At 74.8% G+C, this 57,671-nt stretch carries 42 protein-coding genes and 1 pseudogene (2 of these 43 running past the window's edge); 18 read left to right on the plus strand and 25 right to left on the minus strand.

Annotated elements, in window-relative coordinates; genetic code table 11:
- Both ACQUFX_RS06120 and ACQUFX_RS06125 read right to left on the minus strand, forming a co-directional pair.
- Positions 1 to 1,125, minus strand: partial view of an FAD-dependent monooxygenase gene (locus ACQUFX_RS06120; protein ID WP_428965047.1) — the 5' portion only. 369 nt of this gene lie to the left of the window's left edge; only the first 1,125 of its 1,494 coding nucleotides appear in the window; the start codon lies at positions 1,123 to 1,125; its stop codon lies beyond the left edge, outside the window.
- Positions 1,126 to 1,250: 125 nt separating this feature from the next.
- Positions 1,251 to 1,652 (minus strand): pyridoxamine 5'-phosphate oxidase family protein, encoded by a 402-nt coding sequence (locus tag ACQUFX_RS06125; RefSeq protein ID WP_428965048.1) that lies wholly within the window; start codon positions 1,650 to 1,652, stop codon positions 1,251 to 1,253.
- A 333-nt stretch (positions 1,653 to 1,985) separates the two neighbouring features.
- Between ACQUFX_RS06125 and ACQUFX_RS06130 the strand changes: the two genes are divergently transcribed.
- The 11 genes and pseudogenes from ACQUFX_RS06130 to ACQUFX_RS06180 all read left to right on the plus strand — a co-directional run bounded on the left by ACQUFX_RS06130 (position 1,986) and on the right by ACQUFX_RS06180 (position 12,656).
- On the plus strand, positions 1,986 to 2,648 hold the full coding sequence (locus tag ACQUFX_RS06130; RefSeq protein WP_428966874.1) for a response regulator transcription factor: 663 nt from the start codon (positions 1,986 to 1,988) through the stop codon (positions 2,646 to 2,648).
- A gap of 373 nt (positions 2,649 to 3,021) precedes the next feature.
- On the plus strand, positions 3,022 to 3,351 hold the full coding sequence (locus tag ACQUFX_RS06135; RefSeq protein WP_428965049.1) for a TcmI family type II polyketide cyclase: 330 nt from the start codon (positions 3,022 to 3,024) through the stop codon (positions 3,349 to 3,351).
- Positions 3,348 to 4,616, plus strand: a complete 1,269-nt coding sequence (locus tag ACQUFX_RS06140; RefSeq protein ID WP_428965050.1) for a beta-ketoacyl-[acyl-carrier-protein] synthase family protein — start codon at positions 3,348 to 3,350, stop codon at positions 4,614 to 4,616. Before ACQUFX_RS06135 ends, ACQUFX_RS06140 begins: the two co-directional genes overlap by 4 nt.
- Positions 4,616 to 5,854 carry a ketosynthase chain-length factor gene (locus ACQUFX_RS06145; protein WP_428965051.1) on the plus strand — a complete coding sequence of 413 codons (1,239 nt, stop codon included), beginning with the start codon at positions 4,616 to 4,618 and terminating at the stop codon, positions 5,852 to 5,854. Before ACQUFX_RS06140 ends, ACQUFX_RS06145 begins: the two co-directional genes overlap by 1 nt.
- A gap of 42 nt (positions 5,855 to 5,896) precedes the next feature.
- Positions 5,897 to 6,172 (plus strand): acyl carrier protein, encoded by a 276-nt coding sequence (locus tag ACQUFX_RS06150; RefSeq protein ID WP_428965052.1) that lies wholly within the window; start codon positions 5,897 to 5,899, stop codon positions 6,170 to 6,172.
- 13 nt (positions 6,173 to 6,185) lie between these two features.
- Complete coding sequence (gene fabG / locus ACQUFX_RS06155) at positions 6,186 to 6,968, plus strand: 3-oxoacyl-ACP reductase FabG (RefSeq protein ID WP_428965053.1); 783 nt, start codon at positions 6,186 to 6,188, stop codon at positions 6,966 to 6,968.
- A gap of 26 nt (positions 6,969 to 6,994) precedes the next feature.
- Positions 6,995 to 7,945, plus strand: coding sequence for an aromatase/cyclase (locus ACQUFX_RS06160; RefSeq protein ID WP_428965054.1), 951 nt, complete (start codon positions 6,995 to 6,997; stop codon positions 7,943 to 7,945).
- Positions 7,942 to 9,435: an FAD-dependent monooxygenase gene (locus ACQUFX_RS06165; protein WP_428965055.1), complete on the plus strand. Its 1,494-nt coding sequence runs from the start codon at positions 7,942 to 7,944 to the stop codon at positions 9,433 to 9,435. The genes ACQUFX_RS06160 and ACQUFX_RS06165 overlap by 4 nt, the downstream gene beginning before the upstream one ends.
- A 12-nt stretch (positions 9,436 to 9,447) precedes the next feature.
- Complete coding sequence (locus tag ACQUFX_RS06170; RefSeq protein ID WP_428965056.1) at positions 9,448 to 10,905, plus strand: FAD-dependent monooxygenase; 1,458 nt, start codon at positions 9,448 to 9,450, stop codon at positions 10,903 to 10,905.
- A 1-nt stretch (position 10,906) separates the two neighbouring features.
- Positions 10,907 to 12,465: pseudogene (locus ACQUFX_RS06175) on the plus strand (acyl-CoA carboxylase subunit beta).
- Positions 12,462 to 12,656: an acyl-CoA carboxylase subunit epsilon gene (locus tag ACQUFX_RS06180; protein ID WP_428965057.1), complete on the plus strand. Its 195-nt coding sequence runs from the start codon at positions 12,462 to 12,464 to the stop codon at positions 12,654 to 12,656. Before ACQUFX_RS06175 ends, ACQUFX_RS06180 begins: the two are co-directional and overlap by 4 nt.
- 95 nt (positions 12,657 to 12,751) lie before the next feature.
- On the opposite strand, the gene ACQUFX_RS06185 is transcribed toward ACQUFX_RS06180, so the two are convergent.
- From ACQUFX_RS06185 to ACQUFX_RS06195, 3 genes are read right to left on the minus strand one after another with little or no spacing between them, the layout of a single operon-like run.
- Complete coding sequence (locus ACQUFX_RS06185; protein ID WP_428965058.1) at positions 12,752 to 13,912, minus strand: CaiB/BaiF CoA transferase family protein; 1,161 nt, start codon at positions 13,910 to 13,912, stop codon at positions 12,752 to 12,754.
- Positions 13,902 to 15,062 (minus strand): acyl-CoA dehydrogenase family protein, encoded by a 1,161-nt coding sequence (locus ACQUFX_RS06190; RefSeq protein ID WP_428965059.1) that lies wholly within the window; start codon positions 15,060 to 15,062, stop codon positions 13,902 to 13,904. The genes ACQUFX_RS06185 and ACQUFX_RS06190 overlap by 11 nt, the downstream gene beginning before the upstream one ends.
- A 31-nt stretch (positions 15,063 to 15,093) precedes the next feature.
- The gene (locus tag ACQUFX_RS06195) at positions 15,094 to 15,897 is read right to left on the minus strand and encodes an alpha/beta fold hydrolase (protein ID WP_428965060.1); all 804 of its coding nucleotides are present in this window, start codon (positions 15,895 to 15,897) and stop codon (positions 15,094 to 15,096) included.
- Between the two features lie 78 nt (positions 15,898 to 15,975).
- Between ACQUFX_RS06195 and ACQUFX_RS06200 the strand changes: the two genes are divergently transcribed.
- Complete coding sequence (locus tag ACQUFX_RS06200) at positions 15,976 to 17,670, plus strand: FAD-dependent oxidoreductase (RefSeq protein WP_428966875.1); 1,695 nt, start codon at positions 15,976 to 15,978, stop codon at positions 17,668 to 17,670.
- 16 nt (positions 17,671 to 17,686) lie between these two features.
- Here ACQUFX_RS06200 and ACQUFX_RS06205 read toward each other — a convergent pair whose 3' ends face one another.
- Genes ACQUFX_RS06205 through ACQUFX_RS06215 form a run of 3 tightly spaced genes read right to left on the minus strand, consistent with a single transcriptional unit; the run spans position 17,687 to position 21,250 of the window.
- Complete coding sequence (locus tag ACQUFX_RS06205) at positions 17,687 to 19,990, minus strand: FtsX-like permease family protein (RefSeq protein WP_428965061.1); 2,304 nt, start codon at positions 19,988 to 19,990, stop codon at positions 17,687 to 17,689.
- Positions 19,987 to 20,676, minus strand: a complete 690-nt coding sequence (locus tag ACQUFX_RS06210) for an ABC transporter ATP-binding protein (protein WP_428965062.1) — start codon at positions 20,674 to 20,676, stop codon at positions 19,987 to 19,989. The genes ACQUFX_RS06205 and ACQUFX_RS06210 overlap by 4 nt, the downstream gene beginning before the upstream one ends.
- Before the next feature lie 22 nt (positions 20,677 to 20,698).
- Positions 20,699 to 21,250: a PadR family transcriptional regulator gene (locus ACQUFX_RS06215; protein WP_428965063.1), complete on the minus strand. Its 552-nt coding sequence runs from the start codon at positions 21,248 to 21,250 to the stop codon at positions 20,699 to 20,701.
- Between the two features lie 126 nt (positions 21,251 to 21,376).
- Between ACQUFX_RS06215 and ACQUFX_RS06220 the strand changes: the two genes are divergently transcribed.
- Together ACQUFX_RS06220 and ACQUFX_RS06225 are read left to right on the plus strand one after the other, a co-directional pair.
- Positions 21,377 to 22,006 carry a TetR/AcrR family transcriptional regulator gene (locus ACQUFX_RS06220; protein ID WP_428965064.1) on the plus strand — a complete coding sequence of 210 codons (630 nt, stop codon included), beginning with the start codon at positions 21,377 to 21,379 and terminating at the stop codon, positions 22,004 to 22,006.
- A gap of 94 nt (positions 22,007 to 22,100) precedes the next feature.
- Positions 22,101 to 23,558, plus strand: coding sequence for a flavin-containing monooxygenase (locus tag ACQUFX_RS06225; protein WP_428965065.1), 1,458 nt, complete (start codon positions 22,101 to 22,103; stop codon positions 23,556 to 23,558).
- Positions 23,559 to 23,760: 202 nt separating this feature from the next.
- Here the strand turns inward: ACQUFX_RS06225 and ACQUFX_RS06230 are convergent, their stop codons facing one another.
- Complete coding sequence (locus ACQUFX_RS06230) at positions 23,761 to 24,312, minus strand: dihydrofolate reductase family protein (protein WP_428965066.1); 552 nt, start codon at positions 24,310 to 24,312, stop codon at positions 23,761 to 23,763.
- A gap of 313 nt (positions 24,313 to 24,625) precedes the next feature.
- Between ACQUFX_RS06230 and ACQUFX_RS06235 the strand changes: the two genes are divergently transcribed.
- Complete coding sequence (locus ACQUFX_RS06235) at positions 24,626 to 25,666, plus strand: hypothetical protein (protein ID WP_428965067.1); 1,041 nt, start codon at positions 24,626 to 24,628, stop codon at positions 25,664 to 25,666.
- Between the two features lie 144 nt (positions 25,667 to 25,810).
- Here ACQUFX_RS06235 and ACQUFX_RS06240 read toward each other — a convergent pair whose 3' ends face one another.
- From ACQUFX_RS06240 to ACQUFX_RS06250, 3 genes are read right to left on the minus strand one after another with little or no spacing between them, the layout of a single operon-like run.
- Entirely contained in the window at positions 25,811 to 26,275 is a 465-nt protein-coding gene (locus ACQUFX_RS06240) for a hypothetical protein (protein WP_428965068.1), read from the minus strand.
- A complete protein-coding gene (locus ACQUFX_RS06245) occupies positions 26,250 to 27,008 on the minus strand; it encodes an RNA polymerase sigma factor (protein ID WP_428965069.1) in 759 nt (252 codons plus the stop codon). The genes ACQUFX_RS06240 and ACQUFX_RS06245 overlap by 26 nt, the downstream gene beginning before the upstream one ends.
- Positions 27,005 to 28,321, minus strand: coding sequence for a S8 family peptidase (locus tag ACQUFX_RS06250; protein WP_428965070.1), 1,317 nt, complete (start codon positions 28,319 to 28,321; stop codon positions 27,005 to 27,007). Before ACQUFX_RS06250 ends, ACQUFX_RS06245 begins: the two co-directional genes overlap by 4 nt.
- 175 nt (positions 28,322 to 28,496) lie before the next feature.
- On the opposite strand from ACQUFX_RS06250, the gene ACQUFX_RS06255 reads away from it, so the two are divergent.
- On the plus strand, positions 28,497 to 31,115 hold the full coding sequence (locus tag ACQUFX_RS06255) for a CHAT domain-containing protein (RefSeq protein WP_428965071.1): 2,619 nt from the start codon (positions 28,497 to 28,499) through the stop codon (positions 31,113 to 31,115).
- Between the two features lie 464 nt (positions 31,116 to 31,579).
- Positions 31,580 to 32,803 carry an SfnB family sulfur acquisition oxidoreductase gene (locus ACQUFX_RS06260; protein ID WP_428965072.1) on the plus strand — a complete coding sequence of 408 codons (1,224 nt, stop codon included), beginning with the start codon at positions 31,580 to 31,582 and terminating at the stop codon, positions 32,801 to 32,803.
- Between the two features lie 100 nt (positions 32,804 to 32,903).
- Here ACQUFX_RS06260 and ACQUFX_RS06265 read toward each other — a convergent pair whose 3' ends face one another.
- Positions 32,904 to 33,467 carry an NUDIX hydrolase gene (locus ACQUFX_RS06265; protein WP_428965073.1) on the minus strand — a complete coding sequence of 188 codons (564 nt, stop codon included), beginning with the start codon at positions 33,465 to 33,467 and terminating at the stop codon, positions 32,904 to 32,906.
- Between the two features lie 538 nt (positions 33,468 to 34,005).
- Between ACQUFX_RS06265 and ACQUFX_RS06270 the strand changes: the two genes are divergently transcribed.
- On the plus strand, positions 34,006 to 34,767 hold the full coding sequence (locus tag ACQUFX_RS06270; protein WP_428965074.1) for a hypothetical protein: 762 nt from the start codon (positions 34,006 to 34,008) through the stop codon (positions 34,765 to 34,767).
- Between the two features lie 128 nt (positions 34,768 to 34,895).
- Here ACQUFX_RS06270 and ACQUFX_RS06275 read toward each other — a convergent pair whose 3' ends face one another.
- The 12 genes from ACQUFX_RS06275 to ACQUFX_RS06330 all read right to left on the minus strand — a co-directional run.
- Positions 34,896 to 36,209 carry a sulfate adenylyltransferase subunit 1 gene (locus tag ACQUFX_RS06275; RefSeq protein ID WP_428961980.1) on the minus strand — a complete coding sequence of 438 codons (1,314 nt, stop codon included), beginning with the start codon at positions 36,207 to 36,209 and terminating at the stop codon, positions 34,896 to 34,898.
- Positions 36,209 to 37,123, minus strand: coding sequence for a sulfate adenylyltransferase subunit CysD (gene cysD, locus ACQUFX_RS06280; protein ID WP_428965075.1), 915 nt, complete (start codon positions 37,121 to 37,123; stop codon positions 36,209 to 36,211). Before cysD ends, ACQUFX_RS06275 begins: the two co-directional genes overlap by 1 nt.
- Positions 37,120 to 37,977, minus strand: coding sequence for a 3'(2'),5'-bisphosphate nucleotidase CysQ (locus tag ACQUFX_RS06285; RefSeq protein ID WP_428965076.1), 858 nt, complete (start codon positions 37,975 to 37,977; stop codon positions 37,120 to 37,122). Before ACQUFX_RS06285 ends, cysD begins: the two co-directional genes overlap by 4 nt.
- A 41-nt stretch (positions 37,978 to 38,018) precedes the next feature.
- Positions 38,019 to 38,846, minus strand: coding sequence for an ABC transporter permease (locus tag ACQUFX_RS06290; RefSeq protein ID WP_428965077.1), 828 nt, complete (start codon positions 38,844 to 38,846; stop codon positions 38,019 to 38,021).
- Positions 38,843 to 40,099: an ABC transporter ATP-binding protein gene (locus ACQUFX_RS06295; RefSeq protein WP_428965078.1), complete on the minus strand. Its 1,257-nt coding sequence runs from the start codon at positions 40,097 to 40,099 to the stop codon at positions 38,843 to 38,845. Before ACQUFX_RS06295 ends, ACQUFX_RS06290 begins: the two co-directional genes overlap by 4 nt.
- Positions 40,100 to 40,166: 67 nt before the next feature.
- Positions 40,167 to 41,177: an extracellular catalytic domain type 1 short-chain-length polyhydroxyalkanoate depolymerase gene (locus ACQUFX_RS06300; protein ID WP_428965079.1), complete on the minus strand. Its 1,011-nt coding sequence runs from the start codon at positions 41,175 to 41,177 to the stop codon at positions 40,167 to 40,169.
- Positions 41,178 to 41,367: 190 nt separating this feature from the next.
- Entirely contained in the window at positions 41,368 to 43,161 is a 1,794-nt protein-coding gene (locus tag ACQUFX_RS06305; RefSeq protein ID WP_428966876.1) for a hypothetical protein, read from the minus strand.
- Positions 43,162 to 43,249: 88 nt separating this feature from the next.
- The gene (locus ACQUFX_RS06310; RefSeq protein WP_428965080.1) at positions 43,250 to 44,209 is read right to left on the minus strand and encodes a sulfotransferase domain-containing protein; all 960 of its coding nucleotides are present in this window, start codon (positions 44,207 to 44,209) and stop codon (positions 43,250 to 43,252) included.
- Between the two features lie 59 nt (positions 44,210 to 44,268).
- A complete protein-coding gene (locus tag ACQUFX_RS06315; RefSeq protein WP_428965081.1) occupies positions 44,269 to 45,096 on the minus strand; it encodes an alpha/beta fold hydrolase in 828 nt (275 codons plus the stop codon).
- Positions 45,093 to 45,392 (minus strand): acyl carrier protein, encoded by a 300-nt coding sequence (locus tag ACQUFX_RS06320; protein WP_428965082.1) that lies wholly within the window; start codon positions 45,390 to 45,392, stop codon positions 45,093 to 45,095. Before ACQUFX_RS06320 ends, ACQUFX_RS06315 begins: the two co-directional genes overlap by 4 nt.
- A gap of 58 nt (positions 45,393 to 45,450) precedes the next feature.
- Positions 45,451 to 50,460 carry a beta-ketoacyl synthase N-terminal-like domain-containing protein gene (locus ACQUFX_RS06325; RefSeq protein WP_428965083.1) on the minus strand — a complete coding sequence of 1,670 codons (5,010 nt, stop codon included), beginning with the start codon at positions 50,458 to 50,460 and terminating at the stop codon, positions 45,451 to 45,453.
- Positions 50,461 to 50,515: 55 nt separating this feature from the next.
- Positions 50,516 to 57,671: the 3' portion of an SDR family NAD(P)-dependent oxidoreductase gene (locus ACQUFX_RS06330; RefSeq protein WP_428965084.1), read on the minus strand. 557 nt of this gene lie beyond the right edge of the window; only the last 7,156 of its 7,713 coding nucleotides appear in the window; its start codon lies beyond the right edge, outside the window; its stop codon occupies positions 50,516 to 50,518.

Below are 57,671 nucleotides of genomic sequence, written 5' to 3' on the forward strand. Positions count from 1 at the left end.
GCCGGTGACCATCCCGACCAGGTGCTCCTGGACGTCCGGGTACCGCACCAGCTCGCCGAGGAGCTCGCGCAGCGGCTGCATCGCCTCGCCGCCCAGGTAGAGCCAGCGCTGCGCGAGGGTGTTCATCACCACCCGCCCGTCGACCGGGTGCCGCTCGGTGTGGTACGTGTCGAGCAGGCCCTCCGGCGCGTGGCCGTGGATCTCGGCGGCCAGCTTCCAGCCCAGGTTGACCGCGTCCTGGATGCCCGCGCTCATGCCCTGGCCGCCGATCGGCATGTGGATGTGCGCGGCGTCGCCGGCGAGCAGGATCCGGCCGCGCCGGTACTCGGCGGCCTGCCGGCTGGAGTCGGTGAACCAGCTCACCCAGAGCGGCTTGCCGCCCCGGATGTCCTCGCCGGTCAGCCGCTCGAAGGCGTCGGCGACCTCGGCGAAGGTCGGCGGCTCGGTGGAGTTGCGCAGGCCGGTCGCGTGCTCGAAGACGACCACCCGCTGGGCCACCGGGCCCAGCGGCAGCACCATCACCATGCCGCCCGGCACCAGCTCGCCGGAGAAGCGCAGGCGCAGGTCGCAGCCGGCCACGTCGGCCAGCCACATCTCCATGGTGGGGTCGGTGCCCGGGAAGTCGATCCCGGCGGCCTTGCGGACCGTGCTGCGCGCCCCGTCGGCGCCGACCAGGTACTTCGCCCGCAGGGTCTGCTCGCCGTCGGCGGTGCGGACGACGACCGCGACACCCGCGCCGTCGTCGTCGATCGAGACGACCTCCTGGCCCCGGCGCAGCTCGGCGCCGAGCTCGACCGCCCGTTGGGCCAGCATGCCCTCGGTGCGCGACTGCGGGATACCGCGGGCGCCGTACGAGCCGCCCTTGATCACCCGGTAGTCGAGGGGCACGCCGCCGAAGTGTCCGAACGGGATCGTACCGACCTCACCGAAGCGCGCCAGCAGGCCGCGCTGGTCGAACTCCTCGATCGTGCGGGCCGAGAAACCCAGGGCGCGCGACTGCTGCATGGGCTCGGCGAGTCGATCCAGCACAATGGTCGAAACGTTGTTGAGCCGCAATTCGCCGGCGAGCATCAGGCCGGTCGGTCCGGCTCCTACGATGATGACTTCCGCATCGATTGTGTTCATCACGACCTTCCCGGTGGCATGTGTCCAGAAGTATTGCGACGGCGTCTCGTTCCCGTAAAGGGTTGCCGCTACAGGGCTTCGACAACTACGTCAAATCTTCGACAAGAAGCCGGGTCGGCGGCGATTCAGACGTTGAGCCCGCGGATCCGCGTGACCGCGATCTCGACGACCACGCGATCGGGGAATTCCGGTGCCGGCGCCCGGTACCGCAGGCCGTACCGGCGGGCCCCCTCGGCGACCCGCGCCGGGTCGGTCCGGACCGTGGCGGCCCCCTCCAGGGTCACCCAGCGGAAGCCGGCGGTCTGGCAGAGCACCGCGTGGCTGCCCGGCCTCGCGAGCAGGTTGCGGACCTTGCGGGTGCCCGCCCGGGTGAGGACCCGGGCCAGGCCGGACGTGGGATCCCAGGTGAACCGCACCGGTGCCACGTGCGGCCGTCCGTCGGGCCGCAGGGTGGTGAACGCGGCCACGTGGTCCTCGGCCAGGAACGCCTCGACCGCCGTGTCCACCGTGGTCGGTGTGGCTCGCATGCAGGTTCTCCCGTCGTCCGTACCGGCACTGCGCCGGCCCTGTCCGATCGCACCATCCGTGCCGCTTGACGCGAATGCCGGAAACTCCGAACGTTCGTACAACAGAAGAACGCCGATATTGAAACAACCATTTAACCATATAGGAGACTGGCTTTGTCTCGGTACACTCGACCCGGTCCGGAGGGGGCCGGGCATCGGGGGGAACCGTGGGGGCGGTTTCTTCTATTCGGCCTGCCCGAGGGCGTCGTATTCCATCCGATCGGACACATTGGGGTACGCGTGAACGATAGGCCGCAGAACGTAAGCACTGTGATCGCGTCGCCGCCCGATGCATTGCGGATCCTCGTCGTGGAGAAGGACCTCCGGGACATGGAGGCGCTCGCCCGCGGGCTGCGTCGGCACGGGCACGACGTGCGGCACGCCGCGACGGGGGAGGAGGCGCTGTCCTCCTACCAGGACACCGATCTGGTCCTGCTCGACCTGGAGCTGACCGATCTGGACGGGCTCGGCGTGTGTCGGGGGATCAGGGCGGCCTGCGGGGTGCCCATCATCGCCGTGACCGCCCTCGGCAGTGAACTGGACCGGGTGCTCGGCCTGCAGGCCGGCGCGGACGACTACGTGGTCAAGCCGTACGGGTTCCGCGAGCTGATGGCCCGGATCGAGGCGGTGATGCGGCGGGCCCGGCCGCTGCGCGTCAACGACGACGTGCTGCTGCGCGGGCCGCTGCGCATCGACGCGCGGTCGCGGGAGGTCAGCGTGCACGGGCGGCGCGTCGACGTCACCCGCAAGGAGTTCGACCTGCTCTGCCTGCTGGCGTCGGCCCCGGACACGGTCATCCCACGCCGGCAGATCATGTGCGAGGTGTGGGGCGACACCTGGTCGCGCCGCACGGTCGACACGCACGTGAGCAGCCTGCGCAACAAGCTCGGCAACAGTGACTGGATCATCACGGTGCGCGGGGTCGGGTTCCGGCTCGGCGACCTGGCCCAGGTGTGAGTCTGTCCGGGGGGACCACGACGCGCTCGACCACGCGATTTTGCACAGCTCTGACAGAAGTCTTGGCATAGACCTGACAGAATTTGTATTTCACCGTCTTGAACGGCCCTGACGATTCTTGCGAACCTGGTTCGCAGATATCCCGGACGTGTCGCCGAAATGCGCTGACGCCATTTCGGCCGACCGTATCACCCGCAGAGTCAGGAGTCCGGTCGTGGACACGGTCGTCCCCGCCAACCACGGTCGGGCCACGGTACCCGGTCCGCCCCGGGCCGGACCGCGCACCGGGCCGGGGCGGGTCCGGCGTGCGGCCGGGTCCGGGCACCGCCGTCCGCGCGTTCTGGAGTCGAGCCGATCCGGAAGGAAGAACTCCATGCACAGCACACTGATCGTGGCACGGATGGACCCGGCGTCCAGCCGCGACGTCGCCGAGCTGTTCGCCGGCTTCGACGCCGGTGAGATGCCGCACCGGATGGGCACCCGCCGACGTCAGCTCTTCAGCTACCGCGGCCTCTACTTCCACCTGCAGGACTTCGACGACGAGGACGGCGGTGAGCGGATCCAGCGGGTCCGCAACGACCCCCGCTTCGTCCAGATCAGCGAGGACCTCAAGCCCTTCATCGAGGCGTACGACCCGCAGACCTGGCGGTCGCCGGCCGACGCGATGGCGACCCGCTTCTACACCTGGGAGGGCTCGGCGTGACCGAGAGGCGAGTTGTCATCACCGGCATCGAGGTGCTGGCCCCCGGCGGTGCCGGAACGAAGGACTTCTGGAGCCTGCTCACCGACGGCCGCACCGCGACCCGGACCATCACCTTCTTCGACCCGGCGCCGTTCCGGTCCCAGGTCGCCGCCGAGATCGACTTCGACCCCGAGCAGCACGGCCTGACCCCGCAGGAGATCCGGCGGATGGACCGGGCCGCCCAGTTCGCCGTGGTCGCCGCCCGGGGGGCGGTCGCCGACAGCGGACTGGCCTTCGACAACGTCGACGAGCACCGCACCGGGGTCGCCATCGGCAGCGCGGTCGGCGCGACCATGTCGCTGGACCAGGAGTACCGGGTGGTCAGCGACGGTGGCCGGCTGCACGAGGTCGACCACACCTACGCGGTGCCGCACCTCTACGACTACCTGGTGCCCAGCTCGTTCGCGGCCGAGGTGGCGTGGGCGGTCGGCGCGCAGGGACCGGCCACGGTGATCTCCACCGGCTGCACGTCCGGCATCGACTCGGTCGGCTACGCCGTCGAGCTGATCCGGGAGGGCAGCGCCGACGTGATGGTCGCCGGGGCCACCGACGCGCCGATCTCACCCATCACCATGGCCTGCTTCGACGCCATCAAGGCCACCTCGCCCCGGCGGGAGCAGCCGGAGACCGCGTCCCGGCCGTTCGACGCCACCCGCAACGGCTTCGTGCTGGGCGAGGGGACGGCGGTGTTCGTGCTGGAGGAGCTGGAGAGCGCCCGGCGGCGCGGCGCGCACATCTACGCCGAGATCGCCGGCTACGCCACCCGCAGCAACGCCTTCCACATGACCGGGCTGCGACCGGACGGCAAGGAGATGGCCGAGGCGATCCGGACCGCGCTGGGCGAGGCCCGCCTGAACCCCGAGGACATCGACTACATCAACGCCCACGGCTCCGGCACCAAGCAGAACGACCGGCACGAGACCGCCGCGTTCAAGGACAGCCTGGGCGAGCACGCGTACCGGACCCCGGTCAGCTCGATCAAGTCGATGGTCGGGCACTCCTTGGGCGCGATCGGCGCCATCGAGATCGCCGCCTGCGCGCTGGCGATCGAGCACAACGTCGTGCCGCCGACCGCGAACCTGCACAACCCGGACCCGGAGTGCGACCTGGACTACGTGCCGCTGACCGCCCGCGAGCACCGCACCGACGCGGTCCTCACCGTGGGCAGTGGGTTCGGCGGCTTCCAGAGCGCGATGGTGCTCACCGGACCCGGACGGAGGCCGTGATGACGGACCCGGTGGTGGTGACCGGCCTCGGCATCGTCTCGCCGACCGGCCTCGGTACGGCGCCGTACTGGTCGGCGACCCGGCGCGGGGTGAGCGGGATCGGCCCGATCACCCGCTTCGAGGCGGACGGCTACCCGGCCCGACTGGCCGGCGAGATCAGTGGCTTCGTCGCCGGGGAGCACCTGCCCGGCCGGCTGCTGCCGCAGACCGACCGGATGACCCAGCTCGCGCTGGTCGCCGGTGACTGGGCGCTGGCCGACGCCGGGATCACCCCGGCCGACCTGCCGGCGTTCGACATGGGCGTCTGCACGGCCAGCGCGCAGGGCGGCTTCGAGTTCGGCCAGAACGAGCTGCGCAACCTGTGGAGCCAGGGCAGCCGCTACGTCAGCGCGTACCAGTCGTTCGCCTGGTTCTACGCGGTCAACAGCGGGCAGATCTCCATCCGCAACGGGATGAAGGGCCCCAGCGGCGTGGTCGTCAGCGACCAGGCCGGCGGCCTGGACGCGGTGGCCAACGCCCGCCGGCAGGTCCGCAAGGGCACCGCGGTGATGGTCACCGGGGCGGTGGACGCCTCCCTGTGCCCGTGGGGCTGGGTGGCGCAGCTCGCCAGCCGGCGACTGAGCACCAGCGACGACCCGGACCGGGCGTACCTGCCGTTCGACGAGCGGGCCAACGGCCACGTCCCCGGTGAGGGCGGCGCCATCCTGGTGATGGAGCGCGCCAGCCGCGCGGTGGCCCGGGGCGCCCACGTGTACGGGCAGGTCGCCGGGTACGGCGCCACCTTCGACCCGGCGCCCGGCAGCGGCGGCCGACCCGGCCTGGCGCGGGCGATCCGGCTGGCCCTGGCCGAGGCGGACGTGCCGCCGGAGAACGTCGACGTGGTCTTCGCCGACGCCGCCGGCATCCCCGAGCTGGACCAGGCGGAGGCCGACGCGATCACCGAGGTCTTCGGCCCGTACGGGGTGCCGGTGACCGCGCCGAAGACCATGACCGGCCGGCTCTACTCCGGGGCCGCCCCGCTGGACCTGGCGGCGGCGCTGCTCGCCATGGACGAGGGCCTGATCCCGCAGACGGTGAACGTCACCCCCGCCGAGCGGTACCGGCTGGACCTGGTGACCGACCACCCCCGGGCCGCCCAGCTGTGCAGCGCGCTGGTCCTGGCGCGCGGCTACGGCGGTTTCAACTCGGCCGTGCTGCTGCGCTCCGGCTACCCGCAGCGGGTCGCCGGCGCGCGCTGACCACGGCTCACCGACGCCGCGTACGACAACGAGAGGAAGACCATGACCGACCGTCAGTTCACCGTCGACGACCTGCACCGGATCCTGGTGGAGGGGGCCGGCGAGACCGAGGGCGGCGCCCTCGGCCCGGACACCATCGACACCACGTTCGACGAGCTCGGCTACGAGTCCATCGCCCTGCTGGAGACCGGCAGCCGGATCGAGCGGGAGTTCGGCGTCAGTCTCAGCGACGAGGACGTGATGGACTCCCGGACCCCACGGGGCCTGATCGAGGCGGTCAACACCCGCCTCGGCACCACCAGCGGCGCAGCGGTCTGAGGGGGAACGCCACATGTCCACGCAGCAGAAGGTCGCCCTGGTCACCGGCGCCACCAGCGGAATCGGCCTGGCCACCGCGCGCCTGCTGGCCCAGCAGGGGCACCAGGTCTTCATCGGGGCCCGGACCGAGGAGAACGTCACCGCCACCGTCAAGGAGCTCACCGAGGAGGGGCTGACCGTGGCCGGCGCCGCGGTCGACGTGCGCTCCACCGAGTCGGTGCGCGCCTTCGTCCGCGCCGCGGTCGACCGGTTCGGCCCGATCGGGGTGCTGGTCAACAACGCCGGCCGCAGCGGTGGCGGGGTCACCGCCGACATCGCCGAGGAACTCTGGCTCGACGTGGTGGACACCAACCTCAACAGCGTCTTCCGGGTCACCGTCGAGGTGCTCAACGCCGGCGGGATGCGGGAGCGCGGCTGGGGCCGGGTCATCAACATCGCCTCCACCGCGGGCAAGCAGGGCGTGGTGCTCGGCGCGCCGTACTCGGCCTCCAAGCACGGCGTCGTCGGCTTCACCAAGGCGCTCGGCAACGAGTTGGCACCGACCGGCATCACCGTCAACGCGGTCTGCCCCGGCTACGTCGAGACGCCGATGGCCCAGCGGGTGCGGCAGGGGTACGCGGCCGTGCACGGCGTCACCGAGGACGACATCCTCACCCGCTTCCAGGCCAAGATCCCGCTGGGCCGGTACAGCACCCCGGAGGAGGTCGCCGGCCTGGTCGGCTACCTCGCCTCGGACACCGCCGCCTCGATCACGTCGCAGGCGCTGAACGTCTGCGGCGGCCTCGGCAACTTCTGACCCCCACCACACCGAGGAGGGCTGGCATGTCTGACGCCGGCACGCGCACCGTTGAGCACGACATCGAGATCGACGCACCCGCCGACGAGGTCTACCGGCTCATCGCCGAGGTCGTCAACTGGCCGCAGATCTTCCCGCCGACCATCTACGTCGACCAGCTCGAGGCCGGCGAGGGCACGGAGCGGATCCGGATCTGGGCCACCGCCAACGGCACCGCCAAGAACTGGACCTCCCGCCGGGTGCTCGACCCGGTCGCCCGGCGCATCGAGTTCCGGCAGGAGGTGTCGGCGCCGCCGGTGGCGTCGATGTCCGGCACCTGGCTGCTGGAGCCGGCCGGTGCGGGGCGGACCCGGGTCCGGCTGCTGCACGAGTACCGGGCCGTCGACGACGACCCGGAGGGGCTGGCCTGGATCGACCAGGCGGTGGACCGCAACTCCCGGTCCGAGCTGGCCGCGTTGAAGACCAACGTCGAGCTGGCCACCGCCGCCGCCGAGGCGACCCTGTCCTTCGAGGACACCGTGCAGATCAACGGGCCCCGCAAGGAGGCGTACGACTTCATCAACGAGGCCCACCTGTGGGACCAGCGGCTGCCGCACGTGGCCCGGGTCACGCTGACCGAGGACACCCCGGGCCTGCAGGACCTGGAGATGGAGACCCGGGCCAAGGACGGCTCCACCCACCTGACCCGGTCCTACCGGGTCACCCTGCCGCCCAGCCTGATCGCCTACAAGCAGGTCACCCTGCCCAAGCTGATGAGCCTGCACACCGGCCGGTGGACCTTCGAGGAGAACGCCGACGGGGTGGCGGTGACCTCCCAGCACACCATCGTGGTGAACACCGCGAACATCGCCGCGGTGCTCGGCCCGGACGCCACCGTCGTGCAGGCCCGCGACTACGTGCGGGACGCGCTGAGCACGAACAGCCGGGCGACCCTGGGCTACGCCAAGGAGCACGTCGAGAAGAACGCCGGGTCATGACCGGCACGCCGCCGCAGACCCGGGTGCTGGTGGTCGGTGCCGGCCCCGTCGGGCTCATGCTCGCCGGTGAGCTGCGGCTCGGCGGCGTGGACGTGACCGTGCTGGACCAGTTGCCGGTGCCGACCACCGAGTCGCGGGCCTCCACCGTGCACAGCCGGACGATGGAGCAACTGGACAGCCGTGGCCTGCTGGGCGAGCTCGGCACCGTGCCGAGCTCGCCCTGGGGGCACTTCGGCGGGATCCCGCTGGACCTGCGACTGCCGTCGCCGTACCCCGGGGCCTGGAAGATCGACCAGGCCCGGATCGAGCGGCTGCTGGCCGACTGGGCGGTGCGCCTCGGCGCGGAGGTCCGGCGGGACCGGCGGCTGCTCGACGTGGTCGACCACGGCGACCACGTCGAGGCCGTGGTCGCCACCGGCGTGGGGGAGGCCCGGATCCTGGCCACCCACCTCGTCGCCTGCGACGGCGAGCAGAGCACCGTGCGCGACCTGCTCCGGGCCGACTTCCCGGGCCGGTCCGCCGGCCGGGAACTGCTCCGCGCCGACGTGGCCGGGATCGACGTGCCGGACCGACGGTTCGAGCGGCTGCCCGCCGGGCTGGCCATCGCCGCCCGTCGGCCCGACGGCGTCACCCGGGTGATGGTGCACGAGTTCGGCGCGCCCGCGCCGCAGGGGCCGGCGGAGCCGACCTTCGCCGACGTCGCGCAGACGTGGAAACGGGTCACCGGCGAGGACATCAGCGGCGGCACCCCGCTCTGGGTCAACGCGTTCGGCGACGCCAACCGGCAGCTCACCCGCTACCGGCACGGCCGGGTGCTGTTCGCCGGTGACGCGGCACACCAACAGATGCCGGTCGGCGGGCAGGCGATGAACCTCGGCCTGCAGGACGCGGTGAACCTGGGCTGGAAGCTCGCCGCGGTGGTCCGTGGGCGCGCCCCGCAGGGGCTGCTCGACACGTACCACACCGAGCGGCACGCGGTCGGCGCCCGGGTGCTGGGCAACATCGCCGCGCAGTCGGCGCTGCTGCTCGGCGGCCCGGAGACCGGGGCGGTGCGGACGGTGCTGGCCGAACTGATCCGGGTACCGGCGGTCCGGGCCCGGCTGGCCGGCATGGTCAGCGGCCTGGACATCCGCTACGACGTCGGCGCCGGCGACCACCCGCTGCTCGGCGCCCGCCTGCCGGCCACCGCGCTCACCGGGGACGGCGTCCACACCGACACCGCCGCCCTGCTGCACCCGGGGCGCGGGCTCCTGCTCGATCTCACCGGCGCCGGTCCCGACCGGGTACGCCGGGCCGCCGCGCCGTGGCGCGGCCGGGTCACCGCCGTGGCGGCGGTGCCCGAGCAACCGGGGCCGCTCGCCGGTGCCGGGGCCGTCCTGGTCCGCCCGGACGGCTACCTGGCGTGGACCGGTGCCGACCCCCGGGACGCCACCGCAGCGCTCGACCGATGGTTCGGGCCGCCGGCCACCCCGGCGCCCGCCGAAGACTAGGAGGCAGACCTCATGGACACCGATGTCATCGTGGTGGGCGCCGGCCCGACCGGCCTGATGCTCGCCGGGGAGCTGCGCCTGGGCGGCGCCCGCGTCGTCCTGGTGGAGCGGCTCGCCGAGCCCACCGGGCAGTCCCGTGGCCTGGGCTTCACCGCCCGCGCCATGGAGACGCTGGACCAGCGCGGCCTGCTGCCGCGCTTCGGGGAGCTGGAGACCAGCCCGCGTGGCCACTTCGGCGGGGTGCAGTTCGACTACTCCGTGCTGCCCGACGCGCACTTCGGCGCACGCGGCGTCCCGCAGTCGCAGACCGAGGACGTGCTGGAGAAGTGGGCCACCGAGACGGGTGTGGACATCCGGCGCGGCTGGGAGCTGCGTGAGCTCACCGACGACGGCTCCGGCGTGACGATCGTCGCCGACACCCCCGACGGCACCCGGCGGCTGCGGGCGGCGTACCTGGTGGGCTGCGACGGTGGGCAGAGCACCGTGCGCAAGCTCGTCGGCTTCGAGTTCGAGGGCACCCCGGCCACCCGGGGCATGTACCTCGCCGACGTGGTCGGCTGCGCGCTGCGGCCCCGCTTCCTCGGCGAGAAGCTGGCCAACGGCATGGTGATGGCGGCCCCGCTCGCCGAGGGCGTCGACCGGATCATCGTCTGCGAGCACGGCACCCCGCCCACCGAGCGGGAGCGGCAGGTCAGCTTCGAGGAGGTCGCCGCCGCCTGGGAGCGGATCACCGGCGAGAGCATCAGCCACGGCGGCTCGCTGTGGGTCAGCTCGTTCACCGACGCCACCCGGCAGGCGACCGAGTACCGGCGCGGCCGGGTGCTGCTGGCCGGCGACGCCGCGCACATCCACCTGCCCGCCGCCGGCCAGGGGCTCTCCGTCGGGGTGCAGGACGCCGCCAACCTCGGCTGGAAGCTCGCCGCCGTGGTCCGGGGGCACGCCCCGGAGGGGCTGCTCGACACGTACCACGACGAGCGGCACCCGGTCGGTGCCCGGCTGCTGCTGAACACCCGGGTGCAGAACGCGGTCTTCCTCGGCGGTGAGGAGGCGGAGCCGCTGCGTACCCTCTTCACCGAGCTGATCTCGTACGACACGGTCGGCCGGCACCTGGCCGGCATGGTCAGCGGCCTGGAGGTCCGGTACGACGTGGGCGCGGGCGACCACCCGCTGCTCGGCCGGCGGCTGCCACCGCGCGCGCTGCACGGCGCGGCCACCACCACGGAGCTGCTGCACCCGGCGACCGGGGTGCTGCTCGACCTCACCGACGACGCCGGGCTGCGCGCCGTCGCGGCCGGGTACGCCGACCGGGTGGCGGTGACCGTGGCGACCAGCGACGCCGCCGAGTTCGCCGGTGTCCCCGCGCTGCTGGTCCGTCCCGACGGGTACGTCGCCTGGGTGGGCGCGGAGCCGGACGGCCTGGCGGCGGCGCTGCGCCGGTGGTTCGGCGAGCCGGCACCGGCCGGGCAGTGACGTGACCGTCCTGCCGGGCCGCGACCGGACGCGGGAGCTGGTGAGGCTCAAGGAGGAGGCCCGCCTCGGCACCGACCCCCGGGCCACGCAACGTCAGCACGCCCGGGGCAAGCTGACCGCCCGGGAGCGCATCGACGTGCTGCTGGACGAGGAGTCGTTCGTCGAGGTGGAGCCGCTGCGGCGGCACCGGGCCACCGGGTTCGGGCTGGAGAACAAGCGGCCGCTCACCGACGGGGTGGTCACCGGCTGGGGCACCGTGCACGGCCGGACGGTCTTCGTCTACGCCCACGACTTCCGGATCTTCGGTGGGGCGCTCGGGGAGGCCCACGCCGAGAAGATCCACAAGATCCTGGACATGGCGATCGCCGCCGGCGCCCCGGTGGTCTCGCTCAACGACGGCGCGGGCGCCCGGATCCAGGAGGGGGTGTCCGCGCTGGCCGGCTACGGCGGGATCTTCCAGCGCAACACCCGTGCCTCCGGGGTGATCCCGCAGATCAGCGTGATGCTCGGGCCGTGCGCGGGTGGGGCGGCGTACTCCCCGGCGTTGACCGACTTCGTCTTCATGGTCCGGGCACCTCGCAGATGTTCATCACCGGCCCGGACGTGGTCCAGGCGGTGACGGGGGAGCAGGTCAGCCACGACGGCCTGGGGGGTGCCGACGTGCACGCCGAGCGGTCCGGCGTCGCGCACTTCGTCTACGACGACGAGCGCACCTGCCTGGCCGACGTGCGGTACCTGCTGTCCCTGCTGCCCGGCAACAACCGCGAGATGCCGCCGACGGAGCCGACCCACGATCCGGCGGACCGGTGCTGCCCCACCCTGGAGAAGGTCGTCCCCACCGACGGCAGCCGCCCGTACGACGTGCGGGACGTCATCGCCGAACTCGTCGACGACGGCCAGCACCTGGAGATCCACGAGCGGTGGGCGACGAACGTGGTGGTCGCCCTGGCCCGGATGGACGGTCACGTGGTGGGGCTGGTGGCGAACCAGCCGATGTCGCTGGCCGGGGTGCTGGACATCGACGCCAGCGAGAAGGCGGCCCGGTTCGTCCAGCTCTGCGACGCCTTCAACATCCCGCTGGTCACGTTGCTGGACGTGCCGGGCTTCCTGCCCGGCGTCGACCAGGAGCACGGCGGGATCATCCGGCACGGGGCGAAGCTGCTCTACGCGTACTGCAACGCGACCGTGCCCCGGATCTCGGTGGTGCTGCGCAAGGCGTACGGCGGCGCGTACATCGTGATGGACTCCCGCAGCATCGGGGCGGACCTGGCGCTGGCCTGGCCCACCAACGAGATCGCGGTGATGGGGGCGCAGGCCGCCGCCAACGTGATCTTCCGGCGGGAGATCGCCGCCGCGGCCGACCCGGACGCCACCCGGGCCGAGCTCGTCAAGCGGTACGAGGAGGAGCTGATGCATCCGTACTACGCGGCGGAGCGCGGCCTGGTCGACGACGTCATCACCCCGTCGGAGACCCGGCGGGTGCTCACCCGCGCACTGCGGATGCTGCGCGCCAAGCACGCCGACCTGCCGGCGCGCAAGCACGGGAACCCGCCCCAGTGACCCCGGCCCCACCGGCGGTCCGGGTGGTGCGCGGGCAGGTCACCGACGACGAGCTGGCTGCGCTGCTGGTCGTCCTGGCCCGGGGGCGCGCCGCCGGGCGGGACGACCCCGGCGCGGCCGGGGAACGCCCCCGGGCCTCCTGGGCCCATCTCGACGGCACCGGGTACCGCAGCCCGGCGAGCTGGCGCTGATGCACGGGCCGGGCGCGCGCCGCCCGGCCCGTCGCGGTCGGCCCGGTTAACAAGGGGCCCCTCCTCTACCGGAAGCGTTAACAGGGGGCCCTTCCTTACACCCGGGGTGGCCAGGTGGCCAGGACGGTCGGCAGGTCCAGCCGGTCCCGGTGCGGGTCGGGGGCCGGTCGGGGGGTCGCCGTCGGGGTGCGGCCGAACCGGGGGGCCGGGGCGGGCTGCGCCGCGCCGCCGACGTCGACGAAGGTGCCCCGGGCGGCGTTGTGCGGGTGCCGGTGCGCCTCGGTGGGGGCGAGCACCGGGGCGACGCAGGCGTCCCGGTCGGCGAAGACCGCCGTCCACTCGTCCCGGGTGCGCTCGGCGAACCGTTCGGTGAACCGGCGGCGCAGCCGTGGCCAGCCGCCCACGTCGTCCTGCGCGGGCAGGTCCGGCTCGTCGGCCAGGCCGAGGCCGTCGAGCAGCGCGGCGTAGAAGGCCGGCTCCAGCGCGCCCACGGCCATGAACCGGCCGTCGGCGGTGCGGTACGTGTCGTAGAACGGGGCGCCCCCGTCGAGCAGGTTGTGCCCGCGCGGAGCCGGCCACATGCCGGCCCCGAGCAGCCCGTGCAGGAACGCGGTGAGCAGCGCCGACCCGTCGACCATCGCGGCGTCGACCACCTGACCGACGCCGGAGCGCTCCCGCTCCAGCAGCGCGGCCAGCACCCCCACGGCGAGCAGCATCCCGCCGCCGGCGAAGTCGCCGAGCAGGTTCAGCGGCGCGTGCGGGCGCTGACCGGCCCGGCCCAGCGGCTCCAGCGCGCCGGCCACCGCGAGGTAGTCGATGTCGTGTCCCGCCCGCCCGGCCAACGGGCCGTCCTGGCCCCAGCCGGTCATCCGGGCGTACACCAGCCGGGGGTTGCGCTCGCGGCAGACGTCCGGGCCGAGGCCGAGCCGCTCGGCCACCCCCGGCCGGTACGCCTCGACCAGCACGTCGGCCCGTTCCACCAGGCGCAGCAGGTCGGCCACCCCGGCCGGGGACTTCAGGTCCAGCGCGCAGACCCGCCGGCCGCGCTGGACCGGGCCGGTCGCCGGGGCGGCCAGCCGGCCCGCGCCGGGGCCGCCCGGCCGGTCGACGCGAACCACGTCGGCGCCGAGGTCGGCCAGCACCATGCAGCCGAACGGGGCCGGCGCCAGGCTGGCCAGCTCCACCACCCGGACCCCGGCCAGCGGCCCGGCCCGCGCCGGCCCGGTGGCGTCGTCGACCCCGTCGTCAGAGGGCACGGGCGATCAGCTCCTTCATGATCTCGTTGGTGCCGCCGTAGATCTTCTGCGCGCGGGCGTCGGCGTACATCCGGGCGATCGGGTACTCGGTGGTGTAGCCGTAGCCGCCGAACAGTTGCAGGCACCGGTCGACGACCTCGCACTGCCCCTCGGTGAGCCAGGACTTCGCCATCGCGGCGGTCGCCACGTCCAGCCCGCCCCGGGCGTGCCGGGCGACGCAGTCGTCCAGGAAGACCCGGGCGACCCGGGTCCGGGTGGCGCACTCGGCGAGCACCATCCGGGTGTTCTGGTGCGCGATCAGCGGTTTGCCGAAGGCGGTGCGCTCCTTGACGTACGCGGTGGTCAGCGCCATGGCCCGCTCCATCGCGGCGACCGCGCCGATGCCGATGACCAGTCGTTCCTGGGGGAGTTGGCCCATCATCTGCCCGAAGCCGAGCCCCTCGGCGTCGCCGAGCAGGTGCCCGGCCGGCACCCGCAGGTCGTCGAAGAACAGCTCGGCGGTGTCGTTGCCGTGCAGCCCGATCTTCGACAGCAGCCGGCCCCGGCGGAACCCGTCCGGGTCCCCGCCGACCTCGCAGACCAGCAGCGAGATCCCGGCCGCGCCCTGGGTCGGGTCGGTCTTGGCGGCGAGCAGCACCAGGTCGGCCAGGCCGCCGTTGCTGATGAACGTCTTCGCCCCGGTGACCCGGTACCCGTCGCCGTCGCGTACCGCCCGGGTCCGCATCGCCTGCAGGTCGGAGCCGCCGTCGGGCTCGGTCATCGCGATCGCCCCGACCAGCTCGCCGGTGCAGAGGCCGGGCAGCCAGCGCCGCTTCTGCTCGTCGTTGCCGTACGCCACCAGGTAGCCGGTGACGATGCCACTGTGCACGGCCAGCCCGAGGCTGCTCTCCCCGCACCGGGCCTGCTCGTGCAGCAGGACCGCCTCGTGGGTGAAGTCGCCGCCCCCGCCGCCGTACGCCTCGGGCACGGAGAGGCCGAGCAGCCCCAGCTCGCCGGCGCGGCGGTAGTGCGCGCGGTCGGGGTGGCCCTGGGCCAGCAGCCGTTCGGTGTGCGGCAGCACCTCGGCGGTGAAGAAGGCGCGGGCCAGCTCGGCGAGGTCGTCGTGCTCGGGTCGGCGCCACGGCGGGGGGTGCGGGTCGGCTGTCGACATGGATCCACCCTCACGTCTTGTTGGCGGTGTGTCAACAGCTCTCGATCATGAGCCGCGCGCAGGCCTCCGGGGCGTCGGCGAAGGGCAGGTGCCCGCAGCCGGGCAGCGCCACGTGCCGGGCCGCCGGCAGCGCCGCGCGGGCCCGCCGGGCCTGCGTCCGGTACGGCAGGACGAGGTCGCGGGTGCCCCAGACGACCGTCACCGGAACCCCGACGGGCCCCGGTGCCCGCCACCCGGCGAAGGCGGTCCGGGCCGCCGCGAGACCGGTCGCGCCGGCCAGCGCCGCCGCCGAGGCCACACACTCGGCCGGGTCCAGCCGGCCGGGACGGCCGTGGAACGCGCCGCAGCACAGCACCCGCCCGGCCCGGGTGCCGAGCACCCGGGGGAGGGCGGGGCGCAGCGCGACGCTGGCGAACCGGGCGGCACCGACCACCGCCTGGCACCAGCGCCGCCCCGCCGGCCCCCAGAACCCGATCGGCGCGAACGCGGTGACCCGGGTCGCCCGCCCCCGCCGGCCCAGCTCCAGCGCGACGCCGCCGCCGAGCGAGTTGCCGGCCACCTCGACCCGGTCCAGGCCGAGGGCGTCGAGGAAGGCGGCCACCCGGTCGGCGAGGTGCGGCACCGAGCCGGGGGCCCACCCGGGACCGGGCGCGGGCCAGGGCGGGGAGACGCCGAAGCCGGGCAGGTCCACCGCGATGACGTCCCGGTGCCGGGCCAGGTCGGCCAGCACCGGCCGCCACACCTGCCAGCGGCTGCCGATGCCGTGGACCAGCACCAGTGGCGGGCCGCTCCCGCACCGGTGGTGGGCGAGCCGGGCCGGGTCCGTGGGGCGCACGGGGCCAGCCTGACACCGCCGGCCGGCGGGCGGAAGTGCGCCGTTGACAGGCCGACAACAGCGGTGCCACCGTACGCCATGGGGTACGACTACGACGTCGTGATCATCGGGTCCGGCTTCGGCGGCAGCGTCAGCGCGCTCCGGCTGACCGAGAAGGGCTACCGGGCCGGCGTGCTGGAGGCCGGCCGCCGCTTCGCCGACGACGACCTGCCCACCACCTCCTGGCGGCTGCGCCGCTACCTGTACGCCCCGGCCCTGGGCTGCTACGGCATCCTGCGGCTGAGCCTGCTCCGTGACGTGCTGGTGCTCTCCGGCGCCGGGGTGGGCGGCGGCTCGCTCGGGTACGCCAACACGCTGTACGAGCCGCCGGAGGCGTTCTTCACCGACCCGCAGTGGGCCTCGGTCACCGACTGGGCCGCCGAACTCGCCCCCTGGTACGACCAGGCGAAACGGATGCTCGGGGTGACCGTCAACCCGGTCACCACCGCCGCCGACCGGGTGCTGCGCGCGGTCGCCGACGACCTCGGGGTGGGGCACACGTACCGGCGTACCCCGGTGGGGGTGCTCTTCGGCGACGCGCCCGGCACGGCCGTCGCCGACCCGTTCTTCGGCGGCGTCGGGCCCGCCCGGCGGACCTGCACCCACTGCGGGGCCTGCCTGACCGGCTGCCGTCAGGGGGCGAAGAACACCCTGGTCAAGAACTACCTGTACCTGGCGGAGGCGGCCGGCGCGCGGGTGCACCCGCTGACCACCGTCACCGCCGTGCGCCCGCTGCCCGACGGCGGGTACGCGGTGGAGACCCGGCGCACCGGCGGCACGCTGCGGCGGGGTCGCCGCCGGTTCACCGCCGGGCAGGTGATCGTCGCCGCCGGCGCGCTCGGCACCCAGCGGCTGCTGCACCGGCTGCGCGACCGGGGCCTGCTGCCGGCGGTCTCGCCGCGCCTGGGCGAGCTGAGCCGGACCAACTCCGAGTCGATCCTCGGCGCCCGGACCCGCCGCCGCGACGTCGATCTCAGCCACGGGGTGGCGATCACCTCGTCGATCCACCCCGACCCGGTGACCCACGTCGAACCGGTCCGCTACGGGCGCGGCAGCAACCTGCTCGCCCTGCTCGCCACCGTGCTGGTCGACGACCCCGGCGGACGGCCCCGCTGGGTGGCCGGCCTGCGGGAGGTGGCCCGCACCTGGCGGGACCTGCGGCTGCTCGCCTGGCCGGGACGCTGGTCGGAGCAGACGGTGCTGCTGCTGGCGATGCAGCCGCTGGACAACTCGATCACCCTCTACACCCGGCGGGGCTGGTCCGGTCGCCGCCGGCTGACCAGCCGCCAGGGGGTCGGCGAGCCGAACCCGCTCTGGGTGCCGGCCGCGCACCGGGTGGCCCGCGAGGTCGCCGACCGGATCGACGGGGTGCCGCTGGGCGCGGTCACCGGACTGGTCGGCCGGCCGGTGACCGGGCACTTCATCGGTGGCTGCCCGATCGGCGCGGACCCGGCCGGCGGGGTCATCGACCCCTACCACCGGCTGTACGGGCACCCGGGGCTGCACGTGGTCGACGGGTCGGCGGTCGCCGCGAACCTCGGCGTCAACCCGTCGTTGACGATCACCGCCCTGGCCGAACGGGCCCTGTCCATGTGGCCCAACCACGGTGACCCGGACCCCCGCCCGGCGCCGGGCCAGCGGTACCGGCCGGTCGCCCCGGTGCCGCCCCGGCACCCCGCCGTACCGGCCGGCGCGCCCGCCGCCCTGCGCCCACCGGCCCCGCCCGGCGGCTGAGCCCCAGCCCCGCCCGTCACTCGCTGCGCAGGCCGGCCGGGCGGGTCAGCCGCCACAGCAGCGGCAGGCTCGCCCCGGTGGTCGCGAGGACGACCAGGGCGGCGGCGCCGGAGGTGAGGCCGACACCGGACCAGTCGAGGCGGACGGGGGAGTCCGTCGCCACCTGGAGGAGCGTCGACAGGCCGGTACCGGTGGCGACGGCCAGGCTCAGACCGAGCAGCACGGGAATGGCGACCTGGTACAGGACCGACCCGGTCAGGGTGCGGCGGCGGGTCCCGAAGGCGACGAGCACGGCGAGCAGTCGCCGCCGCTCGCGCAGCTGCTCGGCCACGTTCACCAGCATGCTGGCCCCGACGAGCAGCAGCAGCGCCGTCGCGCCGACCAGGAGCACCTGCCGGACGGTCAGCAGCACGTCGTCGAGGGGCCGCCACTGCGTCGGCCGGACCCGGGCACCGGGGTCCAGCACGGCGGCGGCGTTGCGGACCCGTTCGATGGCGTCGGGGTCGGCGGGGTCCAGGGCGAGGTAGTGCTCCACGCTGTCCGCGACGATCGACCCATCGTCCAGGGCCGCCGGGGTGAGCAGGATGTTCGTCCCGGACAGCAGCGGGTCGTCGGTGAGCTTCGGCACGGTCCGGGTGGTGGCGGGCAGCGTCCAGTGTGGTGCCCCGGCGGTGTCGCCCAGGGTGTAGCTGTCGCCGGGGCCCGGTGCCGCGCTCTCGTCGACGACGAAGGTGTCCCCGTCGGCGCAGGCGTCGATCCGGGCGAACTGTCGCAGCACCGCGCACTCGCCGACCCGTACCCTCGCGTAGAGGCCCGTCGAGTCGGCCCGCGCCGGGTCGGCCCACACCATCCGCACGGTGTCGACCCCGGTGACCTGGGGGAGCTGGGCCAGCGTGGTCGTCCAGCGCTCGTCGGAGACCTCGCCACGGGGCAGCACGACCGCCTGGTACCGGTCGGTGTCGCGCCCGGTCTCCTCGGTGTACTGGGCCTGCATGGCCCCGACCAGCCCCTGCAACGCGATCGCGCCGGCGACCGAGACGGCGATGCCGGAGACGGTGCGGACGGCGGTGCCGCTGTCGAGCTGGAGCCGGCGGACCGCCAACTGCCAGGCGACGCCGCCGCCACCGATCCGCCGGACGGTCGCGTCCACCAGCCAGGGCAGCACCAGCGCCACCCCGATCAGCAGCGCCGCCAGCCCCGCCGTGACCTGGTACTCGAATCCCGCCGACTGTCCCTCGAAGCCGTCGCGCAGCGGGTACAGCAGGACCAGCCCGACCACGGGCAGGACCAGCCGCCACCACAGCCGACGGCGGCGCTGGTCAGCGCGGCGGACCACGCCGAGTGGTTCGACCACCACCCGCCGCAGCGCGGAGACCGTGACCAGCACCGCCAGCACCGGGACCAGCACGGCCACCAGCACCGCCAGGGCCGGGGCCGGTCGCAGGTCGGCCGGGAAGAAGCTCAGGTTGGCCGGCAGGAACCGGTTGGCCGGCAGCCCCAGGGCGACGAAGAGCAGACCGCCGACGACGAGCCCCAGCAGGGCGCCGGTCACCGTCTCCCCGGCGGCGATCCGGCGGATCATCGCGGCGTCCGCGCCGACCAGCCGCAACGCGGCGAGCTGACGGTCGCGCGCCTCCCCGCCGAAGCGCGCCGCCGAGGAGACGAAGATCGCCACCGGTACCAGCAGCACCACCAGGCCGACCACCGCGAGCAGCAGCAGCGCCGGGGCGAGCCCGTCGTCGGGCCCGCCGCTTCGCCCGAACGACCGGATCCGCTCCGCGTCGGTCTCGGTGAGGCGGTCGGTGCCGAGGTAGAAGGCGTACTCCTGGGGGCCGGACAGGCCGGAGTCCCCGATCGTGCCGACCACCCGGGCGTCCCACCGGTCGCGCAGCAGCGCGCCGTCGGGGCTGTCCAGCAGCCGGGCCAGGGCCGGCGACGCGACCAGCTCGCCCGGGGCCGGGTGGCGGTCCACGCCCGGCGGCAGCGGTGCCCGCGCGCCCTCGGGCTGCACCAGCCGGCCGGTGATCGGGCGGTCCCGGAACTCCGAGTCGGCGCTGCCGACCAGCAGGGTGTCGTCGCCGCGTGGCACCTCGTCGCGGGGCAGGTCCCGGGCCGCGAGGCGGTCGCCCCGGGCCGCCACCACGGTGGGCACGGTCGCGACGACGAGCAGCATCGCCACCCCCAGCCCCACCCCGACCGAGATCATGACGAGCCGGGCCCAGCCGGACCGGCCGCCGGAGACGCTCAGCCGCACCCCCAGGGCCAGCTCGGCCGCCCAGCGGGCCGGTGCCGCGCGGCGTCGCGCCGCCGGGGCGGTCACCGGGCGTACTCCTGCTCGCGGACCTGGCCGTCGCGGACCACGGCCTCCCGGTCGGAGTACGCGGCGACCCGCGCCTCGTGGGTGACCAGCACCACCGCCGCGCCGGTGTCCCGGGCGGCGGCGGTGAGCAGGTGCATCACCTGCTCACCGTTGAGCGAGTCCAACGCCCCCGTCGGCTCGTCGGCGAAGACCACCCGGGGCCGGGTGACCAGGGCCCGGGCCACCGCCACCCGCTGCCCCTGCCCGCCGGAGACCTGCCCGGGGCGCTTGCCGGCCACGTCGGCGACCTGGAGGCGGTCCAGCCACTCGGCGGCGGCGCGCTGCGCCTCCCGGCGACCGACACCGGCCAGCCGCAGCGGCAGCGCCACGTTCTCCAGGCAGGTCAGCTCGGGGACGAGGTGGCCGAACTGGAAGACGAACCCGAACTCCGTACGGCGCAGCGCGCTGCGGTCGGTGTCGGACATCGCCGACAGGTCGCGTCCGGCGAAGACCACCCGGCCGGAGTCCGGGGTGAGGATCCCGGCCAGGCAGTGCAGCAGGGTGGACTTGCCGGAGCCGGACGGGCCCATCAGCGCCAGCACCTCCCCGGCGTGGACCCGCAGCGACGCGGAGTTCAGCGCCCGGGTGGGGCCGAAGCTCAGGTGCAGGTCGTCGGCGGCCAGCAGGGCCTCGTTCGTGGGGTTCACCGTGACTCTCCTCGGGTGGGCGTCAGGAGCGGGTCGGCGGGAGCGGATCGGAGCCGGGCCGGACCCGGGCGGCGAGCTGGTCGAGGCGCGCGGCGGTCAGCTCCAGCCAGCGCAGGTCGGCCTCCAGGTGGAACAGGGCGTGGTCGCAGATGAGCTGGTCGGCCAGGTCCCCGTCGGTCTTGCGTCGGGTCAGCTCCCGCATCAGCCGCAGGTGCTCGCCGCGCTGGGTGTCCAGCAGGTCCGTCGCGTCGCGGCCGGTGAGCAGCGCCAGGACGACCTTGGTGTAGAGGGTGCTATGCAGGTACGGCTCGGGTTTCTCCGGCGTGGTCAGCCAGGCGGCCACGTCGGTGACCCCGGCCGAGGTGATCGCGTACCGCTTGCGGTCCGGGCCGGCGCCCGGCTCGGACTCCACCGCCACGAGCCCGTTCTTGAGCAGCCGGGCGAGGGTCGCGTAGACCTGGCCGTAGTGCAGCGACCGGCCGTGGCCGAACCGTTCGTCGTAGGAGCGCTTCAGGTCGTAACCGTGCCGCGGGCCGGACTCGAGCAGGCCCAGGAGGGCGTGACCAACTGACATGAGCGCCACTATACACACCGATTATACACGCAGTGTCTAGTGTGCTCCGTCGCCGCCCCCGGCCTGCCGAAGGGGCCCCGACCTGCCGGGCCGGGCCCCGGCTGCCGGCCCGATAGGGTCGGCGGGATGAGCGTGGACACCGAACCCCGGCGGCGCCGGCTGGAGCCGGACGCCCGGCGCGGCCAGATCCTGGCCTGCGCGGTCCGGCTCTTCGGCGAGCGCCCGTACGCCGACGTGTCGACCACCGACGTGGCCCGCGTCGCCGGGGTCGCCCGGGGGCTGATCAACCACTACTTCGGCACGAAGAAGCGGCTCTACCTGGAGGTCATCCGGGTGATGGTGACCGTGCCCGAGGTGGCCGTGGCGCAGTTGCCCGCCGGTGACCTGCGGACCCGGGTCGACGCCAGCGTCGCCTGGTTCCTCGACACGGTCTCCCGGCACCGCACCTCCTGGCTGGCCGCGACCGCCGGCGGGATGGGCCACGACGCCGACGTGGCGCGGGTGCTCCGGGAGGCCGAGGAGGTCGCGGCGGACAGCGTCCTCGTCGCGGTCGGGCTCGCCGACGTCACCGCGCACCGCGACGAGTTGCGCGGCATGATCCGGGCGTACGGCGCGCTGGCCACCGCGACCGCCCGGGAGTGGCTCGAACGCGACGCGCTCGACCGCGCCCAGGTGCACCTGCTGCTGACCACCACCCTGCTGGCCATCGTGGAGCAGGTCTTTCCCGCCGTCACCGGCCGGCCCGCCGCCGGCTGAGCCCGCGCGGGCCGTCGGCGACGCGGCTGTTCGCGCTGCGACTGCTCGCGCGGCAGCTGTTGGCGGGGTGCCAACAGGTTGCTACCGTCACCGCATGACGGGCGGGCGCCCCCGGGTGGCCATCATCGGGTCGGGGTTCGGCGGCATCGCGGTCGCCGCCGCCCTGCTGCGGGCCGGCTTCGACGACCTCGTCCTGCTGGAACGCGCCACCGGGATCGGCGGGGTGTGGCGGGACAACACCTACCCCGGCTGCGCCTGCGACATCCCCGCCCCCCTGTACTCGTACTCCTTCGCGCCCAACCCGGACTGGTCGCGGCGCTTCCCGTCGCACGCGGAGATCCTCGCCTACCTGCGCCGCTGCGCCGACGACCTGGGCGTCAGCGGCCGGGTCCGGCTCGGCGTCGAGGTCACCGACGCGCGGTGGGACGAGGCCGGCTCCTGCTGGCGGCTGCGGACCGCCACCGGCGCGGAGGTGGTCGCCGACGTGCTGGTCCCGGCGGTGGGGCAGCTCTCCCGTCCGCTGCTGCCGGCGTTGCCCGGCGCGGACCGGTTCCGGGGCACGGCCCTGCACACCGCCCGCTGGGATGCCACGCTCCGCCTCGACGGCGCCCGGGTCGCGGTGGTCGGCACCGGCGCCAGCGCCGTCCAACTGGTCCCGGCGATCGCCGGCCGGGTCGCGCACGTCACCGTCTTCCAGCGCACCGCACCCTGGACCCTGCCCAAACCCGACCGCCGGTACGGGCCGCTGCGCCGGGCCGTGTGCCGGCGCTGGCCGGCGCTGACGCGCCTGCCCCGGGCCGGGGTGTGGGCGATGACCCTGGTCGCCGGGCTCGCGGTGACCGGCAACCGGGTCGTCGCCGCCCTGCTGCGCGGCGTCTCCCACGCCCAGCGCCGCTGGCAGGTGCGTGATCCCCGGCTGCGCGCGCTGGTCACCCCGGACGAACCGCTGGGCTGCAAACGGGTGCTGTTCACCAGCGACTGGCTGCCCACCCTGGCCCGCCCCGACGTCACCCTGGTCACCGCGCCGATCACCGAGGTGACCGAGACCGGGGTACGCAGCGCCGACGGCGTGGAGCACCCCTGCGACGTGCTGGTCTACGGCACCGGCTTCGCCGCCACCGAGTTCCTCGCCCCGATCCGGGTCACCGGCCGGGACGGCCGCCGGCTGGCCGAGGTGTGGCGGGACGGGGCGCACGCGTACCTCGGCATGACCGTGCCGGGCTTCCCCAACCTGTTCCTGGTGTACGGCCCCAACACCAACACGGGCAACACCTCGGTCGTCCACTTCCACGAGTCCCAGGCCCGCCACATCACCCAGGCGGTCCGGCTGCTCGCCGCCGGTGGGCCACCGCTGGACGTGCGGCCCGACGTGGCCGCCGCGCACGACGCGCAGGTGCAGGGCCGGCTCGCCGGCAGCGTCTGGACCGCCTGCCGGAGCTGGTACCGCACGGCCTCCGGCCGGGTCGTCACCAACTGGCCCGGCAGCGCGGCGCAGTACCGGCGCCGCACCGCCCGGCTACGCCCCGCCGACTACGGGCGCGGCCCGGCCTGACCTGCCCGGCTCGGGCTGCCCGGCTCGGGCCGAGCGGGCTGGTCTGGGCCGGGCGGGCTGGTCTGGGTGGCTCGACCGACCGTCCGACCGCGACCCGTCGGACCGTGACCCATCCGACCAGGGTGCGCGCCAACCCGGTCGGGGTGTCGCAGACGTGGGTGTCGCACCCGGGCGGGGCGCTCGCCGACGCGTCGGTGCCGGGCTACCGGCTGACCGGCTGGTACGAGACGATGACGACGCCGCTCTTCAGCACCTTCGTGTCGACCAGGGCGAGCGTGGTCTGCGCGTCGGCCAGCGGGGCGCTCATCGACGGGCCGCCCTGGAGCACCGGGTGGATCCAGAACCGCACCTCGTCCACCAGCCCGGCCCTCAGCAGGGTGTGGGTGACCACGCCGTAGCCGTACATCAGGATGTCCCGACCCTCGGCGGCCTTGAGCCGGGTGACCGCCTCGACCAGGTCGCCCTGCAGCACCTCGGTGTTGTTCCACTCCGGATCGGTCAACGTGGTCGAGGCGACGTACTTCTTCACGCTGTTGAAGTAGGCCGCGCCGTTGGTCGGGTCGCTCTCGTCCATGGCCTGCCAGGCGGCGGCGAAGCCGTCGTACGTGTGCCGGCCCATCAGCAGCGCGTCGGCCGCGTCGGTCTGCGTCCCGGCGAACGCGGTGGCCTCCTCGTCGAAGTACGGCGTGGTCCACGCCGGGCTTTCGATGACGCCGTCGAGGGTGATGTAGGTCGAGTTGATGATCCTGCGCACGGTGCGGGCTCCTGTCCCGGGGTGTTCCGCTGACATCCGGCACCCTGCCAGAACCCCCTGACAATCCGCTCCAGGGCCGCTCTGCGCCGCTGGCCGCCGCCGACGGGCCGCCGTCGGCCAGCCACCACCCGTGGACGACCGAGGGTGATTGACCGGATACCTGATGTTCGGCTGTTTCCTGCCATCTGCCGCCATCTGACAACGACCTCGGATCGCAGACGTATCAGAAACCGTCGATGTCGCTCTGTACCGGTGTCCATCCGCGCCGTCCACCACCCACGGAGGCCGCGGCGGTCCCACCCTCGGAGGTAACGTGTCCACACGTCTGCACCGACCCGCACGTCGTTCCCTGTTCGTCCTGCTCACCGGCGCGGCGTTGACCACGCTGCTCTCGGTCACGGCGGCCGGCGCGGTGCCGCCGGCCGAGCGCTCGCCGCGGGCCGCCCTGGCCCCCGCCGACGTCTTCCTCCGGGACACCCCGGCGGACGTCGGTCTCCAGCCGCACGCGCTCAACCCGCTCTGGGAGAGCCCCGACATCAAGGTCTGCCCCACCGCCATCGAGTGCGCGGTCAGCCAGAACCCGATCGTCGGGCAGCGCAACTACCTCTTCATCGACGTGTCCAACCCCGGCCCGTACGGCTCGGGTGAGATGGAGGAGGGGACCATCCACGTGTACCGGACCACCCCGGGCGGCGGGGCCGCCTGGCCGGACCACTGGACGGAGATCGCCTGGATGGCCGTACCGGTCTACGCGGGCACCACGACGATCACCCTGCCCTGGGACGACGTGCCGGGTCCCGGCCACTTCTGCCTGGTGGCCCGCTGGGTCTCGGCCAACGACCCGATGACCTTCGAGGGCCCGGACATCGGCCCGAACACCCGGAACAACAACAACATCGCCTGGCGCAACGTCGACTCGGTGGCGCTGGCCCCCAACCTGGGTGCGGCGGTCCGGCCGTTCGCCATCGGCAACACCCTGACCCGGGCCACCCGCAACAGCCTGGTCTTCAGCGAGGTGGGGGCCCCGCTGCGGACGGCCGGCGGCCGGCTGGTGGCCGACCTCGGGCCGACGCTGTTCGCCCGCTGGGTCGAGGGCGGCCGGGCCGGCACCGGGGTCCGTGAGGTGGGCCGCAACCAGGTCGAGATCCTCGAACCGGGCAAGGCCAGCCTGGACAACCTCCGGCTGAACGCGAAGGAGCGGCTCACCCTGTCGCTCAGCTTCACCGCGACCGTCGCCACCCAGGAGAAGATCGCGCTGCGGGTGACCCAGATCGGCCCGGACAGCACCGGTGCCGAGCGCGCCGACCTGGGCGGCGTGCGCTACGACGTCACGGTCGGCAAGCGGGTGAACTAGCCCCGACGGGAGCCCGGAGGTCGCGGCCCGGCCGCGACCTCCGGGTCGCCGTGTCCGCCCGGCCCGGGGGCGCGGCGACGGTGGGCGCGGCGGCACCCGGGCCACGCCCGGGTCGGCCCGGCCCGGCGGGAGACCGGCCGCCGCTCAGCGCAGCAGCACCCAGGTCGTCACCATCGCGTACTCGGCGGTGCGGGCGCGGAACTGCACCGGGCCGGGGGGCAACGGCCCCATCGAGAAGTAGCCCATCGCGTCCATCGGCACGTCCTCGTACCGCCCGTCGGGGGTGCGGGCACTGACCCGACCGTCGCAGCCGGTGGAGAGTTGCCCGACGATGCCGGTGCGGGTCACCTCGATCTCCATGGCGACCGGGCCACCGTGGAAGGTCAACGTCCGGTCCGTGCCACCCGAGCGCAGCGGCCCGGCCGGGGCCAGGTCGCAGGCCGAGTCGAAGGTCAGCTCGGCGACGGTCCAGCCGGCGTCGACGGTGCGCCAACTGAACGCGGCCAGCGCGGTGTCGAGGAACTCCTCCGGCACCGGACCCGAGTCCAGCAACGCCGCGCCCAGCTCAGCCAGCAACGCGTCGTCACCGGCGGGCGGCCACTGCTCCATCGCGATCACCTCCGGTCCCCTCCGCCCCGCTCGCCGGGGGCCGGACGTACTGGGCGAGCGCCGGGCAGCGCCGCAGCCTGGCCAGACAGCGGGCCTGGGTGGGCCCGACGCTGCCGATCGGGATGCCGAGCCGGTCGCCGACCTCCCGGTAGCTGGCCGGCGGATCGGCGGCGAGCAGCGCGAGCAGCTCCCGGCAGCGCGCCGGGAGCTGGGCGAACGCCTCCCGCAGCGCCTGCTGCCGCTCGGCCCGCAGCAGATCCTCGTCCGGGCTGGCCGCGTCGACCAGCAGCAGACGGCCGACGTGCCCGTCGACCGAGTCGTCGTACGGGTCGAACGGTTGGGTGCGCCGGCCGATCCGGACCAGCCGGTGGCACTCCCGCCGGGTCGTGGTCACCAGCCAGGCCGGCAGCGCCGCCGACTCGCGCAGCCGGCCCAGGTGCTCGACCAGCCGCAACCAGACGGTTTGGTGGACGTCGGCGGCGTCGGCCCGGTCCAGCCCGTGCGCGTGGATCACCGACCGCACCAGCGGGGTGTAGCGCCGGACCAGCTCGGCCCAGGCCCGCTCGTCGCCGTCACCGGCGGCGGAGACCAGCTCCGCAGGGGACGCCCGTTCGACGCCGGCGACCGGCCCGCTGGCCGGGGGCGGGTCGGCGGACACCTCCTCGGCGGGGGACGGGTCGGCGGGGTCGGGCGGGGGTACCGCGCCCCCCGGCGCGTCCGCGGTGGGGGTCATCCGACCAGTACGCCGTAGTCGGGGTGCCAGCGCGGGGTGGCGACCAGGGCGGCGCGGGCCTCCTCGGCGTCCATCCCGGTGCTGGTCATCAGGGCGGCGAGCCGGCCGGTGACGTGCGCGGTGGCGAACGACGTCCCGGCCCAGGCCGCGAAGCGGTGGAACACCAGCGACGGTTGACCGGGCAGCCGCAACTCCCCGTCGACGTAGGTGCTGGTCCGGTCGCCGAGGGCGCACGCGTCCACCCAGGAGCCGAAGCCGCTGTAGCCGGCGGGGACCAGCGCGCCGCCCGACCCGGTGGCCAGCGCCGACACGGCGAGCACCCGGGGCAGCGCGGCCGGCCAGGACGGGCGGGCGGTGCCGCCGTTGCCCGCCGCCGCCACCACGGCCACCTCGTGGGGCAGCGCGGCGATGGTGTCCACCAGCGGCAGTGGCGGCTGGTCGTCCTGGGTGAAGCAGCCCAGGGAGAGGTTGACGATCGCCACCTGCGGGTCGAGCCGGCCGATGGCGGCCACCAGCGTCTCCTCGTCGCCGACCCCGGTCGCGTCCAGGGCGGCCTCGGGATCGAACCGGACGCCGGGAGCGGCCTGCCGGAGCACCCCGGCGACGAAGGTGCCGTGACCACCCTGGAGGGCCAGCAACCCGGCGCCGGCGTACACCGCGTCCTCGTCGTCGGACTCGGGCAGGTAGCTGCCGCCCAGCCAGGCGGGGTGCGCGGCCCCGGCGTGCCGCCAGATGCCGGTGTCGCAGACGCCGACCGTCACCCCGGCGCCCTCGCCGAGCCGGGCCGGATCCGGCGCGGCCAGGGGTGCGGCGACCCGGGGTGGCCCGCCCGGGTTGCCCATGATGTTGCCGAACCCGACCAGGACGTGGTGCGGCTGCACCACCGGGACCGTCTGGTTCGGCCACTGGCGGGGATCCCGCAGCCGGGTCACCAGCGTCGGGATGTCGGTCTCCGGGGCGAGCAGCAGCCGGCCGACGGTGGCGAACCCGGGCCCCTCGGTCACCTGGTGACCGAGGGCGCGCAGCCGCGCCAGCACCCGTTGCACGTCCCGCCGGGCGGCCAGGAGCTGCCCCGGACGGTAGAGGAACTCGCGGCCCGGGACGGTGTGCCGGCGGATCGCGGGATGGCGCCCGACGGCCTCCAGGAACGCCCGCTGGTAACTCTCCTCGAGGGACTCGGCGGCGGTGGCCCGACCCGACCACCCGCCGACGCCGAGCGGCACCGCGGCGGCGGCCAACGCGGACCATCCCACCAGCCGACGCCGGGACACTCGACCGGGCGGACGCGGCGCGGCGGGGTGGTCAGGCGACACCGGCCCTCCAGGCAGTGGACGATGCGTGGCCGACGGCAGCGGAAAAGTCGGGGGAAGCGCTCTCTGCGCACGGAGAGTATCGTTTGCTGCGACCCTGGGTCAATCGCCCGGTGGTGGCGGGTCGGGCGCCCGACCGGGATTGACCGGGCGGCGGGATCCGGGGATTCTCCATGGTATGGCCGACAGCGCCCCGCCCGGTGCCGGCCCGGCGCACCGCGCTCTCGACGCCGTCCAGCGCTACCCCCGCGAGGCCATCGCGCTGGCCCGCGCGGTGCTCGACAGCACGGTGGACACCGGCGAGCGGTCCACCGCCGAGCGGGCCGTCGGGCTGGCCCTGCGGGAACTCAACGACCTGCCCGGCGCCCTGCGGCACCTGCGCCGCGCGGTCCGGGCCACCGACGACCCCCGGCTGCGTGCGCTGGCCCGGATGAGCCTCGGATACGTCCTGGCCAACGCCGGGCGGACCACCGCCGCGCTGCGCGCGGTGACCCTGGCCCTGCCCCGGCTGACCGGGGCCGACGCCGGCCGGGCCCGGATGCAGCGGGGTGTGGTGCTGCACTACCGGGGCCGCTTCGACGAGGCGGTCCGGGACTACGGCGTCGCGGTGGAGATCGCCCAGCGCGAGGGTGACCTGCTGCTGGAGGCGCGGGCCCGCAACAACCGGGGGCTGCTCGACGCCCACCGGGGCGCCGAGCGGGGAGCGGACGATCTGCACCGCGCCGCCGAGGTCTTCGGCCGGCTCGGGCTGGACCTGGCCGCCGCCGACGCCCGGTGGAACAGCGGCATCGCGGCCGGGCAGCGGGGCGACGTGGCCGGGGCGCTGCGCCGCTTCGCGGCCGTCGACGCCGAGTACCGCCGCCTGGCGGTCCCCCGCCCGGCCCTGCTGCTGGACCGGTTCGAGCTGCTGCTGTCGGTGCCACTGCTCGACGAGGCGGTCGAGGTGGCCGCCACCGCCGTCGCCGAGCTGCGCCGCCGGGGGATGGCGTCGGACCTCGCCGAGGCGCTGCTGGCCCAGGCCCGCGCCGCGTTGCTCGCCGGGGACCTGGACACCGCCGCCGGGGCCGCCGCGGCGGCCCGGAGCCGGTTCCGCCGGCAGGGGCGGCGGACCTGGGCCACCTTCGCCCGGCACGTCGAGCTGCGCGCCGGGTACGCCCGGGGCACCCGGTCCCCGGCGCTGCTCGCCGCGATGATCCGTACCGCCGGTCAGCTCGACGCGACCGGGTGGCCCGGTCCGGCGCTGACCACCCGGATCGAGGCCGCCCGGCTCGCCGCCGCGCTGGGCCGCGCGGACCGGGCGGCGGAGCTGCTGGCGGTGGCGGCGCAGGCCCGGCGGAGGGGGACCGCGCCCCGCCGCGCCCAGGGGTGGTACGCGCTCGGCCTGCGCCGCCGGCTCGACGGCGACGACCGGGGGGCCGCCCGCGCGCTGCGCCGGGGACTCGCCGTCCTGGACGGTCACCGCGCCTCGCTCGGCGCGACCGAGCTGCGCACCCACAGCGGGGCGTACGGGCAGGAGCTGGCCGCCGAGGGGCTGGACCTGGCGGTCCGCCGGGCCGCCCCCGGTCAGGTGCTGGCCTGGGCGGAGCGGTGGCGGGCCAACGCCCTGCGGATGCGGGCGGTCTCCCCACCGCAGGACCCGGAGCTGGCCGACGCTCTGGCCGAGCTGCGGATGGTCAGCGCCGCGCTGGAGGATGCGCTGCTCACCGGGCACCCGGTGCAGCCGCTGCGGCGCCGCCAGGCCCGGCTGGAGCAGCGGATCCGGGAGCTGGCCCGGGGGGTGCACGGCGGCGGTGGGCTGCTGGCGCCCCCGGGGGTGGGGGCCGTCGCCGCCGCGCTCGGCGACACCGTCCTGCTGGAACTGGTCGCGCACGGTCCCCGGTTGCGTGCGGTGCTGGTCCGCGCCGGCCGGGCGAGCCTGCACGACCTCGGGCCGCTGGCCGAGGCGGTCCGGCTGGCCCGGCTGCACCGCTTCGGGCTGCGCCGGCTGGTCACCACCGGCGACCGGCCGGACGCCCGCGCCGGGGTCGGCCACACCGCCGCCGCGCTGGACCGGCAGCTCTTCGACCCGGTACGCCCGCTGCTCGGCGACCGTCCACTGGTGATCGTGCCGATCGGCGAGCTGCACGCCGTACCCTGGTCGGGGCTGCCGACCTGCGCGGGCCGCCCGGTGACCGTGGCGCCCTCGGCGACGGCCTGGCTGCGGGCCGCCGGCCGGTCGGCGCCGGCCGGCCCGCCGGTGCTGGTCGCCGGGCCACGCCTGCCGGCGGCCGAGACCGAGGTCCGTCAGCTCGCCGCCGTCCTGCCCGGGGCCCGGGCGCTGACCGGAACCGCCGCCACCGCGCGGGCGACGACCGAGGCGTTGAACGGCACCCGGCTGGCGCACGTCGCCGCGCACGGCCGGTTCCGCGCGGACAACCCGCTCTTCTCCACGCTGGAGTTGGCCGACGGCCCGCTGACCGCCTACGAGTTGGAGCGGCTGACCTGCCCGCCCGGGTGCGTGGTGCTCTCGGCGTGCGACTCCGGCCTGTCCGGGGTCCGCCCCGGCGACGAGGTGATGGGCTTCACCGCGGTGCTGCTGGCCCTCGGCACGCGCAGCCTGGTCGCGACCGTCCTGCCGGTGCCGGCCGACCTCACCACCACGTTGATGCTGGACCTGCACCGGCGGATGCGGGCCGGAGCCGGTCCGGCGCTGGCCCTCGCCGAGGCGCAGCGGGCGTTCGAGGGCGACGACGGCGGGGCGACCGGCGGGGCGGCCCACGCCACGGCCGCCGCCTTCGTCTGCTTCGGCGCCGGCTGAGGTCCCCCGGCCCCGGCTGAGGTCCCGGCCCCGGCTGCGGTCCCGGCCCCGGCTGCGGTCCCGGCCCCGGCTGCGGTCCCGGCGCTCGGCCGGGGTCTCCGCGTGGCGGTCCGGCGTCGGTGTCGACGCCCGTGCACCGGCCGTTCACCCCGCCGGGCGCGGGCGGCCCGCCCGCCACCGCCCCCGCGTGACCTGCGGATTGACGACGCGCGCGGGCGCGGGCACACTACGCCTACAAACTCGATAGGAATAACAGTTATTGGTCGAGGGGGACCGCTGGTGACAGGCCGTCCGGCTCGCACGCCGCCCCGGCCGGCAGTCACCCGCTGTCGTCCGGCGGCCCTCACCCCCACCCACCACCGAGTCCCGTCCGCCCCGCGCGGCGGGACTCGTTTCCGTCCCCGACAGCGGCGGCGCGGCCATCACGCCCCGCCGTCACCGGCCCGACACGATCGGACTTCGCGATGACCCATGTGATCCGTAACGGCACCGAGGCGCAGGAGGTCGCCGGCAAGCTGGCCGCCTCCTTCGCCGAACAGGCCGCCGTCCGGGACAGCGAGCGACGGCTGCCCGAGGCCGAACTCGCTGACCTGTCCGACAGCGGCCTGCTCGGCGTGACGGTGCCGGCCCGCTTCGGTGGCGCCGCCGTCGAGGTGAGCGTGCTGGCCGAGGTGTTCCGCACCCTGGCGACCGCCGACGGGAGCCTCGCCCAGATCCCGCACAGCCACTTCGTCTTCCTGGAGGCGCTGCGGCTGCAGGGCACCGAGGAACAGCAGGCCCGGTTCTTCGGCGCGGCCCTGGCCGGGGCCCGGTTCGCCAACGCTCAGGCGGAACGGGGCGGTCGGACCGCCGCCGACGACGCGACCACGCTGCGGCGTCGGCCGGGCGGCGGGTACCGGCTCGACGGGGAGAAGTTCTACAGCACCGGGGCCCTGTTCGCCGACTGGCTGGTGGTCCGCGCCGTACTGGCCGACGAGACGCCGTCCGCCCCGGTGGCCGGTGGCCCGGCACCCACCCCGACCCCGAAGGCGGTGGCCTTCGTCCGGCGGGACACCCCGGGCGTCACGGTCCAGGACGACTGGGCGGGGATGGGCCAGCGGACCACCGCCAGCGGCACGGTCCTGCTCGACGGGGTGCTGGTCGACGAGGACCAGGTCGTCCCGTACACGCCGATCTTCGCCCGGCCGACCACCTACGGCGCCCGCGCGCAGGTGCTGCACGCCGCCCTGGACGTGGGCATCGCGCGCGGCGCGCTGGACGCGGCGGTCGTCCAGGTGGGGCGGGCCCGCCCGTGGTTCGAGGCGGGGGTCGGGCGGGCGGCCGAGGAGCCCCTGCTCGTCCAGCAGGCCGGTGAGCTGGAGATCCTGGTCCGGGGTGCCGAGGCGCTGCTGCGCGAGGCCGCCGCCGCGATCGACGCGGCGGAGGCGGACCTCACCGACGACAGCACCGCGCGGGCCTCGGTCGCCACCGCGATCGCCAAGGTGGCCGGGGCCCGCGCCGCGGTGGAGGTCTCGTCGGCGTTGTTCGAACTCGGTGGCACCCGCTCGGCGGCGGAGCCGCTCAACCTGTCCCGCTACTGGCGGGACGCGCGGACCCACACCCTGCACGACCCCACCCGCTGGAAGGTCCAGCACGTGGGCCGTTGGCTGCTCTCCGGCACCCCGCCGCCCCGGCACGGCCAGCTCTGACCCGCCGCGCGCCCGGCGTCGCCCCCGGATCGCCCGCCCGCCGCGATCCGGGGGCGACGCCGGGCGTCCCGAACCACCGGTGGGAAGTGGCGGCGGGGGCTCAGGGTGTCCGGTCGAGCAGTTCGCCCACCCGGCCGAGGAGGTCGCGCAGGTTCGCCTCGGTGACCGTGTCGTGGGCCTCGGCCAGGCTGAGCCAGCGCAGCTCGGCCGCCGGGTTCTCCGGGCGGGCCCGGTCGGGCGTCCCGGTGGCGAGCACGAAACGCAGGTCGGCGTGCTCGTGGGCGGGCTCGTGCGCGCCGGCCGCCACCGGCACCACGACGACCTGGCGCAGCGTCGCGTCGGGCCAGCACACCAGGTCGTCCAGGCCGGTCTCCTCGCGGCCCTCGCGCAGCGCGACGGCGACCGGCGCGCGTTCCCCGGGATCGCCGTGCCCGCCGATCTGGAGCCAGGCCCGTTGGCGGGCGTGCCAGCGCAGCAGTACCCGGCCCGTCGGTGGGTGGACGACCAGCGCCGACGCGGTGACGTGCAACGGCAGCGTCCGGGCCCACGGGTCACCGGCGGCGACCACCGCCCGGACCCGGTCCACGTCGACGGCCTCGGCCGCCGTCCGGGGCCGGTAGGCCGCCAACAGCGCCGCGATCGGCGTCGGTTCCCCGTCGTGCATCCGCCCCTCCCGAGGTACGTATCGCCCGGCGGCGACCACCGTAGCGGGCCGGGGAGCGGGCGTCTGCCCGCCCCGCCGCCCCGGTGGGTCGTCCGGATGGCGGTCCGGCAGGGCAGTGATAAGCATCACATTTCTCATCTGATGCGTCGTCCGCGCCGTATCACGCGTTGACCGGGCGGATTTCCTTTCCGCTGGCCCGCTTCCGGCTTCCGGAGCGCCCGGCCGGCCGGGGGTGTCCGGTACGGACGGAGCCGTAACTTGTACACAGCGTGACGGAATCCGTTCTCGGGGCGACTCGCCGCGGCTCACTGTCGCCAGTGGCCGGCAGCACGATTTTGCGCCGCTCACTACCCTGATCGTGATCACGTGCCTGGGCACCCGTCGACAGCGATAAGGGCATCAGATGAGCGACAACTACCCTCCGTACGGTGGGCAGCCGGATCCGAACGTCACTCCGTGGAGTGGACCGCCGGCTCAGCAGGGTGGATACCCCGCGTACGGCCATCCGGGCCATCCGGGCCAGCCGGGTCCGCCGCCGATGCAGCAGTTCGGCGCCCCCGTCCCCCCGCCGCAGAAGTCCAACAAGGGCCTGGTCATCGGGCTGGGCGTCGGGGCGGCCGTGGTGCTCATCCTGGCCGTGTGCGGTGCCGGCATCGGGCTCTTCCTCGCCAGCGGAGGGGACGACGACGATCCCACGCCGATCGCCTCCGCGCCCGCCACCCCCGGTGGCGACGGTGACTCCCAGCCGGGCACGGACAACTCGCCCGAGCCGGCGCCGTCCGAGTCGCAGGACGAGCCGAGCAACAACAACGCCATCACGGCGCGCTTCTCCAGCGACTTCTCGTCGGTCTGCGAGGGCAGCCCGATCATGAACGCGGCGGCCTACAACGGCGGCTCCGGCGCCAAGGCGTACACCTTCTCGAACGCTCCGGACCGGCCGAACAACTGGTCGACCCGGTCGGTCAGCTCCAACAAGAAGTACTACGCCCGGTCGACCGAGTTCGAGACGGTCTCCGTGGTCGCCTGCCTGAAGTTCGCCGAGGGTAGCCAGGGCGAGCCCCGCGAGTGCCAGTACAAGGACAGCTCGGACAAGCAGGTGACGGTCAAGTACATCTCCGGCCGTTACACCCTGACCTTCCACGCCGCGAAGACCGGCGAGAAGATCGGTGACGGTGGCACGGTGAACGCCCCGACGAACCGCTGCCCGAGCTTCATCTCGTACAACCGGTCGACGATGGAGTCGTACGCGGCGCCGGACACCGGCACCGTCGAGGCGGCCCTGGACAAGTTCCTGTCCTGAGCCGACCGACCCCGAGGCCGGGGCGGGGTGGGCGACCACCCCGCCCCGGCCTCGTTTCTGCCCTCCCGAGCTGTGAGAAGGGGCCCCTTCTCGACCGTATGGGTTAAGAGGGGGCCCTTCCTTACACCTCAGGTGGCTTCGATGATCATGCCGGCGGCGACGGTGCGGTGGGTGGTCTCGTCGATGATGATGAAGCCGCCGGTGGTGCGGTTGCGGCGGTACTCGTCGGCGAGGAGGGGGATGGTGGTGCGGAGGCGGACGCGGCCGATCTCGTTGAGGGTGAGGTGGGTGGCGGTGTCGTCGCGGTGGAGGGTGTTGATGTCGAGGCGGTACTGGAGGCTGCGGATGATGGTGCGGGCGGTGCGGGTGGTGTGTTTGATGGTGTACTTGCCGCCGATGTGCAGGGGGCGGGTTTCGTCCATCCAGCAGATCATCGCTTCGATGTCCTGGCTGGGGGTGGGGGCGTTGTGGGGGCGGCAGATCATGTCGCCGCGGGAGATGTCGATCTCGTCGGTGAGTCGGACGGTGACCGACATCGGGGGGAACGCCTCGTCGAGGGGGCCGTCGGCGGTCTCGACGGCGGCGATGCGGGAGGTGAACCCGGAGGGCAGGACCATCACCTCGTCGCCGGGTTTCAGGACGCCGGAGGCGACCTGCCCGGCGTAGCCGCGGTAGTCCGTCACCGTCGTGGACTGGGGGCGGATGACGTACTGGACGGGGAAGCGGACGTCGACGAGGTTGCGGTCGGAGGCGATGTGGACCCGTTCGAGGTGGTGGAGCAGGGCGGGGCCTTCGTACCAGGGCATGTTCTCCGACCGGGTGACGATGTTGTCGCCCTTGAGGGCGGAGACGGGGATGACCGTCAGGTCGGGCACGTCGAGTTTCGCGGCGAAGGCGGTGAACTCGTCGGCGATCCGGTCGAACACGGCCTGGTCGTAGTCGACGAGGTCCATCTTGTTGACGCACAGCACCAGGTGCGGCACCCGCAACAGGGAGCAGAGGAACGCGTGCCGGCGGGACTGCTCGACCAGGCCCTTACGGGCGTCGACCAGGATCAACGCCAGGTCGGCGGTCGAGGCGCCGGTGACCATGTTGCGGGTGTACTGGATGTGCCCGGGGGTGTCGGCGATGATGAACTTCCGCCGCGGGGTGGCGAAGTACCGGTACGCCACGTCGATGGTGATGCCCTGTTCCCGCTCGGCCCGCAACCCGTCGGTCAACAGGGCGAGGTTGGTGTACTCGTCCCCCCGCGCCGCGCTGACGGCCTCGACGGCGGCGAGCTGGTCGGTGAACAGGCTCTTGGTGTCGTACAACAGGCGGCCGATCAGGGTCGACTTGCCGTCGTCGACGCTCCCGGCGGTGGCGAACCGCAGCAGGTCCATCGGCCGCGCCTGCACCGGTTCGGGCACGCCGGCCCCCGGGGTGATGGTGTCGGTGCTCATCAGAAGTAGCCCTCCCGCTTACGGTCCTCCATCGCGGCCTCGCTGACCCGGTCGTCACCCCGGGTCGCGCCCCGCTCGGTCACCCGCGTCGCGGCGACCTCCACGATCACCTTCTCCACCGTGTCCGCGTCCGACGCCACCGCCGCCGTGCACGAGGCGTCCCCGACCGTCCGGTACCGCACCACCGCCGTGAACGGCGTCTCACCCGCCCGAGGCCGGATGAACTCGTTCACCGCGTACAACATGCCGTCCCGGGAGACCACCACCCGCTCGTGCGCGTAGTAGATCGACGGCAACGGAATCCGCTCCCGCGCGATGTAGTGCCACACATCCAACTCGGTCCAGTTCGACAACGGGAACACCCGGATCGACTCCCCCGGGTGATGCCGACCGTTGTACAACGACCACAACTCCGGACGCTGGTTCTTCGGATCCCACTGCCCGAACTCGTCCCGAAACGAGAACACCCGCTCCTTCGCCCGCGCCTTCTCCTCATCCCTGCGGGCCCCACCGAACAAGGCGTCGAACCGGTGCTTCTCCACCGCGTCCAACAACACCGGCGTCTGGATCCGGTTCCGCGTCCCGTCCCCCGACTCCCGCACCAACCCACTGGCGAGAGCCTCCGGCACCGACGCCACGATCAACTGCAACCCCAACTCCGCCACCCGGCCGTCCCGGTACGCCAGGACCTCCGGGAAGTTGTGACCCGTGTCCACGTGCATCACCGGAAACGGCACCGACCCCGGCGCGAACGCCTTCTGCGCCAACCGCAGCATCACGATCGAGTCCTTACCACCGGAGAACAGCAACACCGGCCGCTCCATCTCCGCCACCACCTCACGCATCACAAAGATGCTCTCCGCCTCCAACTCGTCCAACTGCGAGATGTGGTAGGCGGCCGGCGTACTGCTCATCGGGACTCCTCAGGGGACGCCGGGGCGGCGTGCTCGGCTGACGCCGCCGTGCCGGACAACTGCCGGCGCAGCGCGGCGAGCAGCGGCGCGGCCAGGTCCCGACGGCAGACCAGCAGGTCGGGCAGGCGAGGGTCAGCCTCGTTGTACGTCAGCGCGGAACCGTCGATCCGGGAAGCGTGCAGGCCGGTGGCCGTCGCCACAGCCACCGGAGCGGCCGAGTCCCACTCGTACTGCCCACCCGCGTGGATGTACGCGTCGACCTCACCCGTCACCACCGCCGCGATCTTCGCCCCCGCCGACCCCATCGGCACCAGATGAGCACCCACATCCTCCGCCAGATCGGTCAGGAAGACGGGCGGACGACTCCGGCTCGCCGCCACCCGGACCGGCGCGCCGGTCCGGGCCGGTGCCGGCGGGTACGCCGGTGGCACGTCGGTGGCCAGCACCCGGTGCTGCGCCGGCAACGCCACCGCACCCGCCACCAGGCCGTGCGGCGTCGGGGCGTACCGGGCCCAGAGCGCCACGTGCACCGCCCAGTCCGACCGCCCCTCCTCCGAGAACTCCCGCGTCCCGTCCAACGGGTCGACGATCCACACCCGGTCGGCGGTCAGCCGGTCGGCGCCGCCGCGCCGCCGGGAGTCGGCGTCCTCCTCGGAGAGCACCGCGTCGCCGGGGCGGCAGCGGGCCAGTTCGGCCCGGAGAAGGTCGTGGGCGGCCCGGTCACCGGCGGCCTTGAGCGCGGCCGGGTCGTGGAAGCCCTGCGCGGCGCGGACCCGCAGCAGCAGGTCGCCGGCGCGGTCCGCGAGCACCCGGGCGAGCCGGGCGTCGGAGTCGGACGGGTCAGGGGTGGACATGGCGGCTCCTTCACGATGGCCTCGACGCGGTGCGCGGGTGGTCACTGGACCGCCCGCCGGATGAAACAGCGGACACTGACCCAGGTCAGCGCCGCCGCGACCGTGGTCAGCACGGCCAGGCACACCCACCCCGGCAGGTGCGGTACGCCCGGCAGCAGGGCCCCGCGCACCCCCTCGGAGACGTACGTCATGGGGTTGAGCGCGGTGGCCGCCTGGTACCAGGGCATCGACGACAACCGGGGCCAGGGGTAGTGGACGCAGCCGGTCCAGATGATCGGGGTGAGGATCACCGAGAAGGTGACGTTGATCCGCTGCACCGGCAGGGTGGTCGCCAGGCTCATCCCGATCGCCGCCCCCACCCAGGCCCCCAGCAGCGCCACCAGCAGTACCATCGGCAGCCCGGCCGGCCGCCACGGTGCGGACCCGACGACCAGGGCGCCGAGCGGGTAGACCAGGACGGCCGCGAGCAGCCCCCGGACGGTGGCCACGATCAGCTTCCCGACCGCGACGAGACCGGTCGGCAGCGGGGCCAGCAGCCGGTCCTCGATCTCCATGGTGAAACCGAACTCCTTCACCAGCGGCAGGGCCACGCTCTGCAGACCGGTGGTGAGGGCGGCCAGCGCGACGACGCCGGGCAGGAACAGTTGGGCGAAGCCGCTGCCGACGATGCCCTGGCCGCCGAGGATCGTGTCGAAGACGAAGAGCATGAACAGCGGCGTCAACCCGACCTGGAGCAGGATGACCCAGAGTTCCCGGCCGGTGACCATCAGGTCGCGGCGCAGCAGGGCGGCGAGGACGCGACCGGCCCCGGGGCGGGGGCGTGGGCGCACCTGTGACCGCAGCGGTGTCGGCGTGTCGAGCGCGGTCACCGTGGCTCCCTTCCGGTGAGTTCGATGAAGACGTCCTCCAGGCTCGGCTCCCCGACGTCGATCGCGTTGAGCGCCGCCGAGCGGGCGGTGAGCAGGGTCGTGGCGCTGCCGAGCAACGCCGCCGGCTCGGTGGCCAGGTGCAGGCGCACGCGGAGCCGGTCGGGCCCGCCCGCGCCGGCCCCGAGGCCCGCGCCGGCCTGCCCGAGCAGGCCGGCGGCGGCCAGCGCGGCGAGGCCGTTGCCGCCCGCCGCGCCCGCTCCGGCCCGCCCGCCCCGCGCGCCGCCGGCCCCCGCCCGACCGGCGAGCGCGGCGAGCCCGCCACCGCCCCCGGCCCGGTCGGCGAGCGCGGCCAGCCCGCCGCCGGCCCCGGCCTGCGCCAGCCGGGCCCGCAGCGCCGCCGGCAGGGCCGCGCCCGGCCCGCCGGGCCGCCCGGTGGGCAGCGCCAGCCGTTCCGCCTTGCGGACGCCGTCCAGCTCACCCAGCGCCGCGCAGAGCGCCTCGGGGTCGTCGGCGGGGGCCGGGGTGACGGTGAGGTCGAGGATCGCGTCGCCGGCCAGCCCCCGGACCAGGTTCTCCGGCGTGTCGAGGGTGAGCAGCCGGCCCTGGTCGACGATGCCGACCCGGTCGACCACCCGGGCCGCCTCGTTCATCGCGTGGGTGGTCAGCACGACCGCCACGCCCCGGTCCCGCAGCCGGCGGATCTGGCTCCAGATCAGCACCCGGGTCTGCGGGTCCAGGGCGTTGGTCGGCTCGTCGAGGAAGAGCACCGCCGGCTCGTGGACCAACGCGCGGGCGATCATCAGCCGCTGGGCCAGCCCGCCGGAGTACGTCTCCATCCGCCGGTCGGCCCGCTCCGCGAGGCCGAAGCGGTCCAGCAGGTCCCGGGCCCGCGCCTCGGCGTCGCGCCGGGCCACCCCGTGGTACGCGGCGTGGTGCACGAGGTTCTGCCGGGGGGTGAGGGCCCGGTCCAGGTTGTTGTGCTGGGGCACCACCGCGAACTGCGCGCGGGCGGTGGCCGGGTCCCGGCCGACGTCGACGCCGCCGACCAGGGCCCGGCCGGCGGTGGCGCGCAGCCGGGTGGTGAGGATGCCGACCGTGGTCGACTTGCCGGCGCCGTTCGGGCCGAACAGGCCGAAGACCTCGCCCGGCGCGACGGTGAACGACAACCCGTCCACGGCGTTGGTCCCGGCGCGCGGGTACCGCTTGACGAGGTCGTGGACCTCGACCACGGCCGGGCCGTCTCTGCTGGGCATCGGTTCTCCTCCTCTGGCCGGGGCTGTTACCGGGCCGCGCCGGCCGGGACCGGCGGCGGCCCGGCGGTCAGCCGCCGGCGGGCTTGGGGTGGGCGCTGAAGAAGCGCCAGATCGTCTCGGTGGCGTCGAGCGCGGTGGAGGGCGGGTCGAGGTTGAGCAACTGCTCCGCCCGGGGCGGGTTGGGTCGGCCGCCGGGCCACTGGTGCCCGGCGTCGGTGATGGTGATCAGTTCGACGGCCCGCCCGTCGGCGCAGGTCGCGGCGGTGCGCACGACCGGGCCGTCGGTGCGCACCGTCGGCTCGCCGCACCGGTCCACCGCCCGCCACCGGGCCGCCAGCTCGGGGGTGGGCGGTCCGTCGATCCGGACCGGGAGCCGGCCGGTGCCGGCGTTGTCCCGGCGGCCGGGTCCGCCGCCGTACGGCATGGTCTGGTCCTGCCGGCCGTGGATGTGCAGCACGGAGACCGGGGGAGGGGACGGGCACGCGCCGGTCAGCGTGGTCGCCACCGCGCCGACCGCCGCGAAGATCGACGTGTCGCAGACCAGCCGGTACGCCAGCAGCCCCCCGTTGGAGATCCCGGTGACGTAGGTCCGGGCGGGGTCGACCGGCAGTCTGTCGCCGATCGCGGCGACCAGCTCCCGGATGAACGCCACGTCGTCGACCCCGTCCCGGGCGGGCGCGCCGCAGCACTCCGGCCCGACCGCCCAGGCCCGGTTCAGCCCGTCGGGGAAGGCGACGACGAAGCCGTTGCGGTCGGCCTGCTCCGGCCAGTGGTACGCCTGTTCGGCCTGGGTGCCGGTACCGGCCGCGCCGTGCAGCATCACCACGAGCGGGACCGGTGCGGTCAGCGGCGCCGAGGCGGGCCGGTACAGCCGGTAGCTACGCTCCCGCCCGTCGACGGTGAGGGTGTGCGGGGAGGACCCGACCGGCAGGTCCACCGCCGGCCCGGGGCCGTCGGAGGGCGTACCGGTGCGGGCCGGCTCCGGCGCGCCGTCGCGTCGGCCGGGGTCGCCGCCGTCCAGGCTGCACCCGGCGGCCAGGCCGACGGCGAGCGCGAGCACCCCGGCGACCCGGAACACCCCGGCGGACCGCGGACGGGGTGACCCGGCGCGGCGGAGGAAAACGGTAAAAGGAGTCATATCAACAGTTTCGCCAGGGAATGTTCGAGCACGGTCAACGCCGTGCCAGGGCTGGGCAAGGGTGGCGGGGCGGTCGTGGGGTGCCGACCGCCGGCCCGGCGCACGCGCCGCCGGGCCGGCGGTGGCCCGGTCAGCAGCGGTCGCCGGAGAGCCGGATCAGCTCCCAGCCCCCCTCGGGGACGTCGTCGGTCGGGTCGGTCCGCAGGTTCATCGGGTTCGCCATGCCCAGGTAGAGCGTGGCCCCGTCGACGACCATGTTGCGTACCCCGTAGTTCAGGTGGTTGCCCACCCCGGCGTCGCTGATCGTCTTCGCCGGCTTCGTCGGCCCGGGGAAGGCGTACAGGTCACCGCCGTACACCGCCGGGGGGACCTCCGGGTTGGCCCGCGCGGCGGTGACGGCCGGCGCGGCGGCCAGCACGTCACCCATCGCCGGGGAGAGCTCCAACTCCTCGGCGGTCGCCTGGCCGAGTTCCTTGGCGAGGTAGCTCCAGTCCATGGTGCCGACGAAGAGCTTCCCGCCGGCCACCGCCATCTTCCACGTGTAGTTGTTGTACGGGTTGCCGAAGCCCGCCGGGCCGTACTTCGGGGTCAGCCCGTTCGGCACCACCGACCAGGCCCCGGCCCCGCCGTTGGCGGCCGGGTCGTACGCGGGCAGTTCGGTCGCCCCGTACAGCAGCTCCACCCGCTGGTGCCGGGAGCCGAAGCCCTTGCCCCGGTGGATGCTGATCGCCCGCTGGGTGTTCTGGATGGTGGCCCGGATCCCCGCCTCGTCGACCGGCGGGTAGACGCTCAGGTGCAGGGTGCTCGCCTTCAGCGGTACGTGCATGCTGCCCCAGTACAGGTAGCCACCGTACGAGGCCAGCCCGCCCAGGCCGTAGCTGCGGGCGACCACGGCGTCCGGCTCGTAGCTGGTCACGTTCCACACCTGCTGCCAGGCGCCGGCGTCGTCCGGGGTCAGCCCCGGCGCCCCGGCGGCGAGCTTCGGGCTCATCCAGACCGAGGCGATGCTCGCCGGCACCGGCGTCGAGGGCGTCGCGGCGGCCAGTTCCTCGGTGCCGCCGGGCCAGGTGGTGACGAAGATCCGGCCCTCGTGGACGGTCAGGTCGGCGGCCTGCGCGGGCAGGTCCGCCACCTCCACGAAGCTGAACGGGTCGGCCTTGCTGCCGGTCCAGCGCAGCACGTGACCCCGGTTGCCGCCGTTGGCGCCGACCCCCACCCCGGCGTAGAGCGCGCCCTGCGCCACCACGAAGTGCCGGATGTTGCCGTACGCGGGAAAGTTCCGCGAGCCCAGGTACGCCCCGGTGGTGGTGTCGAAGGCGAACAGGTTGATGCTCTCGCCCAGCGCCGGACCACCGAGCAGGGCCACCCCGCCGTGGTTGCCGGCCGCCCGGATGCCGACCGTGGTCTGCAACCGGGTCAGGTCGTCGGGGGAGGCGTTGCGGACCAGGTCCGTCTTCTCGGTGATCCGGTTGGCCCGCAGGTCGTAGCTGTAGAGCCGGGGCATCCGGTGGTCGCCCAGGGTGACCGGCAGTTGCGGGTTGCGCTTGGCGATCTGGCTCTCGCCGTACTCGCAGACCCAGTCGGCGTTGATCGCCGGGGTGGTGTTGCGCAGGGTCCGCCCGCTGGTCAGGCAGTTGACGTTCGCTCCGGTACCGAAGAACAACGTCTTGCCGGCGCGGGTCATCCCCCACAGGTACGCCTGGTTGACCTTCGACTGGCCGGTGGCGCACGGCGGGCCCGCCGGGTACGGCTGCCCGATGCCCGCGAAGCACTCGTCCGGCGCGGCCTTCGCCAGCACCGTCGGGGCGCCCGGCTCACCCCCGGGCGCGGCGAGCGCCGCGGACGGGGTGACCAGCGCGGGCCCGAGCCCGAGCACGACGACGGCGGCCACCAGCCGCCGCACGGAGGTCCGGAGTGGAATCACCAACTGCCTCACTTTCCGGGGAACGGAGGGACACCGGCGGCGGCCCGGGTGGGCCGCCGCCGTCACAGGGGACAACGGGACAGCGGGCTCAGACGGTCGCGGGCTGCGGGCGCGTCGGGGCGACGACCCGGTCGGCGACCCGCCCGGCCCACTGCGGCGCGTCCTCGAAGTCCAGGAACCGGCCGAGCCGGGTCAGCTCGCCGACCGGGTCGGCGACCAGGTCCTCGTAGCTCATCCGGTGCAGGTGCTCCGGCGTCACGTCGACCAGCGCCTGGTCGGCCTGGCTGGTCATGAAGGCGCAGAGCCCGAGGTAGCGGCGCGTCTCCCGGCCGCGCTCCCGCAGCGCCTCGGCGGTCAGCCGGTCCGGCAGGAACGGCTCCAGGTCCGCCGGGACCGACTGGCCCGGCGCGAGCCGGAACGGGTCCACGCCGCAGCGCCCGAGGAACTCCACCCGCAACTGGATGAGCTGGAACGACGAGTGCCGGCTCATCGACCGGGCGGTGTCCTCCCAGTTCCGGGTCAGGTAGACGATCTTGCAGTCGGGAAAGCCCTTCAGCAGGTGCGGGGCCAGGTGGCTGGAGCCGCCCGAGCGCTCCACCCACCGGCGCCGGCCGGTCAGCGTGGTGAGCAGGTCGAGGAAGTCCCGGTGGTGCCCGGCCACGCTCTGGGTGCGGAATCCCGGCACCCGTTCGGCGAGCTGGTCGAAGAGCGCGTCCGGGTCGTCGGTGAGCTTCGACAGGGTGATCGCCATGATCCGGGGCAGCTCGGTCATCCGCCCGGCCCAGCGCCCGGTCGCCGGGTACCGGACCTCCTTCGGGGCCAGGCCGATCCGGAACAGCGTGGCCAGTTCCGCCTTCGGCGCGGCCAGCACCGCCCAGTACTCCTCGCCGGTGATCACCTCCTGGCTGCGCGCCCAGGGCGTGACGGACATGAAGAACTCCTGCGCGGAGAGCGTGTCCGGCTGCTCGGCGATGAGGTCGGAGAGCAGCGTCGAGCCGCAGCGACCGTTGCTGATGATGATCGACCGACCCGTGATCGGGTTGTCCATCGGGAAGACCTCCTGCGTGTCGGGCTGGGGTGGGGGGACGGTGCGGGCCACGGGGGCGCTCAGGGGGCGGCGGGTTGGGCCACGGCCAGCCCGCACCGCTCGGCCAGCCAGGCGAAGACGTGCCGGCGGACCGCCTCCGGCCGGTCGATCAGGACGGAGTGCCTCTCGCCGGGCAGCACCACGACCCGGGCCTGGGGCAGCAGCCCCGGTACCGTCGGGGCCAGGTCCGCCACCGCGGACTCCCCGCCGTACAGGCAGAGCACCGGGCAGCGGACCGCCGCCAGCCGCTCGGCCGACGGCAGCCGGCTGGCCGGCAACTCGGCCAGGATCGAGGTGTCGGCCAACATCCGGCCGGTGTCGGCGGCCCGCCGGGCGGCGACCGGGCCCCGCCGCGTGCCGATCTCGGCCACCGCCCCCGCCCGGGGCAGCCGCTCCGCGACCCGGTGCAGACGCATCCGCACCCGGCGCATCCACTCCGGGGTCGGGGGCGAGGACTCCACGGCCACGATGCCGGCGACCCGCTCGGGGTGGCGGGCCGCGTAGCCGAAGGCGACCGTCCCGCCGAACGAGTTGCCGAACAGCAGCAGCGGACCGGTCACCGCCAGCTCGGCCAGGAGCGCCGCCAGGTCGTCGACGAGGTCGTCGAGGGCGTACCCGGTGGCGGGCCGCTCGCTGCGGCCGTGCCCGCGCAGGTCGTACAGCACGGTCGGCAGCCCGGCCCGGGCCAGCGGCTCGGCCATGGTGAAGTACCAGCTCGCCATGGTGTCCGAGGCCATCCCGTGGATGAGCACCACGGTCGGTGGCGGGCCCTCGCCGGGCAGCGCCGGGGCGACGGGATCGAGCCGCTGCACGTGCAGGGTGATCCCGTTCGCCCGTACCGTGGTCACCGGTCGCCCGCCCCGGCCGCCGCCAGCGACGTGTCGATGTGCTCGACGAGCTGGCCGACCCGCAGCTCACCGACGGTCTCCAGGTCCAGTCGGGCGACGAAGTGGGCGAAGTTGACGGTGTCGCCGTAGCGGGCCTGGAGCCGCCCGGCGAGCGAGACGACGTCGATGCTCTCCATCCCCAGGTCGTCCCGGAACGTGGTGTCCATGGTGACCGCCTGGTCGGTGGCGAAGTCCCCCAGGACGGCATTGATCATCTCGGTGAGTTCGGCGAGGGTGCTGGCCTGGGCCGTGGTCATGACGGTGCTCCTTCTTCTGCTCCGGTGGGGTGGGCCGCTGGTGGGCGGGGGTGACCGGTCACGGTCGGGACACCCCGGGCGGGGTGGCGGGGTCCGGCTCCGGGCCCCAGGTCCAGGCGACGACGTACCGCCGGGGCGGCAGGTCGTCGGGGTTGGCGACCTCCCGGTGCCCGACCCGGTACGCCCGCCCGTCGACCTCGACGACGAGCGCGGTGTCGGTGGCCTCGCGTACCTCGAACCGGCGGGGCCGGCCGTCGAGTCCGGTGCCCTCCGCCTTGCCGACGGCCTCCTTCGCCGCCCAGAACCGGGTGAACCAGAGCCACCGCGCGTCGGCGTCGGCACCGGCCAGGGTCGCCAGCAGCGCCGTCTCCGCGCCGGTGAGGGCGAACGACAGGGTGCTCTCCGGATGCGTGGTGATCTCGGCGACGTCGATCCCGACCCCACCCGCGCCGGTGCTGTCGCCGGCCCCTGTGCCCGACTGGCCGCCGTCGGGGCGGCGGCGCGCGATGGCCACGCCGATCTCCGCGCAGTGCGCCAGCGACACGTCGCAGTCGCCCAGGTTCCGGCCGGGCCGGCCCCGGACCCAGGGCCGGCCGTCCGGGGCGTTGCCGACGGTCAGCTCGATCGGGTAGATGTCGGTGTGCCCGTCCTCCCACAGCCGGGCCCGCACCACGTCCTTGACCGCGATCCGGCCGAGCATCCACTGCTTGCGGGTCTTCGCCGGCTGCCGCTCGTACTCGTCGTACCCGGCGCCGCCGAGGATGCCCCGGGCCGCCATGCCCCGGGTGACCAGGTCGGTCCAGCAGTCGAAGGCCATCGTCCAGCCCTCCGGCTGGAAGTGCGACATCGGGTACCGCTCGGGGAACCGCTCGGCGACCCGGGCCTGCGGGTGGCTGTCGAAGCGCCGGTCGACCGCGCCGTCGATCTGCGCCCACACCCGACCCTCGTAGCTGAGCTGGGTGTCGGCGACGAGCGAGCCGTCGTCGATGGTGCGGACCCGGGCCACGCACTCGAAGGCCCGGCCGGCCGGCGGGGGCGGACCGAAGAACCGGACGTGCCCGAGCCCCACCGGCAGCGCCACCGTGCGGAACGGCTGGGTGGTGATCAGCCAGTTGCCGATGAGCTGCAGCGCGTTGTCCAGCAGCGCGCCGGGTGGCACCGGGGCGGTGACCACGCCCCGCACGTGCATGTCGCCGAGGGCGTGCACCTGCGTGACGCCCCGGAACTGCGGGCCGTGGAACATCAGCCGCTCGGCGTACATCTCGGCCGCGCCGAGGGTGGGCGGGCGTTCGGTGGCCGGGTCGTGCGTCCACACCGCCGGGGGAGCCGGGTACCCGGCGCCGACCTCGACGGTGGCGCGGGCGTACCCGCCGAGGGAGACCGCGTACCGCTGCGGCCCGGCCGTCCGGACCACGATCTCGACGTCCTGGCCCGGCTCGGCGATCAGCCACCGGCTGAACTTGGCGTCGTGCACGGCGACCACCCGCGCGCCGGGCACCAGTTCCTCGACGGCGTCCATCATGTGCGCGACCAGGGCGGTCGCCGGGACCACCGGCCACCGGTCCGCCGGGTCGGGCCAGTCGTCGGGCTGCACGAAGAAGCAGTGGTCCAACAGGTACGGCATGGTCCGCAGGTTGACCCGCAGGGTGGTCCGGCCGACCTCCGGTCCGGGCGCGCCCGGACCGGGCCGGGGCGCAGCGGCGGAGGGCGGTGCGGCCAATGGGCGGGACGTGGCGGCCGGGCCGGCCGCCGGCGGGGTGCCGCCGACCGGCGCGGTGGCGGGCCTTGCGCCGGCCGGTGGCACGGGGCGGGCCGGTGCCGGCGTCGGACGGGTCGAGGCCGGCGTCGGACGGGCCGGTGCCGGCGTCGGGCGAACCGGGGCCGGCGTCGGCCGGGCCGGGGCGGCGGTGCCGCCGGAGGCGGTGAGCACGCTGACCGCCCCCTGCGCGGTGTCCCGGAGCAGGGCGGCGAGTTCCGCCGCCGCGCTGGACTGCCCGGCGAGCCGGTGCAGCGCGGCCATCGCCGCCGCCGGGTCGGCGGACTGCGCGGCGGCGGCCCGCTGCGCGGCGGTGATCCCGGCCCCGACCGGCGGCGTGGCCGGCGGGGGCGTGACCCGGGCCGGCGGCGCGGCAGCGGCCGGCTGCGTGGTGGCGGCCCGTGGTGCGGTGGCGGCCTGCGGTGCCGTGGCTGCCCCGGACGCGGTGGCGGCCGGTGCCGGAGCGCCGGTGGCCGGGGTCGCGGAGAGGCCGAGCAGGCCGGCCGCGTCCGCGCCGAGCCGGACCAGCGGGCCGCCCAGGTCGAGCGGCATCCGGGGCCCGCGCCGGGCGCCGGTCGGCGTCCCCGCCTGATCCCGCGCCGTCCCGGTGCCCGAGGTCGGCGTGCCCGACGTCCGTGCGTCCGCCGTCGGTGTGCCCGACGTCCGGGTGCCCGCGGTGCTCGGCGTCAGGGCGCGCAGGTCCGGGGTGGCCCCCTCCACCCAGAGCGCGGTCGCCACCCGGCGCAACTGGTTCAGGCCGCCCCGGTGCGCGGTGTTCACCGGCATCGCCAGGTGGTCCCGGCCGCGCAGGTTGTCGCTGACCAGGGAGGCGAGCTGCCCCGCCCCGACCTGGAGGAAGACCCGGAACCCGGCGTCGTACATCGCGGCCACGGTCTGCCGGAACCAGACCGGCTCCATCATGTGCCGGACGAAGGTCTGGTTGACCTGCTCCTCGTCGGTCGGGAAGGGGGCCTGCAGGGTGGCCGACCAGACCGGCATCCGGGTCGGGTGCACCTCCCACCGGCCCAGCGCGGCGCCGATCGAGGTGAGCCCGTCGGCGAAGGCGGGGGTGTGGAACGCCGAGCGGAACGGCAGCTTCTGGCACAGCACGTTGCGGGTCCGTAGCGCCTCGACCAGCCGGTCGACCTGCGGCTCCGGCCCGTTGACCACGGACTGCCCCGGGGCGTTGTCGTGCGAGAGCACCACGCCGGGGAAGTCGCCGAGCAGCGGGGTGACCTGGTCCGCGCCCGCGCCGACCGCCGCGAAGACGTACCCGGAGACCTCCACCGAGTCGGCGTTGAACAGCTCCAGGAACTCGTCCATCGCGGCGGTGCTGACTTGGCCGCTGACCGCGGCGGCGGTCCACTCGCCGATGCTGTGCCCGGCCACCGCGTCCGGGCGTACCCCGATCCGCTCCAGCGCCTCGTGCAGCAGTTTGCCCACCTCGATCAGCCCGGCCCCGTGCCGGCCCAGGTCGGCGGCGGACCACGCGCGGTCCGGCAGCCCGAAGTGGGCGGCCAGGTCGGCGGTGCGCGGGGCGAACTCCGCCTCCAGCCCGGGGAAGACGAAGGCGAGCCTGCCCCCGTCGGCGAGCAGCGGCTGCGGGCTGAACCAGATGTCCCGCCCGCCCCGCCACGCCTGGCCCCGGGCCACCGTCCTGCGGGCCACCGCGAGCAGCTTGTCGGTCGGGCCGACGACGCCCAGCCGGCTGCGTCCCGGCGCGTCGCCACCGGAGCGGGCGGCCACCTCGGCGCCGAGCCGGCGTACCTCGTGGTCGTCGCGGGCCAGCAGCGCGGCGAGCCCGGCCGGATCCGGTGCGGCCAGCCAGAGCACCTGGTCCGGCTCGTCCACCGTGGCGCGTCCGGCGGCCGGGGCACCCACCGCCACCACCGGCTCGCCGAGCGAATCCGACGGCTGCTCGATGATCAGGTGCGCGTTGATCCCCCCGAAGCCGAACGCGTTGATCCCGGCCCGGCGCGGCCCGTCACCCTCCCACGGCCGCGCGGTGGGGATCGGGGCGAACCGGGTCGCCGCCATCTCCGGTCGGGGCGACTCGCAGTGCAGGGTGGGCGGCAGCACCCCCCGGTGCACGGCCAGCGCCGCCTTGATCAGGCCGGCGATCCCGGCCGCCGGCATGGTGTGCCCGATCATCGACTTCACCGAGCCGATCACCGGCTTCGGGCCGCCGCCGTGCGGGCCGAAGACCTCGGCGATCGTGGTCAGTTCGGCCGCGTCCCCGGTGGGGGTGCCGGTGCCGTGCGCCTCCAGCAGCCCCAGCGCGTCCGGGGCGGTCGGGTCCAGCCCGGCGGCCGCCCAGGCCCGCCGGATCGCCAGCACCTGACCGGAGACCGCCGGGTTGAACATGCTGGCCGAGCGGCCGTCGCTGGACACCCCGCTGCCCCGGATCACCGCGTACACCCGGTCGCCGTCGCGCCGGGCGTCGGCGTAGCGCTTGAGCACCACCACGCCGGTCCCCTCGCCGATCAGCAGCCCGTCGGCCGAGGCGTCGAAGGGGCGGATCTCCCCCCGCCGGGACAGCGCCCGCAACTGGCTGAACACCGACCAGAAGCTGATGTCGTGCACGTGGTGCACCCCACCGGCGAGCACCGCGTCGAGCCGGCCGTTGACCAGTTCGGTGATGCCCTGGTCCACGGCGATCAGCGAGGAGGCGCAGGCCGCGTCGATGGTGTACGCGGGGCCGCGCAGGTTGAGCCGGTTCGCCACCCGGGAGGCGGCGAGGTTGGGCACCAGGCCGATCGTCCCCTCCGGCTGGTACGGGCCGAGCCGCTCGTCGAACTTGCGCCGCAGCAGCTCCAGACGCTCCTGGTCCAGGTCGGGGACCAGCTCGCGCAGGATCTGGATGACCTGGCTGGACATCCGCACCCGTTGGGCGTACCGGGCCTGGGCCGGGCTGAGGATGCCGCCCCGGCCGATGATCACGCCGACCCGTTCCCCGTCGGGGAGCTTCTCCGCCCCGCCCGCGTCGGCGATCGCCCGCGCCGCCACCTCGAGGGTGATGAGCTGGTCCGGCTCGATGTCCGGCACCGAGGCGGGCATCACCCCGAACTTCAGCGGCTCGAAGGTCGCGTGCTCGTCGACGAACCCGCCCCGGCGGCAGTACATCCGGTCCGGTCGGTGCGCCTGCTCCGGGTCGTAGAACTCCTCGTCCCAGCGGTGCGGCGGGACCTCGGTGATGGCGTCCACCCCGTCGACGAGGTTGCGCCAGTAGCTCTCCAGGTCGCCCGCGCCGGGCATCAGGGCGGCCATCCCCACGATGGCGACCGGTTCGGGCCGGCCGGTGCCGTTGCTCATCGGTACCTCCGCAGGACGGGACGGACAGGGGCGTCGGGTCGGGACATCGCCGGGCTCACCAGCCGGAGGCGGTGTAGACGACCGAGGTGACCGACGCCTCGGCCCAGGCCAGCTCCCGCAGCAGGGCGAGCGCGCCCTCCTCCGGGTCGATCAGGCCGATGCCGCGCCGGGCGTACTCCCGGCTCAGCTCGGCGGTGACCATGCCGCCGTGGCCCGCCCCGGGCGCCCACGGGCCCCAGTGCACGGTCAGGCACCGCACGCCGGACCGCGCCGCGTACCGGGTGCCGATGGCGTCGAGGGCGTCGTTGGCCGCCGCGTAGTCGGCCTGCCCCCGGTTGCCGTAGGCGGCGGCGATGCTGCCGAAGAAGACCACGAAGCGGGGCTGGCCGGGCAGCTCGTCGAGGGCGGCCAGCACCGTCCGGGCCCCGTCCACCTTGGTGTCGAAGACCCGGGTGAACGACGCCGGGTCCTTCTCGGCGATCAGCTTGTCCTCGATGATCCCGGCCGCGTACACCAGGCCGTCGATCCGGCCGTGCTCGGCGTGGATGCCGGCGAGCAGCCGCCGGGTCGCCTCGGCGTCGCGCACGTCGAGGCTGTGGTACCGGACCTCACCGCCCAGCTCGGTCAGCTCGGCCATGGTGGCCGTCACCTCCCGGGCGGCGAGGATCTGCCGCGCGGTCCGGTCGATCTCGGCCGGCGACCGCCCGCCCTGCCGGGCCAGCGCGGCGACCAGCGCCGCCTTGTCCCGCGCCGCCGCCAGCGCCGGGTCCTCCGGTTCGGTCGGCAGCGGGGTACGCCCGACCAGCTCGATCCGGCACCGGCTGGCCGAGGCGAGCGCCCGGGCGAACCACGGGGTGATGCCCCGGGCCCCGCCGACCAGCACCACCACCGAGTCCGTGGTCAACCCGATCGCGGTGGCCTCGGCGACGCCGTCACCGGCCGGGCCGGCACCCCCGGCGGCCAGCGCGCCCAGCTCCACCGGAACCAGGTCGGCGACGTACCGGTCGTCGCCGCGCAGGGAGACCACCGGCGCGGCCGGGCCGGTGAGCAGCTCCGTGACGATCTGCTGGGCGAGCACCTGCGCCGACGCCCCCGCGTCGGTCTCCACGAACCGGGCGGTGAGCTGCGGGTACTCCCGGGCGATGGTGCGGAACAGGCCGGGCATCCCGTCGGCGGCGCCGGTGGCGTCGCGCGCCCCGGCGGCGAGCAACCAGCGCGGCCCGCTGGCGAGCGCCCGTTGCACCAGCGGGAACACGTCCGGCAGCAGCGGCTCGTCGAGGTCGGTCAGCCCGTCGAGGACGAGCACCCCGTCGAAGCCCACCCCGGCCTGGTCGCTGTCGAGCACCCCGAGCTGGCCGCTGGCGCCGTGCGCGCCGAGCAGTTCGGCCAGGTACGCCCCGACCTGCCCGCCGCCGGTGATCAGGAACCGGGTGCCGGCGAGCGTGGTCGCCGCGTCGCCGACCTCGCCGGGCTGGACGCTCTCCCGGGCGACGAGTCGCTTCGGGGCGACCCCCACCCCGACGCCGGCCTCCGCCGGGTCGGCGGTGACCTCCGGCGCGGCGGGTGCCGGCGCGGTGACCTCCGGCGCGATGGCGCCCGTCGCGGGTAGCTGGGCCGTGGCGGTCAGGGTCGCGGTCGCGGTGACCGTGGCGTTCAGCTTCTCGTCGAGCCAGGTGACCATGGCGCGGACGGTGCGGGCCTTGACGAGGTCTTCGAGTTCGCTCTCGTCGCCGTCGACGGTGAGGTGCAGGCGGTGGGCGACCTCGCCGGCGACTTCGGCGCGTTTGATGCTGTCGATGGAGAGGTCGGCTTCGAGGTCGAGGTCGAGTTCGATGAGGTCGACCGGGTAGCCGGTGCGCTCGCTGATCACCGCGAGGATCGCGTTCTGGAAGTCGGCGAGGGTGGCCCCGCCGGCCGCCACCGCACCGGCCGGGCCGGTCGCGGCCGGCACCGGGCCGGTGGTCGACACCGACAGGTGGACGCCGCCGCCCAGCTTCCCGTCGAGCCAGGTGACCATGGCGCGGACGGTGCGGGCCTTGACGAGGTCTTCGAGTTCGCTCTCGTCGCCGTCGACGGTGAGGTGCAGGCGGTGGGCCACTTCGCCGGCGACTTCGGCGCGTTTGATGCTGTCGATGGAGAGGTCGGCTTCGAGGTCGAGGTCGAGTTCGATGAGGTCGACCGGGTAGCCGGTGCGCTCGCTGATCACCGCCAGGATCGCGTGCTGGAAGTCGGCCGTGGTCACGCCGGCTGCGACGCCGACCCCGGCCGGGACGGCGGCCGGCGACGCGGCCGGCAGCAGCGCGGTCGCCGGGGCCCCGGCCGCCTTGTCGCCGAGCCAGGCCACCATCGCCCGCACGGTGCGGGCCTTGACGAGGTCTTCGAGTTCGCTCTCGTCGCCGTCGACGGTGAGGTGCAGGCGGTGGGCCACCTCGCCGGCGACTTCGGCGCGTTTGATGCTGTCGATGGAGAGGTCGGCTTCGAGGTCGAGGTCGAGTTCGATGAGGTCGACCGGGTAGCCGGTGCGCTCGCTGATCACCGCCAGGATCGCCTCCTGGAACGCGGCGAGGCTCGGCCCGGCCGGTGCCGGCGCGGGGGTGACCGGCCCGACGGCGGGCGACACCGGGACGACCGCCGGTGCCACCGCCGCGACGGTGGTGGCCAGCGCGTTCCCCCCGTTCGCCGGGGCCACCATGGCCGGCACCGGGGCCGCCACCGGGGCCGGGGCGGCGGCGGGCAGCGCCGCGTACCCGTCGACCCGGTACGTCTCGGTGGGCTGCCACACCGCCCGGCCGGCCCCGCCACCCTCACCGAGGAAGGCGAGCATGACGTCCCGCTGGGAGGCGATCATGTCCCGGGTGGCGCGCAGGTACTCGCTGAGCAGGTCGCCCCGGGGATCCCGGGGGCCGACGGCCGGGGCGGTGCCCTCGGCGGTGCCGGCGGCGCCGTTGGCTGGGGTCATCGACAGCTCCTTGATGCGTCGGGGAGGGGTCATACCACCGGGAAGACAGGCGCCGTGCTGGTCCCGGACGAGCTGCCCGTCGACCGTCCAGACCGGACGACGGGTGGGTGCGGCAGCGGACGCCCCGGTGCCGACCCGGCCGTGGAAGAGCCAGTCGGGGCGGACCGGCAGGCCCGCGCAGGCCAGCTCGGCGACCGAGACGAGGAAACCGCGCAGCCCCTCGTCCTTCCCCCGGTCGCAGGCCACGGTCTGGTGCGGCCGGTCGCCGAGGACCGCCCCGACCAGCCGGCTGAGGACCTGCCCGGGACCGACCTCGACGAAGACGCGGGCCCCGGCGGCGTACATCGCCTCGATCTGCTCGACGAAGCGGACCGGCGCGCCGATCTGCTCGGCGAGGTGGTGGCGCACCCCGTCGGCGTCCCCGCTGTACGGCGCGGCGGTGAGGTTGGACCAGACCGGGATGCGCGGCGCGGCGATCTTTCGGCCGGCGAGCACCTCGGCGAAGGTCTCCACCGCGCCGGCCACCACCGGGCTGTGGAAGGCGCAGGCCACCGCGATGGCCTTCGCCGACAGCCCCGCCTCCCGCAGCGCGACCACCGCCGCCTCGACCTTCCCGGTCGGGCCGGAGACCACCACCTGCTTCGGCGCGTTCCGGTTGGCCAGGACGACCTCGCTGGTCAGGCCGGCACCGGCGAGGACCCGGGCCACGTCGTCGGCGGGGGCGGAGACCGCCGCCATGGTGCCCGGGTCCTCCCCGCAGGCGTCCAGGATCGCGGTGGCTCGCAGGCGGCTCAGCTCCAGCAGGGTGGCCGCGTCGAACGCTCCGGCGACGCAGAGCCCGACCAGCTCGCCGTAGCTGTGCCCGGCGGTCAGGTCCGGCCGGACGCCCAGGCGGCGCAGCAGGTGGTCGACGGCGAGCCCGCCGATACCCAGCACCGGCTGGGCGACGCGGGTGTCACGGACCCGGTCCTCCTGCGCCCGCCGGCCGTCCCGGTCGAAGGCGGCCGGCGGGAAGAGCAGTTCGGCGGCGTCCCGGTCGAGTTCCAGGTAGTGCCGCAGCTCCGGGAAGGCGACGAAGAGCTCGGCCAGCGCCCCCGGACGCTGGCTGCCCTGCCCGGGGAAGAGGAAGGCCACCCCACCGGGGCCGCCCGTGCCGGCGGTGCCGCCCGCGCCGCCCGAGCCGGCGGTGCCGGCGTCGGCCGGCTGCACCAGCCCGCGCGCCGGGTCGTGCTCGCCGGCGAGGGCCCGGTGCAGCAGCGCCTCCAGCTCCGCGACGTCCCGGGCGACCACCGCGACGCGGGTCGGGGCACGCCCGCCGCCCCGGCCGGCGACCGCCGCCGCCAGCTCGGCCAGGCGTCCCGGCCGGTCCCGCTCGGCGTCTGCGGCGAGTCCGTCGAGCACCTGCCGGACCGCCTGGTGGGCGGCGGCGAGGTCGGTGCCCCGGAAGCAGAACAGCTCCGCCGGCCAGAGCCGCCGGGCGTGCCGGGGCTCCGGCGCGTCGGCGTACGCGGTGAGCACCGCGTGGAAGTTCGTGCCGCCGAAGCCGAAGGCGCTCACCCCGGCGACCCGGTCGGCGGCCGGCACCGGCCACGGGCGCGCCTCGGTGTAGAAGGCGAACGGGCTCTGCTGCGGGTGCCAGGCCGGGTTGGGTCGGTTCAGGTGGATCGTCGGCGGGCGGACCCCGTGGTACAGCGACAGGCTCGCCTTGATCACCCCGGCCAGCCCGGCGGCGCACTTGGTGTGCCCGATCTGGGACTTCACCGAGCCGAGCGCGCACCCGCCCGGCTCCGCGCCGGACTCGGCGAAGAGCCGGGTCAGCGTCTCCAGCTCGGTGCGGTCGCCGACCACGGTGCCGGTGCCGTGCGCCTCCACCAGCCCGACCTCGCGGGGGGAGATCCCGCTGCGCCGGTACGCCCGGTCCAGGGCCCGGCGCTGACCGTCGGGGCGGGGCGCGGTGAGCCCGAGCGCACGCCCGTCACTGGCCCCGCCGAGGCCCTTGACCACCGCGTAGATCCGGTCGCCGTCGCGTTCGGCGTCGGCCAGCCGCTTCAGCACCACACAGGCCACCCCCTCGCCGAGGGCGATGCCGTCGCCGGTGCTGTCGAAGGGGCGGGACCGCCCGGTCGGGGAGAGCGCGTGCGCCGAGGTGAACATCAGGTAGTCGTTGATGCCGTTGTGCAGGTCGGCCCCGCCGCAGATCATCAGGTCGCTGTCGCCGGTGACCAGTTCCTTGCAGGCGGCGTCCATCGCGGCCAGCGAGGAGGCGCAGGCGGCGTCGATGGTGTAGTTCGGCCCGCCCAGGTCGAGCCGGTTGGCGACCCGGCCGGCGATGACGTTCGCCAGCACCCCGGGGAAGCTGTCCTCGGTGACCGTGGGCAGCAGCTCCTCCATCTCCTCGGGCACCTCGCCGAGGTACGCCGGGAGCATGGTGCGCAGGGTCTGCGCGTGACCCATGTCGCTGCCCGCCTCCGCGCCGAACACCACCCCGGTCCGGGCGTGGTTTACGCCCGGGGCGTCGAAGGCGTACCCGGCGTCGACCAGCGCCCGGTGGGACACCTCCAGGGCGAGGAGCTGGGTCGGGTCGATGCTGGCCAGAGCGGCCGGCGGGATGCCGTAGCCGATGGCGTCGAAGGGCACCGGCTCGATGAAGCCGCCCCACTTGGAGACGCTGATCCGGCCGGTGCGGCCCGGCCCGACCTCGGTGGCATAGTACAGGTCGGTGTCCCAGCGCTGGGCGGGCACCTCGGTGACCGCGTCGGCCCCGGTGAGCACCGTGCGCCAGAAGCTGTCCAGGTCGGGGGAGCCGGGCAGCACGCAGGCCATCCCGACGATGGCGATGTCCAGCGGGGCGACGGGCTCCTCGACCTGCGGCGCGGGCTCCAGGCGGGCCCGCAGCGTGTCGCGCCGGGCGGCGTGGAAGTCGCGGACCGCGCTGCTGACCGCGTCGTGCAGGTCGGCCACGGTGGTGGCCGCGTCGCGCAGTACGGCGACCTGGCCGGCCATGAAGAGTCCCTCGGCGGCCTGGACGTCCTCGTCCACCGCCTCGATCGTCTCGCCGGAGCGGCGCAACCCCTTGCTGGCGATGCGCAGCCGGCCGACGTTGAGCATTTCCAGCCGCTCCCAGACCTCGCGGTGGTCCACCCCGGCGTCGGCCAACTGGGTGCGCAGCTCGTGGAAGTCGTCGACGAACGGGGTGTGCAGGCAGCGGGTGACGTGGCCGGGGGCGGTCTCCAGCACCGCCGTGCGCTCGGCGGCCAACGCCTCCCGCTGGAACCGGGGCTGGACCGCGCCGTGCGCCACCGCCTCGGCGGTGAACAGGTACGCCGTGCCCATCAGGACGCCGACCCGGGCGCCCCGGCGGGCCAGCGGCGCGGACATCGTGGCGACCATCGCCGCCGACCGGGCGTCGTGCACACCACCGGCGAAGAAGACCTGCACCTCGTCGGCGGCGGCCGGTTCGGCGTCCAGGTACTCGTCGAGCACCAGCAGTTGCGCCTCCCAGAGCGGGAAGCTGAACCGGGGGCCGACGTGCCCGCCGCACTCCGCGCCCTCGAAGATGAACTTGCGGGCGCCGGCGCGCAGGAACTGCCGGAGCAGGCCCGGGGAGGGCACGTGTAGGAAGGTGCTGATGCCCTGTTCCTCGAGGGCGCGGGCCTGCGGCGGGCGGCCCCCGGCGATGATCGCGCAGGCCGGGCGGATCTCGCGGACGACGTCGAGTTGTGCCGTGCGCAGTTCCTCCGGGGCGAAACCGAGCACGCCGACGCCCCACGGCCGGTCGCCGAGCCGGTCGGCGGTCTCGGTGAGGATCCGCCGGCACTGGTCCGGGCCGTTGAGGGCGAGGGCGACGAAGGGCAGCGCCCCGCCGTCGGCGACCGCCGCGGCGAACGCCGCCTCGTCGCTGACCCGGGTCATCGGGCCCTGCGCGACCGGGACCCGGACCCCGAGCGCCGCCGCCAGGGGCGCGCCGGGCAGCAGCAGGTCACCGGCGTCGGTGTCGCCGACGGCGTCGAGCATGGCGGCGCGCAGCCCGCGTACCGCGCTGGCGGTGTCCGCCCAGCGGTCGGCGAAGACGCCGGCCAGCCAGCCGTCCTGGCCGATCGGCAGCAGCTCGGTGTCCGTCTCGTGCGGCCCGCCCCGGCGGACGCCCCGGACCCCGTCGACCAGTGCGGTCTCCGAGCCGTCCATCCGCCGGAGCGTGGCCTGGACGTCCGCCGGCAGCTCCGACTCGGGCATCAGGGCGAGCTGGGTGTCC

This window comes from Micromonospora fluostatini, from assembly GCF_050410825.1.
In the GTDB taxonomy this organism is placed as follows: domain Bacteria; phylum Actinomycetota; class Actinomycetes; order Mycobacteriales; family Micromonosporaceae; genus Micromonospora; species Micromonospora rosaria.

Excerpts from the sequence above, each read along its gene's own strand:
- ACQUFX_RS06125 (WP_428965048.1), bottom strand. The coding sequence starts at position 1,652 with ATGCGAGCCACACCGACCACGGTGGACACGGCGGTCGAGGCGTTCCTG.
- ACQUFX_RS06135 (WP_428965049.1), top strand. The coding sequence starts at position 3,022 with ATGCACAGCACACTGATCGTGGCACGGATGGACCCGGCGTCCAGCCGC.
- ACQUFX_RS06145 (WP_428965051.1), top strand. The coding sequence starts at position 4,616 with ATGACGGACCCGGTGGTGGTGACCGGCCTCGGCATCGTCTCGCCGACC.
- ACQUFX_RS06150 (WP_428965052.1), top strand. The coding sequence starts at position 5,897 with ATGACCGACCGTCAGTTCACCGTCGACGACCTGCACCGGATCCTGGTG.
- fabG (WP_428965053.1), top strand. The coding sequence starts at position 6,186 with ATGTCCACGCAGCAGAAGGTCGCCCTGGTCACCGGCGCCACCAGCGGA.
- ACQUFX_RS06160 (WP_428965054.1), top strand. The coding sequence starts at position 6,995 with ATGTCTGACGCCGGCACGCGCACCGTTGAGCACGACATCGAGATCGAC.
- ACQUFX_RS06165 (WP_428965055.1), top strand. The coding sequence starts at position 7,942 with ATGACCGGCACGCCGCCGCAGACCCGGGTGCTGGTGGTCGGTGCCGGC.
- ACQUFX_RS06170 (WP_428965056.1), top strand. The coding sequence starts at position 9,448 with ATGGACACCGATGTCATCGTGGTGGGCGCCGGCCCGACCGGCCTGATG.
- ACQUFX_RS06190 (WP_428965059.1), bottom strand. The coding sequence starts at position 15,062 with ATGTCGACAGCCGACCCGCACCCCCCGCCGTGGCGCCGACCCGAGCAC.
- ACQUFX_RS06200 (WP_428966875.1), top strand. The coding sequence starts at position 15,976 with ATGGGGTACGACTACGACGTCGTGATCATCGGGTCCGGCTTCGGCGGC.
- ACQUFX_RS06215 (WP_428965063.1), bottom strand. The coding sequence starts at position 21,250 with ATGTCAGTTGGTCACGCCCTCCTGGGCCTGCTCGAGTCCGGCCCGCGG.
- ACQUFX_RS06220 (WP_428965064.1), top strand. The coding sequence starts at position 21,377 with ATGAGCGTGGACACCGAACCCCGGCGGCGCCGGCTGGAGCCGGACGCC.
- ACQUFX_RS06225 (WP_428965065.1), top strand. The coding sequence starts at position 22,101 with ATGACGGGCGGGCGCCCCCGGGTGGCCATCATCGGGTCGGGGTTCGGC.
- ACQUFX_RS06240 (WP_428965068.1), bottom strand. The coding sequence starts at position 26,275 with ATGGAGCAGTGGCCGCCCGCCGGTGACGACGCGTTGCTGGCTGAGCTG.
- ACQUFX_RS06245 (WP_428965069.1), bottom strand. The coding sequence starts at position 27,008 with ATGACCCCCACCGCGGACGCGCCGGGGGGCGCGGTACCCCCGCCCGAC.
- ACQUFX_RS06255 (WP_428965071.1), top strand. The coding sequence starts at position 28,497 with ATGGCCGACAGCGCCCCGCCCGGTGCCGGCCCGGCGCACCGCGCTCTC.
- ACQUFX_RS06260 (WP_428965072.1), top strand. The coding sequence starts at position 31,580 with ATGACCCATGTGATCCGTAACGGCACCGAGGCGCAGGAGGTCGCCGGC.
- ACQUFX_RS06265 (WP_428965073.1), bottom strand. The coding sequence starts at position 33,467 with ATGCACGACGGGGAACCGACGCCGATCGCGGCGCTGTTGGCGGCCTAC.
- ACQUFX_RS06270 (WP_428965074.1), top strand. The coding sequence starts at position 34,006 with ATGCAGCAGTTCGGCGCCCCCGTCCCCCCGCCGCAGAAGTCCAACAAG.
- ACQUFX_RS06275 (WP_428961980.1), bottom strand. The coding sequence starts at position 36,209 with ATGAGCACCGACACCATCACCCCGGGGGCCGGCGTGCCCGAACCGGTG.
- cysD (WP_428965075.1), bottom strand. The coding sequence starts at position 37,123 with ATGAGCAGTACGCCGGCCGCCTACCACATCTCGCAGTTGGACGAGTTG.
- ACQUFX_RS06285 (WP_428965076.1), bottom strand. The coding sequence starts at position 37,977 with ATGTCCACCCCTGACCCGTCCGACTCCGACGCCCGGCTCGCCCGGGTG.
- ACQUFX_RS06295 (WP_428965078.1), bottom strand. The coding sequence starts at position 40,099 with ATGCCCAGCAGAGACGGCCCGGCCGTGGTCGAGGTCCACGACCTCGTC.
- ACQUFX_RS06310 (WP_428965080.1), bottom strand. The coding sequence starts at position 44,209 with ATGGACAACCCGATCACGGGTCGGTCGATCATCATCAGCAACGGTCGC.
- ACQUFX_RS06320 (WP_428965082.1), bottom strand. The coding sequence starts at position 45,392 with ATGACCACGGCCCAGGCCAGCACCCTCGCCGAACTCACCGAGATGATC.
- ACQUFX_RS06325 (WP_428965083.1), bottom strand. The coding sequence starts at position 50,460 with ATGAGCAACGGCACCGGCCGGCCCGAACCGGTCGCCATCGTGGGGATG.